Origin of the sequence: Corallococcus sp. AB011P, assembly GCF_003611605.1 — a bacterium.
Lineage (GTDB): Bacteria > Myxococcota > Myxococcia > Myxococcales > Myxococcaceae > Corallococcus > Corallococcus coralloides.
Window position 1 is genome coordinate 228,613 of record NZ_RAVX01000002.1, and the last position, 56,942, is coordinate 285,554.

The window sequence follows — 56,942 nt, forward strand, 5'->3', positions numbered from 1 at the left end:
GCGGCCAGGTTGCTTCCGTCGGAGTGCAGGAAGCGCACATCTTCCTGGCGGGAATTCTGGCGCAGCGGAGCAGCGAAGGAGGTGTCGTGGAAATGGAAGAAGTTCGTCTTCGACAGCCACCACCTCACGGCCTTCGCCGTCGGGTCTCCCTGGTTGCCCGCGGCTTCTTCCAGGATGGACTCCTTGTGCCCCGCCCCCAGCGAGGTGACCTTGAACACACCGCTTCCGGCAGGCCGATGCTCGACGGTCTCGTCCAGGAACAGAAGGGTGTCGCCAGCCGCGTATCCCAGGCGCGCGCCATAGGCATTCGCCGCCGTCTTCTGCTCGAACTCCAGCCGGATGTTCAGCGCTTTCGTCAGCTTGGGACCGTAGTGAAGGAGCGCGGAGGCGCCGCCAGCCTCACCGACATACCGTCGGAGCGACTGCGTCCGCATCAGCGCGACCATCCGCAGAAGGGAGAGCAGGTTCGACTTGCCCGCGCCGTTGGCGCCAATAAGCACCGTCACGCGACCGGGTTCCAGATCGACATTCTGAAGCGACCTGAAACCTTCGACATGAATGCGCGTGATGGCTCTGTTCTCGGCGGACATGCGTCGCCCTCCTCCGGCATGACGCGCGGCAAGGTAGCCGCTCCCCCTCCGCGACTACAAGGAACGCCCTGTATCCGCCACGCTTAGAGGTCGCGGACGGTGGCGACGACGGGGGCGCCCTTGCGGCGCTTCTTCGGCGCCTCGTGGGCCTGGCCTCGGATGCGCACCCAGGTGCCGGGGTCGTCCGGCATCGCGTGGACCATGGACCAGCCGGTGGGCACCTCCGGCGTGGTCCAGCCGTAGAGGGCTCGCGCGTCCTTGGGGGCCAGGTTGATGCAACCGTGGCTCACGGGTTCGCCGAAGCGGTCGTGCCAGTAGGCGGTGTGCAGGGCGAAGTCGCCCTCGAAGAACATGGTCCACGGCACGGTGGCCACGCGGTAGCTGGCCTTGCCCATGGTGCCCGTCATGTCCGCTTCCGCGAACTTCACCCAGATGCGGAAGAGGCCTTCCGGCGTGTCAGTGCCCGGTTTGCCGGAGGAGATGAGCGTGGCGTAGACAGGCCGGTCGCCCTCGTAGGCGATGAGCGTCTGGGCCTCCAGGTCCACGTCCAGCCAGCGCGCCCCGGGCTCCACGATGGACGGGGACGCCAGCGACCACGCGACGTGCAGGTCGTCGCGCGCCACCCAGTGGTCCTCGGCGATGCGGACCCACTGGCCGTCGGGGGACAGCTCGCGCACGGAGACGAGCGTGCGCGGCGGGAGGGTCGTCTCTCGTTCCGCTCGCGCGTCCGGGGCCTTGCGCACCACCACGTCGGTGCGGGGGGCGGAGCGGGACTGGGCCCAGCCGAAGGGCATGGGCAGGGACGCGAGCGCCTCCGCGTCCAGGCCGCTGAAGTCGGAGGGGCGGTGTTCGCGCAGCACGCGCGCTTCGAAGTACTGACCGTCGGAGGTGCGCCAGAAGGTGCGACGGCCGACCTTCACCTGGCCCAGGAGCTTCACGGTGACGGAGCCCTTGAGCAGCACGCCCTGCTTCTTCCGGCGGGCGAGCGCAAGGCTCGGGTAGGCCCGCACACGGTGGCCCACCACGCGCGCGTAGACGCCGGGGGTGAGCGCGCCCTCCTCCACGCGGGGCAGCGGGCGGACACGGGGCTCGCGGAAGTTCTGTTCCAGGTAGCGCTCGCAGACCCAGCCACGCGGTTGCAGTTGCACCCAGGTGTCGCAGTCTGGCCCGCGCATCGCGCCCTGCCACTTCACGCGCATGTCCTGGGCCACGGTGCCCAGCGATGGCGAGTCCTGCCGGGGCTCGGAGCGCACCGCGATGGAGCGGCGCACACGCAGCGAACCCGCGTCCGGCGCGTACGGGATGGCGTAGGGCTCCATGCCCGCGTCCACTTCCTCGGGGGGGGCTTCAGCGACCGAGTCCTCGTCACCATCGACGCCCGTGATGGGCGTTGCCGGGGGCGGACCGTTGGTGTCGGTCCCTGCGTTCGCGACAGGCACGTTCGGGTCAGAGCCCATGGCGACGTCAGGCGAACCCGGAGCGCTCCCACCATCGAGATTCTGCGCGAGGGCATCCGTATCGGTCGCGGTGGCGTCGTCATCCGCGTCGATCAACGGCTCACCATCCGGCCCCAGCTCCAGCACGGGGACCTCGGACTCGGTGATGACCTGCGGCTCCTCTTCGCCGGGCAGGGCTTCGCTGTTCGCGCCGCCGGAGACGGATTGAGACAGCGAGGGCTCCAGCGATAGCGAGAGCGCACTGCCCGCGTCCTCCGGCTCCTCCATGACGCCCAACAGGGCCGGCGCGGTTGCATGCGTGACGCCACCGTCATCGGAGGGCTCGGGCGCGGTGGCCTGCCATGCGGAGCGGAGCGCCTGTGCGGACTCCGTCGGCGCGGCCTCCGCCTCGGGCGCGGGGGCCTGTGCCGTCACGGTGCCCGCGTCCACCGGCGCGGCGGGCACAGGGGGCTCCACCGGAGCGCACGCGAAGAACAACAGGGGGAGTCCGAGGGGGAACCAGCGGCGGCGCATACAGGCCGCAACGGTACGGGTCCCCGCTGACATCCTCAACGTCGGCTCAGGTGCGATCTCCTGCGCGCGGAAGCGCGTGGGTGGGCAGGGCTTGCGCCCTGAACGGCGATTGCCACGAACGGCGGAAAGGCGCCTCCGCGGATCAGCTCCGCCCCTCCGCGGGCGGCATCCCTTCGGGCGACTCCGGCGCCTCCAGGAGCTTGTAGAGCGTCTTGCGGTCCACGCCCAACAGGCGCGCGGCTTCGCTCTTGTTGCCGCCCACGTGCTGGAGCACGTGCGCCGCGTAGCGCCTCGACAGCTCCGCGAGGCTCGGCAAATCCCCCGCGAGCCCCGTCAGCCGCTTGGGCGCGTCACCAATGGGCTCCGGGAAGTCCGGCGGCCCCAGCACGCCCGTCACGTTCAGCGCGAGCGCCCGCGCCATCACATTCTCCAACTGCCGCACGTTGCCCGGCCAGTCGTACACCGTGAGCCGCGCCATCGCGTCCGCCGTCACCACCGGCCTCACCCCACCCCTCGCGTGCAGCGACGCGAAGTGCTCCACCAAGGCAGGAATGTCCTCGCGCCGCTCACGCAGCGGCGGCAGGTGCAGGTGCACCACGTCCAGCCGGTACAGCAGGTCCTCGCGGAACAGCCCCTCCGCCACCCGCGCCTTCAAGTCCTTGTTCGTCGCCGCCAGCACCCGCACGTCCACCTTCACCGGGACGCTCTCGCCCACGCGGCGGATCTCCCCCTCCTGGAGCACGCGCAGGAGCTGCGACTGGACCTTCATGCCCACGTCGCCAATCTCGTCCAGGAACAGCGTGCCGCCGCTGGCCTCCTCGAACAGGCCGCGCCGCGCCCCCGACGCGCCCGTGAAGCTGCCCTTCGCGTGGCCGAACAGCTCGCTCTCCATCAGCGACTCGGTGATGGCGCCGCAGTCCACCGGGATGAACGGCCCGGACGTGCGCGCCGAGCGCTTGTGCAGCGCCCGCGCCACCATCTCCTTGCCCGTGCCCGTCTCACCCGTAATCAGCACCGGCACGTTGCTGGTCGCCGCGCGGGCCACCTGCTTGTAGACCTCCAGCAGCGCCTGGCTGCGGCCCACCAGCGACGTGCGCTCCACCTGCTTGCGCAGCGTGCGGTTCTCCTCCACCAGCCGCTTCTGCTCCAGCGCCCGCTTCGCCACCCGCATGATGGCGTCCACGTCGAACGGCTTGGACAGGTAGTCGAAGGCGCCCAGCTGGATGCTGTCCAGCGCGCCCTCGATGTTGCCGAACGCCGTCACGACAATCACCGGCGTGTCCGGCAGGTTCGACTTCACCGTCTGGAGCACCTTCAGGCCGTCGCCCGGGTCGGGCATGGCCATGTCCGTGAGCACCAGGTCGAAGGACTGCTCACCCATCCGCTCCGCCGCGCCCTTGGGGTCCGGCGCTTGCGTCACCGGGCCCAGCACGCCCAGCAGGCGCTGGAGCAGGTCCCGCGCATGCGGATCATCATCGACGACGAGGATTCGGGCTGTGCTCATGAGGCCTTGCGGATGGAGTGGGCGTCGGACTCCACCACAAGCGGCGCCGGAGTGCGCGCCACACGTGCGAACCGCACGCGGATCCGCGTGCCCTTGCCCTCTTCTGAATGAACCGTGAGCGTCCCGCCGTGCGCCTCCACCACGCGCCGGGTGGTGGCCAGGCCCAGGCCGTGCCCCGGAATGCCCCGCACCTCCGCGGCCCGGAAGAACGGCTGGAACAGCGACGCCTGCGTCGCCGCGCTCATCCCCAGCCCGTTGTCCGTCACCTCCACCACCGCGTCCGTCCCCTCCGTCGCCACCCGCACCTTCACGCGCGGATCCGGCCGCCCCGCCGTGTACTTCACCGCGTTGGACAAGAGGTTGCGCGCCACCACCTGGAGCAGCTGCGCCGGGCAATCCACCAGCACGCCCGGCTCCAGCTCGCGCTCCAGCGACACACCCAGCGCCGTCGCCGTCTGGCTCACCTCCAACAGCAGCGTGCTCACCGCCGTGTCCAATTCCCCCATCGTCCCGTCGCCCCGCGTGCCCGCGCGGCAGAAGCGCAGCAGCGCTTCAATGAGCTCCCCCATGCGCACCGCGCTGGATTCGCACTGCGAAATCATCTCCAGCGCGCCCGGGTCCTTCACCGCGCCGGAGCGCCGGATGAGCGTCAGGTAGCCCTTGAGCGGGGACAGCGGCCCCATCAGGTCGTGCGCCACGCGCCGGGTGAACGCATCCAGCTCCTGGTTGTGCCGCCCCAGCTCCTCCAACTGCCCCTGGATGGTGGCGTCCTGGCGCTTGAGCAGGGAGATGATGTGCCAGCCCACCAGCATGGACAGCAGGATGGCCAAGAGCGTGGTGGCCGCGCCCAGTGCCGTGTTGCGCACCCGGAGCGTGCCCAGCCGCCCCACCAGCACGCGCGCGTCGGACGCGTTCTCCGTGGCCAGCTGTCCCGCCAGCTGGTCCACCTCCGCCGCCAGGGGACGGATGCTCTCCACCAGGTGGCGCCGGGCGCGCTCCGCGTCGCGCTGCCGTGAGAACACCGCCGCCGCGCGCACCTGATCCGCCAGCCCCTGGCACGCGCCGTTGAAGCGCAGCCATATCTCCTTCTCGCCGGGCGGCAGGTGGCGCATGTACGCCTCCGAGGACTGCCGGATGCTGCCCAGGATGTCCTCCATCACGTCGTCGGCTTCCTTGCGCTCGGCGTCGCCGCTGGAGCGCACGTGCGCCTCGATGGCGGACTCCAGCGACATCACGTCCACGCGGATGCGGCCGATGAGGCTCGCGCGCTCCAGGGCCTCCAGCACCAGCGCGTCCACCTGATGCCCGGTGCGCACCTCCGTCCAGAGCATGAAGCCGATGACGCCCGACAGGAGCATCACCACGAAGAAGAAACCCGCGCGGTATCCACGGATGGGGGTCCGCGAGTTCATCGCCACGGGCACGCTCCTTGGGTCGACAGAGGAAGAACCAGCAGGCGCCCGGGTACGGACGCCCACGCGAAACTCACGGCACCGGCCTGGCCGCCTCGGTGGAGGTGGCGCCCGGCAGCGGCGGCTGGGTGCGCCGCCGCGCGCGCTCCAGCGCGGACTCGTACCAGACGTCCGACAGCTCTTCGTGCAGCGCCGCCAGCTCGCGCTGCCGCGCCAACAGCTGCGCGTTGTGCTCCTCCAGCGTGTGGCGCTCCGTCTCCAACCGCGCCAGCTCTTCCGTGGCGGTCGCGCGCGCCTGCTCCGCCTCCGCGCGCGCCTGCTCCGCCTCCGCGCGCTCCTGCGCCAGCTCCTCCAGCGCGGACTCCAACGCCGCCAGCTTCGCCGCCAACGCCTCGGTGCGCTCGCGCTCGGCCTGGTACTCGCGCTGCCAGCGCTCCGTCTCCGACACCTGGGCCTGGAAGCGCTCGGGGGGAATGGTGGCGGCGCATCCCACTCCCAGCCACGCCACACTCCATGCCACCAGCAGGTGCCGCATACGCCATCTCTCCCGACACCTGGCCGCGCGATATGCACGACGAGGACGTCCGGGCTTCATGCTCCCCTTCATGTCCCGGCGCGTGGCGCTCGGAACGGAAGGTTGCCGTGCAGCTTGCAGAAGAGCGCCGTTGCCGTCAAAGCAACGTGCGCCTGCCTGGGGAGCTTGCACCCATTGTTGCAATCGCAACTGAGGAGTTTCTCCCCATGGCGGATCCGCTCCTACCTGGAGAACCCCGCGAAGTTGCTTGAAACCGGTGCTGGCACGGCGGGTGCTCAAGGGTCATGGCATCAACCGATGCAATTCCGCGTCGGCGTGTCGTCCCCGGAGCCATCCATGAAGACCGTCATCGTCGCCGCCCTCTTCGCCGCCACCACCGCGTTCGCCAACACCCCGGCTCCCGCCGCCGCCCCCGCCGCGCAGCCGGCTCCCGCCGTCGAGGCGAAGACCGAGGCCGCCGCCCCCGCCCCCGCGGCGCAGGGTGAGATGAAGGCCGAGACCAAGACCGAGACCAAGACCGAGGGCAAGGCCGGCAAGAAGGGCACGAAGACCAAGACCGAGAAGAAGACCACCACCGAGACGAAGACCGAGGGCTGATCCCTCTCTTCACTCGTGCCCTGTCCGCCTCCAAGGGACGGACAGGACGCGGTCCCGGCAGGGGCGCTCTCCTCACGAGGGCGCCCCTGTTGTCGTTTGTGCGTGGGAGCGGAATCGTTGCCACTCCAGCGGCCTTCAACCTGTTGCATGTGAGCGGGCTCCACGTGACGGCGAGTGAATAAACAAACCTCCGTCCCCCTCTAGAGCCGCGATGACGATGCCCGGCGCACTCCAGCGCGGGCCGTCTGTCACGAATCCGAGCCCATCATCATGAAGACCTTCCTCGTCGCCGCCCTGTTCGCCGCCTCCGCCGCCATCGCCTCCCCGCCGCCCACCAAGGCGCCCACGGATACGCGGGGCCCGGTCAATCCCCCCGCGACCGGCACCCTCGAGACCCCCACCGGCGACGGCATCCAGGCCGACCCGCACGCCCCCGCGAAGACCGAGGGCAAGACCGAGGCGGCCACCGAGACCGCGCCCTCCGGCCGCACGGAGACGATGATGCAGGGCACCGACGGCACCAAGAAGCCCGTGAAGGCCCCCGCCTCCAAGAAGTCCGCGCAGTAGTCCGCCGCCCTCCTCCAAGGGACGCACCACACGCCGTGCCCGAGCAGGGGCGCTCTCTTCACGAGGGCGCCCCTGTTCGCGTTTCCGGGCCCCGCAACGCTCCGACTCTCCTCTTCTTGGGTTTCCAGTAAAACCACCATTTGACAGGAACAGAGGAATCCTGCATAACGGGACATGTGTGGATGACAGCTCATCCACGACAGGAAGGGGTGACCCCCTCCCCCCCTTCAAGCGAGACGGTCATGGTGGAAGCGTTCACGAAGGTGTCCGAAGCGTCGCGGTTGCTCCTGGATAAGGGCCTGTGCCCGGCCACGGGTTCGGATGCACTGGGCATGGTGGCCCGGCCGCTGAAGGTGGACCGCGCGTGCCTCTTCGAGAACCGGACCACGAACCTGGCGGGCCGGTTCATGACGGACCTGCGCTACGCCTGGGCGGAGCCGGGGGTGGTGTCCCCGCTGGCGCACCCGGTGCTGCGCGCGCTGCCGATGCGCGACTACGCCATGGCGTGGGCGGACATGCTGGAGGCGCAGATGGTGGTCTCCTGCACCACCAAGGAGGCGCCGCCGATGATGCGCGAGCTGCTGGAGCGCCAGGGCGTGCAGTCCGTGCTGCTGTGCCCCATCGTCCCGGCCAAGCAGTGGTGGGGGTTCGTGGCGTTCGAGGACTGCCGCCAGGCCCGCCTGTGGCGCCCGGAGGAGATTTCGCTGCTCAAGTCGCTGGCGCGGGCCGTTGGCGCGTCGGTGCGGCACGCGAACATGCGCTCCTCGCTGTCCCAGGTGCGCACCAACCTCACCAGCGTGCTGCGCCCCGTCGCCGGGGATACCTGAGCCGACACCCGAGCCGAGCTGGGGAGCCCATTTGGGGCTCCCACGGAAGGTGGCTTCACCCGGGTCATGGCCGCCCGCCCACCCGGCGAGCGGGAGGGGGCCGGAAGGGCAGCTGGGGAGCGGTAACGCGGCGCCCCGTTTCTGCTACCCTCGCCGCCCTGTTCCCCGCCCATGTCCTCGTTCGAGCCCACTGCCATCAGTCGTTCCCGGCCTCCTGACCTCGTCAGCGGCTACCGCCTGGAGAAGCTCGTCGGTGCCGGCGGCATGGGAGAGGTCCACAAGGCCACCCAGCTGTCGCTCGGCCGCACGGTCGCGGTGAAGCTGCTGAACCCGGATCTGGCCAAGGACCCGTCGTTCATCGCGCGCTTCCAGAAAGAAGCCGCGGCGCTGGCGACGCTGAGCCACCCCCACGTCGTCGCCATCGTCGACAAGGGGAAGACGGACAACACCTATTACCTGGTGATGGAGTTCGTGGACGGGCCGTCCCTGCGCGAGCTCATGCGCAACCCGTCCATGGACACGCCGGCACTCCTGCGCCGGATGCTCGAAATCTGCCGGGCCATCGAGTACGCGCACGGCCGGGGCGTCATCCACCGCGACCTGAAGCCGGAGAACATCCTGCTGGATCAGCAGGCCGGCGGCATCGCGAAGGTGTCCGACTTCGGGTTGGCGTCCTTCCTGGATGACGCGTCCGCGGCGTCGCGCTTCGCGCTCACGTCCACGCACGTGTCCATGGGCACCATCTCGTACATGGCGCCCGAGCAGCGCGTGGACGCGAAGAGCGCGGACGCGCGCGCGGACATCTTCTCCCTGGGCGTCATCCTCTACGAGACCTTCACCGGCGAGGTGCCGCTGGGCACCTTCGATCCGCCGTCGCGCAAGCGCGCGGGGCTGGACGCACGCGTGGACGCCATCGTGATGCGGTGCCTCAAGCCGGATCCGGATGAGCGCTATCCGTCCGTGACCGCGCTCATCGCGGACCTGGAGCCGCTGGTCCCCGGAAGCCTGCTGTCCATGCCGCCCTTGCGGCTGACGCGCTGGCAGCGGGCGAAGGCCTCGATGCGCCGCGCCGCGCGCGTGACCGCGCAGACGGCCGCAGGGGTGACGGTGCTGGCCGCGGTGGGCGTGCTGGGCGTGGCGTACAACCGCAGTGGCCAGGTGCGCGTCCAGCCGCCGCTGCCGGGCAAGGCCATCATGGCCAAGGAGCTGTCGGGCTCGCCCCGCAACGGCCCGGGCCGGGTGGAGGACGTCACCCCGGACAAGCGCCGCGTGACCATGGGGGACGGCCCGGACCTGCCGCAGATGCTGGTGGCCGGCCGCACGCTGAACTTCGAGAACAAGACCCTCGTCTTCCCCCCCGTGGACGACGATGCGGCGTCGCGCGTGGGCCGCGCGCGCGTGGACGTGATGGGGTTGGTGGGCGGCGTGGCCCGGCTGACCGCGCGCGTGCGCGCGGAAGCGCCGCCGGCCACGTGGAAGCGCCGACTGAAGGAGCTCTGGGACGGCCCTCCGCCGGAGCCGGTGGCCTCGCTGGGGCTGATGGGCCGGGACGGCCGCTACGTCACGCTCGTGCACCACGGCGCGGGCGCGCCGCTGACCCTGGAGTGGTCCCTGGGTGAGCGCAGCGGCGCCATGCTGGGCCTCGCACCCACGGAGAACGAGGTGCGGCTGGAGCTGTTCGTCACCGAGGACGGCGTGATGCAGGCCTTCGCCGGCCAGGGGAAGGACCAGCGCCCCATCGCGGAGCCGCTGAACCTGGGCCCGGACTGGCAGGCCCACTTCGGCGAGCTCCCCGCGCCGACCATCGGTTGCATCGAGGGCACGTGCACCGTCGAGGGGCTCACCTACACGGTGGACAAGCCCGCGCCCGTGACGGAGGCCCCCTCCACGCCGGTGGTCGTCGTCCCGCAGCAGCCGCCCCGCACGGTGGCCGCCAACACGGTGCCGGCGAAGGCGGTGGTGGCCAAGAAGCCCGCCCCGCCGCCGCCCCCGGTCAAGCGCCCGCCGGTCAAGGCGGCCCCCGCCAAGCCCGCGCCGAAGCGCCGCTAGGGGAGCGGCCGGGGTCGGCCCCGGACATCCACCTCAAGGGGAATATGGCCTCTCCGGGGGGATTGCATTATCCCTCGGCTCCCCTATGCGCACCTTTCGCAGCGGCCTGACCGCGCTCGCCCTCGTCGCCGGCCTCACCGGCTGCCCCCGGCCCTCCTCCGTCGTCGCGCCCCATGTGCTCGAAACCGCCGCAGAGCGGGCCGGCCAGGCTGACGCGGAGGCGCGCACGCTCGCGTTCGCGGGCTTCCACGCATACCTCGTCGCGGGTGACGCGAAGCTCGCGCAGCAGCGCTTCGACGCCGCCGTGCAGAAGGACCCCGGCGACCCGTACGCCCTGCAGGGCCAGGCGCTGCTGGCCCGGCGCAATGGCCAGTCCGACCGCGCGCTCGCCGCGTCGCTGGAATTGGTGAAGCGCGCGCCCCGCCACCCGGTGGCCGTCATCGCCGCGCGCTACGTGCTGGACCGCGTAGGCACCTCGCGCGCGGAGGACGACACCATCCTGAAGGGCGTGGACGCCGCGCTCGCCGCGGGCGCCCGAGGTGAGACGGCCTACCTGCTGCGCGCCGCGCGCCTGTCCGTGGCGAGCCTGCGCGCGGACACGGCCACCCAGGCCCAGACGCTCAAGGACCTGGGCGGCGCGAGCGAGGCCACGCTGGTGGGCCCCTTCTCCCCCTTCCACGTGCTGGCCATCGACGAGCCCATCCCGCCGGAGAAGGACGGCTCCTTCGCGGGGCCCTTCACGAGCGCGTACGGTCCGCTGGCGGCGCGCACGCTGCGCTCGCCGGACGGACGGCTGGACCTGGGCGGCGAGCCCGGCCACGGGGACATGTACGCGCTGGGCATCGACGCGGAGGTGACGCAGCCCGGCCTGTACATGCTGCGCACGGTGAGCCAGACGTCGCACCGCGTGCTGATGGACGGCGCCCCCGTGCTGGAGCGCCGCGACTGGGCGCGCACCGCGTCCACGGTGAGCGTGCGCGCGCTGGAGCTCCCCGCCGGCAAGCACCGCTTCGTGGTGAAGATGTCCCGCGACAACACGCAGGGCGGCCTCTCCTTCGCGCTGGCGAAGGCGGACGGAAGCCCCTCCGGCGTGCGCCTCACCGCCGCCACCGGGCCCGCGCCGCGCTGGAACGCGAGCGCCCCGGGCCAGGTGGAGGCCCCGGACATGTACCCGGGCGCGGAGGACCTGGCCCAGGCGCTCCAGGGCGAGGCCGGCGAGACGCTGAGCATCTTCCTGGCAGTGCGCGACGGACTGGCGCGCGACCTGGACGGCACGCACCGGCTGATGGCGAAGCTGGAGGCGACGACGCCCGCGCTGCTCACCCTGCGCGCGGAGCAGGCCGCGCAGGACCGGGGCATCCCGTCCAAGGTGGCGCGAGGCCGGGCCACGCGCGACCTGGAGGCGGCGCTGGCGAAGGACCCGGGCAACGTGGCCGCGCTGCTGCTGCGCGCGGACCTCTTCCTGGATGACGGCCAGCCGGCCACCGCGCTGGACACGCTGAAGACGGCGCGCGACGCGGTGAAGCCCGCGGGCTTCCCGGTGCACATCCTCCAGGCCCGCGCCGCGCTGGCGCTGGACGTGGACGCGCAGGCGGAGGTGGCCCTGGCCTCGGCGCTGGAGGCCCAGCCGGGCCTGTGCGAGGCGCTGGGGCTGCAGTCCTCGCTGGCGCGCCGGCGCGACGCGGTGGCCCGCACCGACGAGCTGGTGAAGGCCCAGGAGGGCTGCCCCGGCGCGGACGCGCGGCGGGTGGACCACCTGCGCACGCGCGGCGACCTGGACGGCGCGGCCAAGGGCTACACGCAGCTGCTCGCGCAGGACCCGGACAACCTCACCACCGCCGCGGCGCTCTCCAGCGTCTACGTGAGCCAGCGCCGCTACGACGACGCGGCGAAGGTGCTCCAGACGCTGGCCACCGTGTGGCCGCGCAACGCGGAAATCCTCAAGCGGCTGGCGGACGTGCGCGAGTACGCGGGCCAGGGCGCGGAGGCGCTGAAGCTGCGCGAGCAGGCGCTGAAGCTGGACGGCACGGACCTGTCGCTGCGCCGCGCGGTGGAGCGCGCGAAGACGGGCAAGGAGGTGCTGGCGGCGTACGCCATCGACGGCAAGGAGGCGCTGAAGGCCTACGAGGCGGCGCCCGTGACGGGCGGCAGCGCGGCGGCGTACGTGCTGGACGCGGCGGCGGTGCAGGTCTACCCGGACGGCTCGCTCGTCAACCGCATCCACACCATCCAGAAGGCGCTGGAGCAGTCCGGCGTGCAGGAGATCGCGGAGGTGAACATCCCCCGCGGCGCCCAGGTGCTGGCGCTGCGCACGCTCAAGGCGGACGGCCGCGTGCTGGAGCCGGAGAACATCGAGGGCAAGGACACCATGAGCCTGCCCGGCGTGCAGGTCGGTGACTCCGTGGAGGTGGAGTACCTGCTGCCCGAAAGCGACCGCGGCCCCGCGCAGCCGGGCTTCACCGCGTCCGCGTTCTACTTCCAGATCGCCAACCAGCCGAACGCGTGGAGCACGTACACGGTGGTCGCGCCCAAGGGCAGCGGCATGAAGGTGGACGCGCACGGCATGAAGGCGCCGCCGCCGGAGGTGAAGGGCGACGTGGAGGTGTTCCACTACGACGCGCGCCGCGTGCCGCCGTTCATCCCGGAGCCGGACGCGCCGCCGTCTGGCAACGAGTACCTGCCCTTCGTGATGGTGGGCGCGGGAGAGACAGGCAACGACGGGCTGGCGCGCGTGTACGGCGACGCGTTCCAGGACCGGTGGATTCGCACCTCGGAGGTGGAGGCGTTCGCGCGCCAGGCCACGGAGGGCAAGAAGGGCCTGGAGGCGGTGAAGGCGCTGCACGCCGCGGTGATGAAGCGCTTCTCCGGCCGCGACGCGAGCCTGGCGCAGTCCGCGGCCTCCACCGTGGCGCAGGACCGCGGCAGCCGGCTCACCGTGATGAAGGCGGGCCTGGAGACGCTGGGCATCCCGTCGCGCGTCGCCGCCATCCGCACCTTCAACACCGACCCCGCGCCGTACCTCTTCCCGGCGGACGCGCTGCTGCCCTACGCGGCGCTGCGCGTGGAGGTGCCGGGAGAGCAGCCGGTGTGGCTGGACACGTCCGTGCGCTACGGCCCCTTCGGCGAATTGCCGGAGACCGCCATGGGCGAGCGCGAGGCGTACCTGCTGCCGGAGCCCGGCAAGCCCCTGCAGAAGGTGAAGACGCCGCCGCTCAAGCCGCGCGCGGGCAAGGACGTGAAGCTCACGCTGGAGCTGGGCGCCGATGGCAGCCTCAAGGGCCAGGGCGAGGAGACCTACTCCGGCTTCGAGGCCGCTCAAATCGCCGAGGCCTTCGAGCAGCTCTCCGCGGAGAGCCGCAACCAGGCGCTCCAGGGCGCGGTGTCGCGCTACTTCGGCGGCGCGGAGCTGTCGTCCGTGAAGCTGGAGCACCAGGAGGTGGTGGGCGCGCCCTTCGTGCTGCGCTACGCGTTCACCGTGCCGCGCTTCGGGCGCATGGAGGGCGACAGCCGCATGGCGCTGGGCCCCCTCACCTTCCCCGCCCTGCTGGGCCGGCGCTACGTGCAGCTGTCCACGCGCACCACGCCGCTCTACATCGACGACACGGAGGCCAGCCGCACCAACGTCGCGCTCACCCTGCCCCAGGGCTGGAAGCTCAGCGACCCGCAGACGGGCCTGAAGGTGGACAGCCAGTTCGGCCACTTCACCCGGTCGGAGAAGCAGGACGGACGCACGCTCAGCATCTCGGAGTCCTTCAACCTGCCCCGCGCCCGCGTCAGCCCGGCGGAGTACGAGAAGTTCTCCGGCTTCGCCGGTGACGTGGACCTGCTCCAGGTGCGCGAGCTGTTCCTCGTGAAGCAGTAGTCCCCGCGCCGCTTCCGCGCACCCGTCAGGGGTGCGCGGAGCCGGGCGCGGACGCCTGCCTAGGGCTGCTGGAAGATGGCGACGGTGGGCGTGCCGTCTTCACTGATGTAGCCGCGGTACATGCCGCTGGAGTTGAAGGGCATGGCCACGTGGCCCTGGCGGTCCATGGCGATGACGCCGCCCTCGCCGCCGGCCTTCACCAGCACATCGTTGACGACGTAGCTGGCGGCCTCCGGCAGCGGGAGGTCCTGGTACTCGACGCGGGCGCAGATGTCGCGCGCCACCGTGTAGCGGATGAAGAACTCGCCGTGGCCCGTGGCGGAGACGGCGCAGCGCTCATCCGCGTAGGTGCCCGCGCCGATGATGGGCGCGTCCCCCACCCGGCCGAAGCGCTTGTTGGTCATGCCGCCCGTGGACGTGCCCGCCGCGAGGTTGCCGTCCATGTCCAACGCCACCGCGCCCACCGTGCCGAACTTGTGGTCCCCCGTGATGGGGTCCACGCCCGGCGTCAGTGATGAGCCGGGCTGCGGCTGCGCGGGCGTCACCGGCTGCGGCGCCGGGGGCTGCGCCGACGCGGGCGGCTGCGCGGGCGTCACCGGCTGCGCGGGCGTCGCGGGCGACAGGCCCTGCGTGGACGGCTGCCCCTGTTCCGCGGGCGGTGCCTGCTTCGCCTTCTCCTGCTCCAACGCGCGCTGGAGGCCCTGCCAGCGCTCCTCCGTGAAGAAGTACTTCGCGTCCACCAGGGGCATGCCCTGCGACCGAGCGAAGGCCTCCGCCCCGTCGCCCACCATCATCACGTGCGGCGACTTCTCCATCACCAGCCGCGCCAGGTCGATGGGGTTCTGGATGTGATGGACACCGGCCACCGCGCCGGCCATGCGAGTCTTGCCGTCCATCACCGCCGCATCCAGCTCGTTCACGCCGTCGTGGTTGAACACCGCGCCCTTTCCGGCGTTGAAGTACGGCGAGTCCTCCATCACGCGGATGGCCGCCGTCACCGCGTCCATGCTGCGGCCCCCCTTCGCCAGCACCGCGTGCCCCGCCTGGAGCGCTTCGGTGAGCGCGGCGCGCATCGCGGCCTCGCGCTCCGGGGTCAGGTTCTCGCGCGAAATCACGCCCGCGCCGCCGTGGATGACCAGCCCCCACTTCGGCTTCACGCGCGGCGGCGCGTCCGTGCGCAGGGCCGCCTCGTCACGCGCGGCGCCCGCCTGTGAGGACGTGGCGCAGCCCAGCGGGGCCAGCAGCAGCGCGGTGCTCGCGAGCAGGCCGCGGTGCATCCGGGAAGAGAACGAGGGGGACATGCCGTGCGCCTCCAAAAAGGGGCCCGCGCTCAGGCGGGCTGCCTTTGTCGTAGAGCCGTTCCCCCAAGGCGTCCAGCGCCGCTGCGTGCCGCGCCGCACCAGCCAGCGGGAAGGCATCACTCCGGGCGCCTGCCTGCCCGCCTGCCCTCGGCTTCCCCTCCCGGAAGGGCATGTGCACCGTGCAGGTTCGGGTTGTAGGGCATGCCCAGACATCGGGACATTGGGAGGACAGGGCAATGAAGAAGCTGAAGGGGATGAAGGTGGCCGTGCTGGCGGCGGATGGCTTCGAGCAGGTGGAGCTGACGCGGCCGGTGAAGCGCCTGGAGCGCGAGGGCGCGCACGTCACCATTGTCTCCCTTCACAAGGGCCGCATCCGAGGCATGAACCTGCTGGTTCCCGGCCGCAAGGTGCGCGTGGACGCGACGCTGCGCGACGTGAAGGCCGCGGACTTCGACGCGCTGCTCCTGCCCGGCGGCTTCATGAACCCGGACTTCCTCCGGCAGAGCGCCCTGGCGCTGGACTTCGTGAAGGACGCGGACCTGTTGGATCAGCCCATCGCGGTCATCTGTCACGGGCCATGGCTGCTCGCGTCCGCGGGGCTGCTGGAGGGCCGCCACCTGACGTCCTGGCCGGGCATCCGCAACGACATGGAGAACGCGGGCGCGCACTGGACGGACGAGCCCGTGGTGCGCGACGGCAACTGGGTGTCCAGCCGGGGGCCGCACGACCTGCTCGCCTTCGAGCACGCGTTGGTGGAGCTCTTCGCGGAGCGCATGTCGCCCGCCATCGCCCGCCGCTCCACGGCGGAAGCCGCGCCGCGCTGGCCCCGGTGGCTCGCGGGTGGGCTCGCCGCCGCGGCCACGCTGGGCCTGGTCGCACGGGGCCGCAAGGCCCTGGTCTAGGAGACAGGGCCCGGCGATTTCACATCCAGCCCAGCTGGAGCCGCGCCACGTCCGACATGCGGCTCTGGTCCCACTGCGGCTCCCAGACGAGCTCCACGTTCGCCTCCTTCACGCCGGGCAGCGCGGACACCTTGGAGCGCACGTCCTCCACCAGCACCTGCCCCATGCCGCAGCCGGGCGCCGTGAGCGTCATCTCGATGTCCACGCGCTGACCGCCCTCGTCCAGCGGCGTGGCCTTGCACGTGTACACCAGCCCCAGCTCCACGATGTTCACCGGGATCTCCGGGTCGTAGACCGTGCGCAGCTGCTCCCAGACCTGCTCCTCGTGAAACTCACCGAGCGTGACGCTCTCATCGGCCGTCTTCGCCTTGGCGGCGTACTCCTCGCCCAGCACGTCCGCGTTCTTCTCGTCGATGCGGAACAGCTGGCCGTACGGGTCCTGCACCGTGACGTTGCCGCCCAGCGTCTGCACCACCGTCAACTCCGAGCCCGCCGGCAGCAACACCTTGTCCCCGCTGGGGATGAGCATCGCGTCCACGTCGCGCTCGATGACCGTCATCGCGCCTCGCATGACCCCTCCCTACTCCGTCGACACCGACGTGGAGCGGCCGTCCAGCGCCGCGTTCAGCGTGTGCCACGCCAGGCTCGCGCACTTCACCCGGGCCGGGAACTCGCTCACGCCCGACAGCACCGCGAGCTTGCCCAGCGACTCCACGTCCACCTTGTCCGGCCCTTCGGTCACCAGCGTGTGCACGCGCTCGAAGAGGGCCTGCGCCTCTTCCCGCGTCTTGTCCTTCACCGCGCCCGTCATCAGCGACGCGGACGCCTTGGAGATGGCGCACCCCTGGCCCTGGAAGCCGATGTCGCGGATGACGCCGTCCTCCAGCTTGAGCGTCACGGAGAGCTGGTCGCCGCACAGCGGGTTGTAGCCCTCCGCCGCGCAGGTGGCGCCCTCCACCACCCGGAAGTTGCGCGGGCGCTTGGAGTGCTCCAGCACCACCTCCTGGTACAGGTCCTTGAGGTCCGAGCTCACGCGAACACCTCCTTCACCTTGTGCAGGCCCTTCACCAGCGCGTCCACGTCCTCACGCGTGTTGTAGAGCGCCAGCGACGCTCTCGCCGTGGCCGCCACCCCGAAGCGCTGCATCAGCGGCTGGGCGCAGTGGTGTCCGGTGCGGATGCAGATGCCCTCCTGGTCCAGGATGGTGCCCACGTCGTGCGGGTGGACGTCCTCCAGCGTGAAGGACAGCACGCCCGTCTTGTGCGGCGCCGTGCCCACCAGCTTGAGCCCCGGCACCGACTGGAGCGCGTCCGTCGCGTACGCGAGCAGCCACTGGTCGTGCTGGGACACGTTCTCCATGCCCACGGCCTCCAGGTACCGGATGGCCGCGGCCAGCCCCACCGCGCCCGCCATGTCCGGCGTGCCCGCCTCGAAGCGGTGCGGCACGCGGTTGTAGACGGTCTTCTCCATCGTCACGGAGAGGATCATGTCCCCGCCGCCCTGGTATGGCGGCAGCGACTCCAGCATGGACAGCTTGCCGTACAGCACGCCGATGCCCGTGGGCCCGAAGAGCTTGTGCCCGCTGAAGGCGTAGAAGTCACAGCCCAGGTCCTGCACGTCCACCGGGAAGTGCGTCACCGACTGCGCCCCGTCCACCAGCACCGGGATGTTCCTGGCGTGCGCCTTCGCCACCAGCTCCTTGATGGGGTTCACGGAGCCCAGCGCGTTGGACACGTGCGTAATCGCCAGCAGGCGCGTCTTCTCCGTGAGCAGCGCGTCCACGGTGTCCATGCGCAGCTCGCCACGGTCGTCCACGGGAATCACGCGCAGCTTCGCGCCCGCCGCGTCGCACACCATCTGCCAGGGCACGATGTTGGAGTGGTGCTCCATGGCGGAGATGAGCACCTCGTCCCCCGGGCCCACGTGCTTGCGGCCGTAGGTGGCGGCTACCAGGTTGATGGCCTCCGTGGTGCCGCGCACGAAGATGACCTCGCGCACGTCCTTCGCGTGGATGAAGCGGCGCACCGTCTCGCGAGCGTCCTCGAAGGCCTGCGTGGCGCGCTCGGAGAGGATGTGCACGCCCCGGTGCACGTTGGCGTTGTCGTGCGTGTAGAAGCGCGTCAGCGCGTCCAGCATCGCCTGCGGCTTCTGTCCCGTGGCGGCGCTGTCCAGGTACACCAGCGGCCGGCCCCGCACCTCCTGCCGGAGGATGGGGAAGTCCGCGCGCACCCGCGCAAGGTCGAATCCAGGCCCGCTCATCCCATCACCTCCGCCGTCCCCGGCAGCTTCTCCGCGAGCAACGCCTCCACCCGCGCACGCACCGGACCCTCCGGCACCGCGCGCACCAGCTCGCTGGCGAAGGCCTGCGTCAGCATCCGCTCCGCATCCACCTTCGGGATGCCGCGCGAGCGCAGGTAGAACAGCGCGTTGTCATCCAACCGGCCCACCGCCGTGCCGTGGGCGCACTTCACGTCGTCCGCGAAGATCTCCAGCTGCGGCCGGGCGTCCACCTGCGCGCCCTCGGAGAGCAGCAGGTTGCGGCTCTGCTGGCTGGCGTCCGTCTTCTGCGCGTCCTCGCGCACGCGGATCTTCCCGTGGAAGGTGCCGCGCGCGCGGTCGTCCAGCACGCCCTTGTAGAGCTCGCGGCTGGAGCAGTGCGGCACCGCGTGGTCCAGGTCCGTGCGGTTGTCCAGGTGCTGCGTGCCCCGGCCCACGAACAGGCCGTTGAGCACGCACTCGCCGCCCTCACCCGCGAAGGCCGCGTGCACTTCATTGCGCGCTAGCGCCCCGCCAAAGGAGAACGCGTGCGACTGGAAGCGGCTGTCGCGCCCCTGCCGCGCATACAGCCCGCCCAGGTGCACTGCGGTGTCACCCTCCGCCTGGAGCTTGAAGTGGCGCAGGCTGGCGTTGTCCCCCAGCGACACCTCCGTCACCGCGTTGGTGAACGTCGCGCCCGAGCCCAGGCCCGCGTACGTCTCCACCAGCGTGGCCTCGCTGCCCTCGCCCGCCACCACGACGATGCGCGGACTGGCCAGCACCGGCCCGTCGCCGCCGCGAGCGAGGAACAACAGCTGCACCGGCACCTCGCTCAGGGCCCGGGGCGCGAGCGTGAGCAGCGCGCCCTCCTCCAGCAGCGCCGCGTTGAGCGACGTGAAGGCATGCGCCGACGGCCGAGCACGCTGGCCCAGCGTCTCCTGCAACAGCGCTCCGTCCTCGCGCAGCGCCTGCGACAGCGGCTTGAGCACCACACCGCGCGGCAGGCCGGCGAGCACCGACAGCGCCGGCACGAAGCGCCCGTCCACGAACACGAGCCGGGGACCGGGCAGCGCCAGCCGCGCCACCGCCTGCGCCACGTCCTCGCCCGCGGACACATCCCGCACGGGCTGGAACGGGTGCGACGACAGCGTGGCCACGGGCGTGTACTTCCACTCCTCGTCCTTGGACGTGGGCAGGCCGCGCGCCTGGAACTGGCTCAAGCCCTCTTCACGCAGCGCCTGGAGCCATGCGGGGGCGTCTCCGCGCGCCTGGAAGGCCCGAGCCACCTCCACGTAGTGGGACGCGCTCATGGCCGCGCCTCCTTCGCCTTGGCCGCGCTGCCCTCCCCGCCAATCCAGCCGTAGCCCTTCTCCTCCAGCTCCAGCGCCAGCTCGCGTCCACCCGAGCGCACGATGCGGCCCGCGGCCATCACGTGCACGTGGTCCGGCACGATGTAGTCCAGGAGCCGCTGGTAGTGCGTAATCATCACTATCGCCCGGTCCTTCGAGCGCAGCGCGTTCACTCCGCCCGCGACGATGCGCAGCGCATCGATGTCCAGGCCCGAGTCCGTTTCATCCAGCAGCGCCAGCCGGGGCTGGAGCACCGCCATCTGGAAGATCTCGTTGCGCTTCTTCTCTCCGCCGGAGAAGCCCTCGTTCACGGAGCGGCTCATGAACGCCGCGTCCATCTGCACGAGCTTCGCCTTCTCCTTGGCCAGGGAGAGGAAGTCCATCGCGTCCAGCTCCTCCTCGCCCTTGGCGCGGCGCTGCGCGTTGAGCGCCGTGCGCAGGAAGTGCAGGTTGCCCACGCCGGGAATCTCCACCGGATACTGGAACCCGAGGAACACGCCCGCCTTCGCGCGCTCCTCCGGCGGAGTCCCCAGCAAATCCTTGCCGTCGAAGCGCACGGTGCCCTTCGTCACTTCGTACGTCTCACGCCCCGCCAGCACGCTCGCGAGCGTGCTCTTGCCGGAGCCGTTGGGCCCCATGATGGCGTGCACCTCACCGGCGCCCACCTCCAGGTTGATGCCCTTCAGGATGTCCTTGCCGCCCACGCGGGCGTGCAGGTCCTGGATGCTCAGCAACGACGCCATCACCCGACGCTCCCTTCCAGACTCACACCCAAGAGCTTCTGCGCTTCCACCGCGAACTCCATGGGCAGTTCCTTGAAGACCTGACGGCAGAAGCCGTTCACGATCATCGACACCGCGTCCTCCTGCGAGATGCCGCGCTGCCGGCAGTAGAAGAGCTGGTCCTCGCCAATCTTCGACGTGGACGCTTCGTGCTCCACCTGCGCGGTCGCGTTCTTCACCTCGATGTACGGCAGCGTGTGGGCGCCGCACTCGTCACCCAACAGCAGCGAATCGCATTGCGTGTAGTTGCGTGCGTTCGCCGCGCTCTTGAGCATCTTCACCAGGCCCCGGTACGTGTTCTGCCCGCGGCCCGCGGAGATGCCCTTGGACACGATGGTGGACCGGGTGTTCTTCCCGATGTGCACCATCTTCGTGCCCGTGTCCGCCTGCTGCCGGTGGTTGGTGAGCGCCACCGAGTAGAACTCGCCCACCGAGTCATCCCCCTTGAGGATGACGCTGGGGTACTTCCACGTAATCGCCGAACCCGTCTCCACCTGGGTCCACGAAATCTTGGCGCGCTGGTGCGCGATGCCGCGCTTGGTGACGAAGTTGTAGATGCCGCCCTTGCCTTCCGCGTCGCCCGGGTACCAGTTCTGCACCGTGCTGTACTTGATGGACGCGCCGTCCAGCGCCACCAGCTCCACCACCGCCGCGTGCAGCTGGTTGGTGTCGCGCATGGGCGCGGTGCAGCCCTCCAGGTAGCTCACGGAGGCGCCCTCATCCGCGATGAGCAGCGTGCGCTCGAACTGGCCCGTGTCCGCCGCGTTGATGCGGAAGTACGTGGACAGCTCCATGGGGCACTTCACGCCCTTGGGCACGTAGCAGAACGAACCGTCGCTGAAGACCGCGGAGTTGAGCGCCGCGAAGAAGTTGTCGGAGAAGGGCACCACCGTGCCCAGGTAGCGCTCCACCAGCTCCGGGTGCTCACGCACCGCTTCGGAGAACGAGCAGAAGATGACGCCCGCCTTGTAGAGCTTCTCCCGGAACGTGGTGGCCACCGATACGGAGTCGAAGACGGCATCCACCGCGACGTTCTGCAGCCGCTTCTGCTCCTCCAGCGGGATGCCCAGCTTCTCGTAGGTGCGGAGGATTTCGGGGTCGACCTCCGACAGGCTGTCCTTCTTCGGCTTCTGCTTCGGCGCCGAGTAGTAGCGGATGGCCTGGTAGTCGATGGGGTGGTACTTCACCGCCTGCCACGAGGGCTCCTTCAGCGTGAGCCAGTGGCGGTACGCCTTCAGGCGCCACTCCAGCATGAAGGCCGGCTCGTTCTTCTTCGCGGACAGGACGCGGATGACGTCCTCGTCCAGGCCGGGCGGCAGCGTGTCCGCCTCCACCTGGGTGACGAAGCCCGCCTGGTAGCCCTTGCGGGTGAGCTCCTGGATGGTTTCGGTGGTGCTCATGAGCGGACTCCCGTGACGGAAGCAGGCGCGCTGACGGACGCCGGCAGGCCCAGGCCCACCAGCCGCTCCGGCATGCGGGGCGCGGGCGCGCGCAGGTCCGCGAGCGTCAGCTTCCCCAGCGCTTCCTGGATGGCTTGATTGATGAGGCGCCAGTGGCCCCGCACCTGGCAGACGGACTCCAGCTCACAGGGCCCGGCCGGCTTGCCCTGGTGCTGGCCACACTCCGTGAGGGACACCGGCCCCTCCAGCGCGGACACCAGCTCCGCCAGCGAGATGGCCTCCGCCGGACGCGCCAGGCCGTAGCCGCCGCTCGCGCCCCGGTGCGACACCACCAGCCCTGCTTGCAACAGGCCCTTCAGGACCTTGCTCGCGGACGGAAGGGCGACATGCGTGCGCGCCGCCAGCTCTCGCGTGGTGCGGGTTTCCCCGTCCGCGCGCGCCAGCTCGGTCATCAGCACGATGCCGTAGTCGGTCATCTTGCTCATCCGGAGCATGTGGGGGTGTCTCCTTTGGCTGTCCGCGGGCCCGATGCCCGCGACGGCCTCTTATGTAATGTGGACCTATTTAGTCCACATTCAAATCCAGAGCGCTTCCCTGCCCGTCACGTCGGGTGCGGGTTCGCCGCACTCCACCGGGCAAGCTAGGGTGGAGCCATCCGTTTTTTTGAGTCCGTCTCCCCCCAAGGCGCCCCACCGAGGAGCCCACCGATGCGCCGTCCCCTCCCCCTCCTGCTCACCGCGCTGGCCCTGGCCCTGGTGGGTTGTGAGAAGAAGTCCGCCCCGGCCCCCGCGCCCGCGCCCGCCACGCAAGAGGGTGGCGCCACCGCCGCACCTCCGGGGCCTCCGCCGGCGGGCAGCATCCTCATTGGCGAGGTGGGCAGCCTCACCGGCTCCGAGGCCACCTTCGGCATCTCCGCGCGCAACGGCATCGACCTGGCGCTGCAGGAGGCCAACGCCGCGGGCGGTGTGCGCGGCCAGAAGCTGGTGGTGCGCGTCTACGACAGCCAGGGCCGGCCGGAGGAAGGCGCCCAGGCCGCCACGCGGCTCATCGCGCAGGACAAGGTGGTGGCGCTCCTGGGTGAAGCTGCGTCGTCCGTGTCCATGGCCATGGCGGACAAGGCGCAGACGGGGAAGGTGCCCATGATTACGCCCACCTCCACCAGCCCGGAGGTGACAAAGAAGGGCGACTACATCTTCCGCGTCTGCTTCATCGACCCGTTCCAGGGCCTGGTGATGGCGAAGTTCGCGCGGGAGAACCTCAAGCTCAACAAGGTCGCGGTGCTCACCGACAACAAGAGCGCCTTCTCCGTGGGGCTGGCGGAGGTCTTCAACCAGAAGTTCAAGGAGTTCGGCGGCACCATCGTCGGCAACGAGAGCTACTCCAAAGGCGACACGGACTTCCGCGCGCAGCTCACTTCCATCAAGAACCTGAAGCCGGAGGCGGTGTTCGTCCCGGGCTACTACACGGACGTGGGCATCATCGCGAGGCAGGCGCGCGAGGTGGGCCTGCGCGTGCCGCTGCTGGGCGGTGACGGCTGGGACTCCGACAAGCTGTACGAGCTGGGCGGCTCCGCGCTGGAGGGCAGCTACTTCTCCAACCACTACTCGCCGGACAACCCGGACCCCGTCGTGCAGAACTTCCTCACGAAGTACAAGGCCGCCTACGGCGCGGTGCCGGACAGCGTGGCGGTGCTGGCGTACGACGCCGCGCGCCTGCTGGTGGATGCGATGAAGCGCGCTCCGGACACTTCGGGCCCCGCGCTGCGAGACGCCATCGCGGCCACGAAGGACTTCCCGGGCGTGGCGGGCACCATCAACCTGGACGCCAACCGCGACGCGGTGAAGCAGGCCGTGGTGATGAAGGTGGAGGGCGGCAAGGCGGTGTTCGTCACCACCGTGAAGCCGTAGGCCGCCTCACCCGCTTCCGGCCGCCCGTCCCCGACGTCAGGGGATGGGCGACTGGATGATGTAGTAGATGGACTGGAAGTAGGTGTTGAGGGCCCGCAGCAGCTGGATGAGGAACGGCCAGCTCAGCACGGTGAAGCCGAAGAACGCCGCCGTGATGACGCCGTACTCCGACATGGCCTGCCCGCGCTGGAGTGCCTGCTTCAGGCTAGTGCGCGTGTTCTTCACCGGGCGCCTCCATCGTCGTGCCGCCGCTCTTGCCCGTGCGGCACTTGTTCACGCACTTGTCCTTGGCCTGGCCGGCGACCTTCGTGCAGTAGGGCTGGGCGTTCTTCGCCTTCTCCTTGCACACCTTCTCGAACTTCATCTTGTCCTCCGCGCAGCGGCGCTCGCAGCTGACGCCGGCGAAGGCCTGGCCTCCCCACAGCAGCGCGCCCACGCCCAGCGACAGGACCCACATCCGCTTCGTCGAAAGGTTCATCGTCCGCTCTCCGCGTTCATGGCGCGCCCTGGGCTCGCATCAGCGACAGGTGGAACTCCACGCCGCGCTGCGCGGCAGGTTGCCGCAAAGTGGCCTGTCCGCGCAGGCCTTCGCGCGTCAGGGTCAGCTCGGTTTCCTGGAAGCCCGCCGGGCGGGCCTCGGACACGCTCCACCCCTGGTCGCGCAGGAGGGCCTGGTAGGCCTGCTCCGCGTCGGGGAGCGCGGTGTCGGGCAGCCGGCCCGTCACGGTGACGTTCGTGGCGCCCTCCATCTTGAGGGACAGGGACGCCGCGTCCTGCAGGCCCCTGGGGACCGGCACGCCCGGGGGGATGCGGTTGCCGGCGCGCTCCAGGTAGTTGCGCATGCGCGCGGAGGAGACAAAGACGAGGGTCTCATCCCCCTGGCGCAGCGTGGACATCAACCGGACCTCGTCGTCCTTCGGGACCCAGTAGCCCACGTAGCCGGCGTTGTCGTTGAAGCGCAGGCCCACCACGGGCAGGCCCTCGTCGAGCAGGAACTGGCGGTAGTGCTGCAGCACCTGATCCGACGAGTCCTTCGTGGCGAACCACGACACGGCGATGGGCGTGCCCGGGCCCAGGTAGTCCGCGGCCAGCGCCTCCGGACGTCCACCGTTGGGATAGGGCGGGAAGTACGACAGCGTGCGCGCCAGGATGGCTTCGTCCTGCTTCGAGCGCCCCGAGCCCCGCGGCGTCTCCCGGTCCAGCTCATCCGCGGAGGCCTCCGCCCGCTCCAGCTCCGTGCGGGTGCCGCCGTAGCGCGCCTCCTCCCAGCCCATCCCGATGAGCATGCCCGCCACCGACACCGACACCAGCACCGCGGCGGTGCGGAAGGCGGGGTGCGTGGCCAGCGACTTCAGCACGACTCCGCGTCCTTACAGCCCATGTACCAGTCACCGCGCTCGCCGTGCTTGTACGTGTTCTGGTTCTTGTCCTGGTCCCAGTCGCGCCACTCCTGGTTGAAGTAGCGGGTGTTCCCCTCCTGGTCCACGGTGTTGGCCGGGGTCTGCATGTTGGCCAGGTGCGGGTGGATGGAGATGTACGGGTCGTCAGGCGAGTCCTCGAACATGTACAGCATGGTGCCGTCCAGCAGGTCCTCCGTGATCTTCTGACGGAAGTCCTGCATCTGGGTGCGCATGGCATTGTACGTGATGACGCTCGTGTACTGGTTCTTCATGCGGTCGTACATCTCACCGCTGGAGCCGGAAGGAGAGATGTCCGCGTCCTGGGTCAGCGCCCAGGTGTCGGTGAGGATCCCCATGGTCTCCTTCTTGAGGAAGTAGGCGTTGGCCTTGGTACCCTCCTCCGCGTTGCTGTGGACGTTCTCCACGCCCTTGTCCTTCCAGTTCTCCTTGGTCAACTTCACCTTGCTGAACTCCGGCAGGAACTGCTCGGGCAAGAGGTAGTTCTCCACCACGGCGCGGGCCTCGCAGAAGATGAGGCCGCCGTTGGTGAACTCGCCCTGGTAGTCGTCAGAGAGGCCGCCCAGGCTCGCGGCGCCCGTGTCCGGAGCACTGCACGTCACCTGCTGGGCGTTGTCGTTCATCCAGCAGACGTGCGCGACGACCGCCAGGTGGTGGTCCGTGTCCTCGCAGTCCGCGTAGTTGCTGCCGGACATGGCATCCGGCCGGTCGATGCCGGACTCGTGGTCGCAGTACGTGAGGCGGGCGTTGTGCTGCACGTTGGAGCTGCCACCCTGGGGGCCCTTGCCACCGCCACCGCTCTGCTTGAGGCCCTTCGTGTAGTCCTGCGTGGTGAAGTCCCAGATGGTCGTCACCGCGGCCTCCTGGTTGTCCAGCGAGTAGCGCAGGAGGTCGTCCAGGAAGAGCGCGTACATGAAGATGGGGATGAGCGCGACCATGGAGAGCGCCATCTCCACGGAAGCGGCGCCCCGGCGCGCGCGGCGCGACTCGAGGAAGGGGCTCATAGGGCCAGGTCCTTGGCGTTCGCGAGCTGGGCGGCGTCCGAGTTGCCCGCCCGGTTCAGCACCTGCGCGGCCTCCTGGGCGGAGAACGGGTGCAGCTTCACGCGCCAGTAGGGGTTGAAGAGGCCCGGGGCCTCCTTCCAGCCGTTGGGCCCCAGGCGGTGGTAGTAGACGAGCGCCTTGGAGAGCGCCGCGCCCTCACCGGGAGCAAGCCGCAGCTGCCCGTCACCCTGGGCGCCGTGCGTGAGCGTGAAGCTGCCGCTGGAGTTGAGCTCCCAGGGCGCCTGGGCCCCGCCTCCCACGAAGAACTGCTTGGTGACGTAGCTGTAGACGCGCGGCTGGCCCCAGTCGCGGGCGGGGTCGTCGCTGGCGCGGAACTTCATGAAGCAGTTGCCGTTGCTCGAGCAGCCCATCAAGTCCTTGGTGTTGATGCCCTTGAACTTGTCGTGCTGGTCGCTGTGCGCGCCGGAGGGCTCGTGGCTGCCGCCGTTCTCACTGCTCGCCACCAGGGCCTCGTAGCCGCCGGTGCCGAAGCCGTGGCGCCACTGCTGGATGAGGCGGCCGTGCTCGTCCGCGACCACGACCTTGCCCTCGTTGCCGGTGACCTGGCCGGGGCCGTGGATGTTGCTCTTGGTCTGGGTGACCTTCGCCGTCCCCTTGTGGCCCACCGCCATGTGGGTGCCCTCGCCGGGGATGTCCTTGAGCAGGTCCTGAATGAACTCCCTTTTGTAGTAGGTGGGCAGCCCGTTCATGATGACCGGCAGGCTGCGGTTGGCGGCCCAGCCGGGGCGGGACGCGTTGGCGATCTCCGTCATCACCTGCGCCCGGGACTTGGTGCTGGAGTTGGCGGCGCGCGAGCAGTTCATCCCGTCCACCGCGCAGTCGAACTCATCCGCGTTCATCCCGCCCACGCCGGACTCCAGCTCGCTGGCACCGGGGACGTTCTTCTCGGTCAGCTGGGACAGGTCCGCGGACTGGCCGTCGCGCAGCGCGTTCTTGGTGGCCCGGTGGACCGTCTGCTGGGAGCCATGGATCCTGTTCGCCATGTTGTCCAGCTCCTCGATGACCTTGTTGAAGGAGCCCTCGACGCCCTGGACCTTCTGGTCGTACTCGCTGGCCTTGGAGCTGTAGTCCATGGCGATCATCACCGCTTCAAGCGCGTCGAAGCAGTGCTGGAAGTTGTAGGGCGGGCACTGCGCCACCTCCAGGGCGGCGATGATGAAGAAGCTCATCTGCCCGGCGCGCATCATCTCGCCGGTGGCGCTGGCCGCGGCCATGTAGCCGTGCACGGACGTCATGCCCACGTAGGTGGACGCGATGGCCCGGTTGCTGGCCGCGTAGTAGTTGAGCGCGCGCGCCTCCACGACGCCCATGGAGTACGCGAGCGCGTCGCTGTGCTGCTGCAGGCTCATCTTCTGCCGCAGGGCATGGCTCAGGTTGAAGCTCAGCGTCGTCATCAACGCGAGCAGGAGGAACGACAGACACGCGAGCACCAGGGCCTGGCCCCGGTGGCCGCGCTTGGGCCGGGAGGCGGACCTCACGGTTCGAACGGGAAGATGCATTCGTTCCTCTCCGGAAGTTCCTTCTGGGTGAGGTAGAGATTGGAGTGCATCCGCATGATGTACGTGGCGCGGATGGGCAGGATGTAGAGCTTGTTGTCCGCGGCGGAGTCGTACTTGGACATCTTCTTGACGATGAACTCGTCACGCTCCGAGTCCTTGCCCAGGCGCAGCACGTAGGGCAGGTCGCGGCCGCGCGCGATGTTGTAGATGACGACGTCCGCGAACGGGATGGGCAGGCGGTAGTTGAACGTCACCTGCACGCTCAGCTTGGTGCGCAGGCTGTCCGCCCAGCCGCCTTCACCGGAGGCGACCCGCGGATCATCGAAGTCCATCTCCTTGTTGCCGTGGGAGCCGGAGGTCAGGTCCCCCTTGAGGGGGTTGCAGATGGTGACCTCCGCGAACTTCAGGCCGGAGGCGTCGCCCATCTGGTTCTTGCCGATGTCGCCGCCCTCGAACTTGGACTTGAAGTCGCTGGCGCTGGTGATGGGCTTGATGATCTCCGCGCCCCCGCTGGCGGCCGTGCTCACCATGGGCAGGAGCACCGCCAGGGCGGCCTTCTCCATGGTGGGGATGTCCGCGTTGTGGATGGAGCCGGCGCGCACGGCCTTGTAGGCCGCGTACTTCGTCAGGAGCCGGGCCTGGTGCATCAACCCCAGCTGGAGGATGCCCAGCAGCATGAACACGAACAGGGGCAAGACGATGGCCGTCTCCACCGCCACCTGGCCTGATTCACCGCCGCGCCTCATGCTTCGCCCCTGTACTGAAAATACCCCAAGGTGGGAGGCTTCCCGACCCATTGTGCCGTTACCATACCGCCCGTAGGTTCAGCGGGAATCGGCCAAGTGGCCGGGAATGCAGGCCCGGCCTCCGGGCTTGCGGACATTATCGGGCCGGCCGGGTCCCGGGGTGCTTGACGCTGTGCGCTGGCCATGGTTGGCACGCCCATCCGCGTTGAGCGCAGGGAGCGAAATCAATGAACTGGCACGTGGCGAAGCGAATGGGCGTGGTGCTGGCGGTGGCGTTGCTGGCGGCCTGCTCGGATGACGGGGACGGCAAGCCGGACGGCGGCGGCGGTCCCGACGGCGGCACGACCACGAAGTCCGCGGGTCCGGGCACGGGGTCGTCCAAGGCGAAGCCGGAGGGCGCGCCCTTCACGCTGCCGGCGGGCATCACGCTCGAGACGCCGTTGAAGAGCTTCTACACCGAGGACCCGCTGGACTGCGACGACAAGGACAAGGACGACGCCAAGGGCGGCGGCGGCTCCGTGACCCTGTGCCTCATCTTCCGCAACACCACCGGCGGCCCCATCACGGTCACGCTGCCCCCCGGCCTCATGGTCGTTTCCGAGAGCACGAAGATCCAGAACGGCCTGCTGGTGCAGCAGACCACCATCGAGGTGCCGGCGGGTGAGCGCTACTTCGTCCCCCTGTTCCTGTACTGCGCCAACCAGGACCGGGAGACCAGCGGCGTCGGCGACAACTTCGCGCTGGGCCCCATCATCGGGTACGAGGGCTTCCAGGAGCTGTACTCGCTGCTGGCGGGCAAGCAGCTGACGCGCGATGACGACGTGGCCATCCAGTTGGCCGTCACCCACCTGACCAACGGCGAGGGGCTGTCCGCCGCCGACCGCGCCAGCCTCCGCGGGCTGTAGCCGCCGGGGGCCTGGTGCCCGGCGGGGCTCACTTCCGCCGGGCGATCTCCTGGATGAGCGCCACGTAGCGGCGCTGCTGGGGGTTGAGCTTGAAGGCCTTGCGCAGGGCGTCCTCCGCGAGCGCCCACTGGCCCTCGCCCCGGGCCACGTCGCCCAGGAAGGCCCAGCCCTCTTCCAGGCCGGGCTCCTGGCGCGTCAGCTCCTGGAGCTCCTGGAGCACCAGCCGGCCGTGCGCCTCCGGCTTCATGAGGTAGCGCGCCCAGGCGCGGTGGGCCTGGTACAGCGGCCGGGGGTCGATGTCGCAGGCGTATTCGAAGTACTCGAAGGCGCCCGCGAAGTTGCGCGCCTCCAGGCGCCGCTTGGCCTCGTCGAACTGGGCGGTGGCGTCCAGCAGGTCCGTGCGGATGCGGAACTGCTCCGCGGTGGAGGGCCGGCCGGTGTTGCTGCGGGCCTTCTCCCGGTGCGCCTGGCGGCGCTTCTTCCACAGCGCGTTCTGCTCCGGCTCCGACAGCAAGCCGTAGGCCCGCGCGTACGCGGCGAGCATCCCTTCCGCCTTCTCCTTCAGCTCCGCGGTGTGGAAGCGCAGCGGGGAGAAGCGGTCCGCGGCGGCGAGGAACGCCTTGCGCAGCGCCACCGGCTGCACGTCCTCCGGCACGTCCAGCAGCGCGAACGGATCCAGGCTGCGGTGGTTGAGGAACGCGCCCACGAGCGCGTTGCGCGCCGCCTCGTCCTCGTCCGCGAAGGGCGTGCCGGACGGGGCCTGGGCCGGCACGGGCACCGGCGTGGGGACGGGCTCCGGCGCGGGCGCGGGAGCGGCGGGGGCCTTGCGGGCCAGCTCCTCGGTGCGCGCGTCCACGTCCTCCGCGAAGCCCGCCACGCCCAGCAGGCACAGCGCGTAGAGCCGGCGCAGCACGGCGTCCATGTCGAAGCCGGTGCGCTCCAGCAGCTCGTTGAAGGTGGGCCGCTGGCGCAGGGCCTGGAACAGGCGCGCGTCCTTGGAGGACAGCTTGGGGGCGGACTCCACGCCGGGCATCTGTCCGAAGCGGCGGTCGTCGGTGAAGGTGAAGTGCGTGGCGACGGTGTCGAAGGGCAGCTGCGTGGAGACGCCGGTGAGGATGAGCTGCGCGGTGTTGGCGCGCACGGTGGCGTCCGGGTTCTCCACGTCCGCGATGAGGCGGTACTTCGCCTCCGTCCAGCGGAAGCAATCCAGCAGCTTGTGCGCCAGGTTCGCCTGGAGCTGCTTGTAGAGGTCGAAGGGGCTGATGAGGCCCTTCTGCACGAGCAGCCCGCCCAGCTGCATGCCCGAGGACACACTCTCCGCCAGGGACTTCTGGTAGTCGCCTTCCGTCAGGCGGCCCTTCTCCACCAGGTACTTGCCCAGCGTCTCGTGCAGGAGGTTGGAGTTGCACGCCACCGGCGCGCCGTCCTCGAAGGTGATGCGCTTCTCGCGCTGGCGCACCTTGAGCTCCAGCGTGCAGGTGCGCTCCTCCACCATCAGCGCGTGCAAGAGCAGCGGGAAGGGCGTGTCCGCCAGCAGGCCCTCGCGCTGGCGCAACACCTGGGACGGCAGGGGGAACATGCGCGGAAAGCCTACTACTCCGCGTCGTCGCCGCCCATGTCGTCCGCAGCGTAGGGATCATCCTCGTAGACGCCGTAGGGGCCGTAGGTGTCGTGCGTGGGCAGGTAGCGGGTCAGGTACGCCCCCACGCCCATGAACACCAGGGCCACGGCGGCGTACGTCAGCGGGCGGGACGGCCGGGCCCGGTATGCCCACCAGCGGTCGCGGCGCTTCTGGAAGCGCGGGGCGACGGCGTACTCACGCCAGGCTGCGTCGCGGGCCTCCTGCGCCTCCACGTCCAGGCCCTCTTTGTCCAGCGCGCGCGACAGGAGCACGCGCCCCTCCACGGAGCCCTGACGCACCTGGAGGAAGCGCTCCAGGGCCTCGCGCGCGCCCTTGAAGTCGCCGCGCTGGAGGCGGAAGCGGCCGCGCTCCAGGTCGATGGCGCCCTGCCGGTAGTCGGCGTCCAGGCGCTCGGCCTCGGTGAGCAGCAGCTCGCCCCGGGGAGCGTCGCCCGCGCCCAGATAGGCCACGCCCAAGAGGTAGAGGGTGTCCACGTCGTCGTCGCCCGCGTCCAGGTTGGGGCGCAGCAGGTCCACCGCCTCCTGGTAGCGCTTCTGCCCCACGCGGATGTCGGCCAGCTCCGCGCGGGCGCGGCGGTCGTGGGTGTTGGTGAGGATGGTGCCCGCGAGGTCCCCCGCGCGCTGCCACCGCTTGAAGGCGCGCATGGGGCTGGGCAGCACCTGCAACGTGAACCGGTCCGCCGCGAACAGCAGCACGACCAGCAGCCCCAGGGACAAGAGCGGGCTGCCCGTCAGCATGGTGAGGCCCATCCACATCAACCACTTGGTCAGCACGGTCGAATCGTCCTTCCTGGAACCGCCTACAACAGCCGCGCGCAGATGGCGCTGTGCACGTCCGCCCCCCGCTCCGTCAGGGCCAGCCTGCGGCCGTGACGCGTGGCGAAGCCGTGGGCCACCAGCCGCTCCACCTCCGCGCGCCGGGGCTCCACGGGCTGGCCGTATCGCTCACAGACGGCCTCCCAGTCCACCCCCGACACCAAACGCAGGCCCATGCTCAGCCGCTCGGCGAAGAGCTCCTCGGGGCCCAGGTCCTCGCGGCTCGCCTCAGGGAGTCTCCCCTCCTCCACGGTGCGCAGGTAGGCCTCCGGGCTGCGGAGGTTCACGTAGCGGTGGGCCGAGGGAGACAGCAGCATGCCGGTGGCGCCCACGCCCAGCGCCAGGTACTCGCCGCCGGTCCAGTAGAGCGCGTTGTGCCGGGAGCTGAAGCCGGGGCGCGCGTGGTTGGACACCTCATAGCGGGTGAGGCCGTGCGCGCCGTACACGTCGCGCACCGTCTGGGCCATGGCCACCACGTCGTCGTCCTCCGGCAGGGAGAGCTCGCCGCGGTCCAGCTGCTTGGACAGCGGCGTGGACTCCGCCAGCACCTCGCGCTCCACCGTCAGCGCGTAGGTGGACAGGTGCTCGGGCGCCAGCGCCACCGCGCGGCGTGCGTCCGCCTCCACCTGCGCGACCGTCTGGCCGTGCACGCCGTAGATGAAGTCCAGCGCCACCACGGGGAAGTCCGCCTTCCGCGCCGCCGCCACCGCGCCCTCCACCATGGCGGCGTCGTGCGCGCGGCCCAGCGCCTTCAGCGTCTGTGGCTGGAAGGACTGCACGCCCAGCGACAGCCGGTTGATGCCCGCGGCGCGGTAGCCGGCGAAGCGCTCGGCGTCCGCGCGCTCCGGGTTGCCCTCCAGGGAAACCTCCAGGCCGGGGGCGAGCGACATGCGCGCGGCGATGCCCTCCAGCACACGCGCCACGTGGCGGGGGTGCCACAGGGACGGCGTGCCACCGCCCAGGAAGAGGGACTCCAGCGGCTTCGTGCGCAGCGACGGGTCCGCGGCGAGGCGCGCGTCCAGCTCCGCCAGCACCGCGTTCGCGTAGCGCTCCTCTGGCACCTGGCGCGCCACCGCCACCGCGAAGTCGCAGTAGGGGCACTTGGCCAGGCAGTACGGGAAGTGCAGGTACAGCCCGAAGCGGGCTGCCTGCATGCCCGTCAATGGGTCCGTGGGCGCGGCGAAGGACATGGAGGTCCAACCTCTACTTCAGGGCCTTCAATTGCGCTTCCAGCCGCGCCACCTTCGCCTTGGCACTGGCAGCCGACTCGAGCGCTGCCTCGGCCGCCATCAGCTTGCGCTTCATGGAGGCCACGTCCGCCTTGAGCTGGTCGCGCTCCCTCGCCCAGTCCGCGGGCACGTCCGCGCTGGCAGCAGGCGCCTCCGCGAGCTTTGCTTCGAGCGCCTGACGGGACGCCTGCTCCGCTTCGAGCGCGGCGCGAGCCTCCTCGAGTTGCGACTCCAGCGCTGCCTTCACGCCCTGCTCCTCCAGCAGCGTGACGTCGGACTGCGCGAGCTTCGCCTCCAGCAGCGCCTTGGCGCTCTGCTCCGACGTGAGCTTCGCTTCGAGCGCGGCCTTCGCCGCGTCCAGGTCCTTCACGCGGGCCGCCTGCGCTTCGGCGACGCGCCGCTTGGACTCGGAGGCTTCCAGCGCGCCCTCCACCATCTTCACGCGCTGCTGGAGCCGATCCACCTTGTCCGCTTCCGCGCGGGCCGCCTCCAGCTGCTCGTTGAGGGAGGTCAGCTCCTCGCGCTGGCCGTCATGCCCCGCGCTCAGTGCCTCGGCGCGGCCCTCTGCTTCGGCGGCCTGCACCCGGGCGTCCGCGATCTCGGCTTCCACCGCCTCACGGCGGGCGCGCTCCAGCGACAGCTCCTCCTGGGCCTTGGCGACCAGGGCCTGCTGGCGCTGCACCTCCGCCTCGCGCTGGCCCGCGGCCGTCTCCAGCATGGACACGCGCGCGGAGTAACCCACGCGCTCCGCCTGCGTGGTGGCGAGCTTGCGCTCCACGGCGGCCAGTTGCTGCTGGTGCGCCTCACGCTCGGCCTGCACGGACGTGGACTGGGCGGTGAGCTCCGCCAGCTGGGCCTCCAACGCCGCGACCTTCGCCTCTGCCTCGTGGACCCGGACCTCGGCCTCGTGCACCGCCTCGCCGAGCGCCGCCGCGTCCGACTCCATCCGGTCGCGCAGCGAGACCTGTTCGACCTCCGCGGCCTCCAGCACCTCGCGCAGCGAGGCCAGCTCCGACTCGGCCATGCGCGCGCGGACCTCCGCGGCCTCCACCTCGGCGCGCGCGGCTTCACGCGCCTGGGCGACCTCCGCCTCCAGCTCGCGCACGCGCGCCTGGACCCGCGCGGCCTCCGCGGCGCGGCCCTCCAAAGCACTCCGGAGCGAGGGCAGCTCCGCGGCCTCCGCCGTGCGCGCGGTGAGCGCGGCGCGCAGCCCCACCGCGTCCGCGTCCTTCAGCGCGAGCGCGCGCTCCAGCTCCGTCACCTGCGTCTGGAGCGTCTTGAGCCCGTCCTCCACCACCGCGAGCTGCCGGCGCGCGGCGTCCCGCTCGCCCTCCATCCCCTTCGCGTGGGCGTGCGCCTCCTCCAGCGAGCTGCGCGACCAGTCGCTCTCGCTCTCCAGGGCACCCATGGCGCCCTTCGCCTCCGCGAGCGCCGTCTCCAGTTGGCTGATGTTGAGCGCCTGCGCGTCGCGCTCGGTGGTCAGCCGCTCCACGTCCGCGAGCACCGACTGGTACTGCTCCTGGACCGCCTCCAGCGCGCCCTGCGCCTCGGACTTGCCGGAGGCCAGCTCCGCCACGCGGTCCTGCGCGAGCCCCAGCGCCTCCTTCGCGCCGACCAGCTCCTCCGCCATCGACCCGCGCGACTCGCGCTCGGCGTGGAGCTCCTCCGTCAGCCGGGGGATCTCCGACTCCACCTCCGCCAGCGCGCGCGTGAGGTCCTTGCGGTCCGCCTCCGACGCGGCGAGCTCCGCCTCCAGCGAGGCGACCTTCGCCTGGGCCAGCTTCAGCCGCTGCTCGTCCTGCGCGGACGGCGCCGGAGCACCCCCGCCGCCATCCCTGCGCGCCTTCTCCAGCGAGGCCTTGAGCTGGGTGACTTCGCCCTCGCGCTCGGCGTACAGCGCGCGCGCCCGGGCCAGGGTCTCCGTCTTCTGCTTCAGGATGCCCCGGAAGAACTCCAGCTTGTCCTCCGCCGAGCCGCCCATGGGCAGCCGGGGCTCCGCGGGCTCCGCGAAGGGGTCACCCTTGCCGGGGCTGCGCGCCGCGGCCGCCGGGGACGGAGGCGTGGTCGTGGGCAACCCTCCACCGCCAATGGGCGCCGGGGTCGTGGGCACCCGGGCGGCAGGAGCGGTGGCCGGGGCAGCGGGCAGGCCCGTGGCGGGCCGCCGGGGCGGCAGGGGGGGAGGCGCGGAGGGGGGAGGCCTGGGAACCGCGAGCGGCCTGGGGGCCGCCGGAGCGGGCGCCGCCACCGGGGCGTCGCCGTCATCCAGCAGTTCCTTCAGGTCCGCGAGCGGATCCGCCTCGTCCGGGGGAGACGGCATGTGCGCGTCCCAGGTTACCGACCACGGGGGGTTTCCACCAGTTACGCGATGGAAACCGCGCCGCTTCGCCTGCCTGGTGGGAGGCGGACGGCACGGTCCGCTCGACGTGGAGGGGGCGGGACGTTAGCCAATGGAGCAAACATCACACCTCGCCTTGCCTCTCCTTGGGAGGGGATGACAGCTTCGGACCACTCCTATGGCCATCCGCTACACCCTGCCCAACGGGCTCACCGTCGTCTTCGAGGAGCAGCACGCCGCCAAGGTCGCGGCCTTCCAGGTCTGGGTCAAGGCCGGCAGCGCGGACGAAAGGCCCGACCAGGCCGGACTCGCCCACCTGCACGAGCACATGCTCTTCAAGGGCACGGAGCGCCGGGGGCCCGGTGAAATCGCCCGGGACATCGAGGCGCACGGCGGCGAAATCAACGCCTGGACGTCCTTCGACCAGACCGTCTACCACATCGTCATCGCCAGCCAGTTCGCCCGCACGGGCCTGGACATCCTGGGGGACGCGGTGCGCCGCTCCGCGTTCGACAAGGACGAGCTGGCGCGCGAAATCGAGGTGGTGTGCGAGGAGATCAAGCGCAGCTACGACTCGCCGTCGCGCCGCGCGTCCCGCGGGCTGTTCACCACCGCGTTCCAGACGCACCCCTACCGGCTGCCCGTCATCGGCACCGAGGAGAGCGTGCGCAGCTTCACCCGCGAGAAGGTGCTGGAGTTCTACCACCGGCACTACACGCCAAAGAACCTGGTGCTGTCCGTCGCGGGCGACCTGAACGAGGCGGAGCTGCGCCAGTGGGTCGAGGAGATCTTCGGCGGTGACTGGGGCCGGCCCTACGCGGGTCCGGTGGAGCGTCCGCGCGACCCGCCTCCCACGGGCCGCCGCGTGCTCGTCCAGACGGAGGACGTGAAGGAGGTCTATCTGCACCTGGCCTTCGCCATCCCGGAATTGGAGCACCCGGACGTGCCCGCGCTGGACGTGCTGGCGATGATCGCCGGCCAGGGCAATTCGTCGTGGCTGGTGCGCGAGGTGAAGCGCCGCCAGCACCTGGTCAACGACGTGCACGCGTCCGCGTACACGCCCAAGGACCCGGGCATCTTCTCCGTGTCGCTGACGCTGCCGCCCACGCAGGTACAGAAGGCGCTCACGCAGACGGCGCGCGTGCTGGAGGCGATGCGCACCACGCCCGTGCCTTTGGACGAGCTGCGCACGGTGCAGGCGGTGGTGGAGGCGGAGTCCGTCTACCGCAAGGAGACGGTGCAGGGCACCGCGCGCAACCTGGGCTCGTACCAGACGACCCCCGGCGGCCTGGAGGCGGAGGCCCGCTACCTGGAGGACATCCGCAACCTGAAGCCGGAGGACCTGCGCCGCGTGGCCCAGAAGTACCTGCGGCTGGAGCACGCCGTCGTCACCGCGCTGGTGCCGCCCGCCGCGGAGCTGACGGAAGCCCACGTGCACGCGGCACTGGATGAGGCGGCCAAGAGCCCTGGCCTCACGCCCCCGGAGCGCGCCGCGAAGCAGCGTCCCCCGGAGGCCCCGCCGCGTCCGACCCGGAGCGCCATCGCGTCCGCGCGTTCGGAGGTGGTGCAGGAGAAGCTGCCCTCCGGCGCCACGCTCATCATCCGAGTGGAGCCGCACGTGCCGCTGTTCTCCATGCGCGCGGCCTTCGTCGGTGGCGCGCGCTACGAGACGCCCGAGAACAATGGCATCACCACGCTGCTCAGCCGCACCCTCACCAAGGGCACCACCACGCTCAGCGCGGATGACATCAGCCAGCTGGGGGACCTGTACGTGAGCAACATCAGCGGCCAGGGCGGCCGCAACTCCATCAGCTTGAAGGCGGACTTCCTGTCGCGCTACTTCGAGCCCGGCTTCCGGCTGTTCGCGGACGTGCTGCTGAACCCCGCCTTCCGCGAGGAGGAGGTGGCGCGGGAGCGCGCGCTGCTGCTCCAGGACATCCTCACCCGCGAGGACAAGCCGTCCAGCGTGGCGTTCGAGCTGTTCTCGCGCACGCTCTACCAGGAGCACCCGTACCGGATGTCCCTGATGGGCGAGAAGGCGTCCGTGGAGGCGCTGGGGCCCGAGCAGCTGCATGCGTACCACCGCGCGCACATGGACCCGTCGCAGATGACGCTCAGCGTGGTGGGCGACGTGGACGTGGATCAGGTGCGGGCGCTGGCGAACGAGTACTTCGGCAAGTCGCGCGGCGGCGCGGTGGCCCCGAAGCAGGTGCGGCCGGAAGCGCCTCCGTCGGCTCCGCGCACGGAGAAGCAGGTGCTCGCGCGCGCGCAGACGCACCTGGTGCTGGGCTTCCAGGCGGCGCGGATGAGCGACCCGTGGCGGGTGGTGCTGGACGTGCTGTCCACGGTGCTGTCGGGCCAGGGCGGGCGCCTCTTCATCGAGCTGCGCGACAAGCGCTCCATGGCCTACAGCGTGAGCAGCTTCTCCATGGACGGGTTGGAGCCCGGCTACTTCGCCGTCTACATGGGCACGAGCCCGGAGAAGGTGGACGCGGCGGTGGAGGGCATGCGCCGCGAGTTGCAGCGGATCCGCGACGAGCCGATTCCGGCCGCGGAGCTGGAGCGCGCCAAGCAGCACATCATCGGGGCGTATGAAATCGACCTGCAGCGCAACAGCGCCCGCGCGACGCTGCTGGCGCTGGACACCTGCTACGGCATCGGGCTGGACAACTTCCTGCACTACTCCGAGCACGTGGCGAAGGTGACGGCGGAGGACGTGCAGGAGGTCGCCCGCCGGATCATCGACTTCGACCGCATGGCCATGGCCATCGTCGGGCCGTAGGTCCTCCCATCGCGAGCGTGGAAGCGTCACGACGACGGCGCTTCCACGCCGCACCGGGTGCGGTAGAAGGGGCGCCATGTCCCAGACCTACTTGTCACTCACCGTGGATATCGCGGAGGAGGCCTCCGAAATCCTCCAGGACCTGCTCCATGAGGCCGGCGCCCTGGGCCTGGAGGTCCGCGATACGGAGACGCCCACCATGCCGGGCGTGCGCGCCCCCACGAAGGGCGAGTCCATCGTCGTCGCCTACTTCGAGGACCGACAGAGCGCGGAGGAAGCCCGCGACGCGGTGACGGAGAGCCACCCCACCGCGCGCCTGTCCCTGGACGAGCAGCCCCAGCAGGACTGGAGCAACGAGTGGAAGTCGCTCATCAAGTCCGTGCAGGTGGGCCGCCTGTGGGTGGGCCCGCCCTGGGACGTGGCGAACGCGCCGGCGGACAAGGTGAAGCTCGTCATCGAGCCGAAGATGGCCTTCGGCACGGGGGACCACCCCACCACGTCGCTGTGCCTGGCGGCGGTGGATGACTTCATGTCCACGCACCCGGGCGCGAGCGTCCTGGACGTGGGCACCGGCACGGGCGTGCTCGCCATCGCGGCGAAGAAGCTGGGCGCGGGCCACGTGGTGGGCACCGACAACGACCCCACCTCCGTGGAGCTGGCCCAGGAGAACTGCACCGACAACCAGACGCCCGACCTGGACATCTCCGGGCGCGAGCTGACGGAGGTGTCGGGCACCTTCGACCTGGTGCTCGCGAACATCCTGGCCAACACGTTGATTGAGCTGGCGCCCCTCATCGTGCCCAAGGCGAAGGACCGGCTGGTGCTGGCCGGCGTGCTCGCGCACCAGCGCGCGGACGTGGAGGCCGCGTACCGCAACCTGGGGTGCACCGTGCTGGAGGGCGCGCAGCAGGGCGAGTGGGTGCGCATCGACTTGAAGCGCTAGAAACAAGAGGGGGTCGGGCAGCGAACGCAAGGCTCGCCCACCCGACCCCATCTGGACTCGCGAGGCTTTCCCCCTTGGCGTCAGGACCTCGCGAGTCCCGCCGTGTGCCTGGCGGACATTGCAGTCCGCGTGCCTGCCGCTGAGTCCTCGGAGTTCCAAGGGACACGGGCGTGGTTGTAGCGGGGCAGGTTACGGGACGCCCGGCGCGTGTGACCTTCCGCGCTACAGCGGGCGGCCTCAGACGAACGCGAGTGTTCCGGCGGCGCGCAGGGAGCCCACGGCTTCGTTCCGGGTGTTGAGGATGCGCGGCTCCGCGTGGTGTTCCAGGCCCGTCATGGGCAGGGCCAGGCCCTGCTGTTCTGAGACGAGGCGCAGGACGGAGAGGAGCGCGGGTGCGGCGCAGCGGGCGTCGCCGTCCTCCACCTTGACGGCCACGCCCAGGCGGGCCCGGGGCAGCGCGGCGCAGTAGACGCCCTCCGCGCCAATCTTCACCACCGTTTCGCCCCCGAAGGCCGTCATCAGGTCCGTGCACGCGCGGCCCCTGCCCGCGACCAGCTCCGGGTGCGCGAGCATGGCCTCACGCAGGCGGCGCGCGGCGGGCGCCTCCGAGATGCCAAAGCGGGCCCACGCGGTGGCCATGGCGCTGAGCGGCAGGCCGAAGCAGACGGCGAGGCAGCCATCCACGGCCTTCACCAGCGCGTCACGCGGCAGCCCCGTCCACTTCGCGATTTCGTCCTGGATGCGCTCCTGCACCGGGTGGCCGTCGCTGGCGTAGCCGTGGACGTCCCAGCCGTGGTGCCGCGCCAGCGCGAGCATCCCCGCGTGCTTGCCGGAGCAGTTGTTCCACCGGGGCGTGAGCACCACGCCCGCCTTGAGCGCCTCCTCCGCGACAGAGGGCGACAGCGGCGGGTGCGGGCCGCACGCGAGGTGGCGCTCCTCGCAGCCTGAGGCGCTCAGCATCTGCATGGCGAGGGCGCGGTGCACGGGCTCGCTGGAGTGGGACGCGCAGGAGAGCGCCAGCTCGCGCGGGCCGAAGCCGTAGCGGTCCGCGGCGCCGTCCTGGACCATGGGCAGGGACTGGAAGGGCTTCGCCGCCGAGCGCCAGAAGGTCACGCGCTCCGGGTCGCCCGCGAACGCGACGCGCGTGCCCTCCGCGCTCACCACCGCGACGGACACGGTGTGGAGGGACTCGACGAAGCCGGAGCGGGTGGACTCGATGACGAGGGTGGCCATGGGCGTGGGGCGCGCCATAGCAGGAACGGGACTCGGCCGGGCGCTCGCGGGTCGCGGAAAGGGAACCCCTGGACGCATGGAGGGCTATCCTGTGGGCGCCCTCCCCTTCAAGGAAGCCGCCGTGGTCCGCCTCTTCGTTCCCCTGCCCGACCCCGCCCCCGCCGACGTGACGCTCACGGGCGAGCGCCGCCACTACCTCGTCCACGTGCTGCGGTTGGAGGACGGCGACGCGCTGGAGGTGTTCGACGGCAAGGGCCGCGCCTTCGAGGCGCGCGTCACCGGATTGGACGCGGAGTCCGTGCGGCTGGTGCTGGGGGCCGTGCGGGTGACGCCACCCGCGCGCGAGATGAGCGTGCTCCAGGGACTGCCCAAGGGGGACAAGCTGGAGCTGGTGCTGCAGAAGGGCACGGAGTTGGGCGCCACCGCGTTCCATCCAGTGGCCACGGCGCGCAGCGTGGTGAAGCTGGAGCCCAAGCGCGCCGAGGAGCGCACCCAGCGGTGGGCGAAGATCGTCGAAGAGGCCGCGCGCCAGTGCCGGCGCGACGACGTGCCGGTGGTGCATCCGCCCCGGCCGCTCCTGGACGCGGCGCGCGCCCTGACTCCGGGCACGCTGCTGCTGGTGCTGGATGAAGAGGAGTCCGCGGTGCCGCTGGGCGAGGCGTTCCGGAGCGTGGCGCCGGGGACGCCGGTGGCGCTGGTGATTGGCCCCGAGGGTGGGCTCGCGCGCGAGGAGGTGGACGGCTTGCGAGGGCTGGGCGCGCGGCCGGTGACGCTGGGCTCGCGCATCCTGCGCACGGAGACGGCGGCGCTCGCGGCGCTCGCGGTGATGCAGCACCTGGACGGGTCGCTCGGTTAGCAGTCGGGCAGACAGTCCCTCCCTGCATCCCAGGTCACGGATTCGTGTGGTGATTCCTACGTTTCTGCCAGTCGGGACCTGGCGGGTCCCTCACACGGGAGAGACTCTCATGGGGATCATCGCATTCATCATCATCGGCCTCATCGCGGGCCTCATCGCCCGGGCCATCCTGCCGGGCAAGCAGAGCATGGGGCTGGTGGCCACGACCCTGTTGGGCATGGTGGGTTCGCTGGTGGGCGGTCTCATCGGTTCACTCTTCGAGCGCAACGGCCGGCTGTTCGACCTGCATGCCTCCGGCATCATCATGTCGGTCGTGGGATCCATCATCGTGCTTCTCCTGGTGGGAGCAGCGGGACGGCGCCGCGTCCACGCCTAGCGTGAGGCGCCCCACACGCACCGTCCCCACAGGGCCGGTTGTGATGGCGCGAACGAGCCCCTGACGGTTCCTCGGGCGAGGGACCGGCGGGGGCTTGTCCTTTTCTTGCTACAGGCCTGAATGCGGCCTTTCATGGCGACGGTTGTCCGCGTCACCGGGAGGATCCGTTGTCCAAGTGCCTGAAGTGCGGCGCCTCGCTGCCGCCGGTCGGAGATTGCCCCGCTTGCGCCGCCAATGCCGCGCGCCCACCCGCGGTGGCCCCCCTCCCGAGCCTGCTCGACCGCGACATCCACATTGATCGCCGCAAGGCCGGGGACCGCATGGCCCAGGACATGGGTGGCGACCCCATCACCCTGAACAGCGAACCGATGGAGCCGGAGACGCTGCGCGGCACACCGGCCTTCGCGATGGAGCCGCCTCGCGGCCCTGTCACCCCGCCGGGCATGACGCCGTCGGTTCGTCCGGGAATGGCGCCCATGCCGCCCGCCGCGCCCACCGTGCGCGCGCCCAATCCTGCTCCCGCGGCTCGCCCCGCGCCGGCCCCCGCGTCCCAAGCGGATGCGACGATTCGCGCTGCGGCTCCGACGGCGCGCCCTGCTTCGCCCCAGGCGGGTGCGGCGGCTCCGACGGCGCGCCCTGCTTCGCCCCAGGCGGGTGCGGCGGCTCCGGCTCGCGCGGATGCGTCCCAGGCGGATGCGACGATTCGCGCGGCGGCTCCGGCACGCGCGGCTCAGCCCCAGGCGGATGCGTCCCTCGCGGATGCGCCGGTTCGCGCGGCCCGTCCTGCCGCGCCCCAGGCCGATCGCGCCTCCGCGCCGCACGCGGAGGGTCAGGCGGCACGGGCTCCCGCGCAGCAGGCGCCTCGGGCGGCGGCGCCCATGCCTCCTCGCGCCACGCCTCCCGCTGGGAACGCGCCTGCTGGCGCCGTGCAGCCTCCGCGTCCCGCCGCGCCGCCTCCGGGCGTAGCGCCGGTGGCCGCCGTGCCTCCGCGCGCCGCGCCCACCGCGGCCCTGTCGGAGCCGGGCTTCCAGAATCCTGGCGTCTCCGTGCCTCGCGCCGCGCAGCCCGCGGAGCCCCGTCCTGGCTCCGCGCCCACGCCGGCCTACGGCACGGAGCCGCACATTCCGCGCCCACAGGCGGCCTCGGGCCAGCCGCGTGGAAACCCCGTCCAGGGGTCGCCCGGCCTGCCTCGCATGGACGCGCAGGCCCAGGCCGCGTCGGGTCAGCCGCGTGGCAACGCACAGGGTTCTCCTGGCCTGCCCCGCATGGACGCGCCCGCGCAGGCCCAGGCTTCCGGCTTGCCGCACATGGACTCTGCCTCGCAGGCCCAGGCCTCCGGTCTTCCCCGCCGGGAGCCCGCCTCCGGACCGTCGGCCGCCGAGCACTGGGATGCATCGCAGGCGTCTTCCGGCCTGCCCTTGATGGATGCTCCCGCGCAGGCCTCCGGTCCGTCTCGCCGGGACGCCGCTCCGGGCCTTCCCGTCATGGAGGACCCGGCCATCCTGCCTCCGCTGGAGACGCCGGCCTTCGCGACGTCCCCGGCGACCGCTCCGGGAGTGTCCCGCATGGAAGCCTCGCCCGCCCCTGCCCCCGCCGCCCCCGCGAAGTCGAGGGCCCCAGCGCCCTCGGCGGTCCCAGCCACGGGCGAGGTCCACGCGCGGCCCGCCTCGCTGTGGCGCCGGCTGCTGTCCTTCACCGTGGACACCGCGGCCATCAGCGCCGTGGCGGCGGCCTACATCACCCTGGCCTCGTCGGTCGCGGGCGTGAAGGGCCCGCAGCCGGGGCTGACCGGGCTGGACGCGTTCGTCGCCTGGCTGCGCGCGCTGCACTCCGTGCTGCTGCCGGGCGTGGTCCTGGTGCTGGTGCTCGCCACCGTGTACTGCGCGGTCGCCGCCTTCCTCTGGAATGGACGCACCCTGGGACGGTTGCTCCTGGGCCTGCGGTTGGTGGACACCCATGGCATGGCGCCCACCCCGGGCCGGGCCATCTTCCGGGCGCTGCTCGCCGGGCTTTCCTTTGTTCTCTTCCTGGGCGGCTTCTGGATGGCGCTGTTCGACCGCCGCGGGCAGACGCTCCATGACAAGCTGACGTCCACCTTCGTCGTCCAACCGAGCTGAAACCGGCTCATTGTGCCTTGCGGCCGCGGCCGTAAGATGCCGCGGCCTTCATGCCTTCGCGTCTTGCCCAGCACCTCGTCTCGCGCGCCCTCCTGTCCCAGGAGCAGGCCGGGGACTTGTTGCGTCAGCATCAGGCCCAGGGTGGCCACCTGGACACCGCGCTCCTGGAGCGCGGCCTCTCCGAAGCGGACGTCCTCGCGATGATGGGCGAGGTCTCCGGCTTCCGGCCCGTGAACCTGGTGGACTTCGAGCCCAACCTCGAGGTCGCCAGCTTCATCCCCCCGAAAATCGCCGAGCGCCTGAGCGTCGTCCCCCTGTCCCTGGACGGCAACACGCTGCACGTGGCGTGCGCCTACCCGGTGCCCAAGAAGGAGCTGGACGAAGTCGGCTTCCTCCTGGGCAAGCCGCTGGAGCTGTGGGTCGCCATCGAGCTGAGGGTGCGCGAGTGGATCTCCATCATCTACCGCCAGCCGATGCCGCCCCGCTTCGTGCAGTTGGCCGAGGCCGTCGCCCAGCAGGCCGGAGCGCTCACGCCTCCTCCGCCACCGCCGCCGGACGACGAGTCGATGACGGTGGACATGGTGGAGCAGCTGGCGCGCAACGTGGCCCAGGAGCCCGTGCCCGCGGAAGCCCGTCCCGCCGCCACCTCGCGTGAGCCCGAGCCCGCGGACATCCCGCCCCCGGCGTACGTGCGCGAGCCGCTGCGCCTGAACACCTCCGCGGGACCGGTGACGACGGCCCGCGCGGTCCAGCGCCCCACGCCACCGCCGGCACCCACTGACATCCCGCCTCCCGCGTACACGCGCGAGCCCCTGCGGCTGAACATGCCGGGCACGCCCGCGCGCGCCGCGCCTCCCGCGCAGGCCCCGAACCGGGGCGCGTCGGGAAATGCCGCGCCGCCGACGCTCTACCCACCGGGAGAGCGTCCTCTACCGCCGCCCCAGTCCGTGCCCGTGCTGTTGCCCGTGGGTCCGGCCGGCACGTCCGCGCCCGCGACGCAGGGCTCCGCCCAGGGCGGTCGACCCGCCGCGCCCGGTGCGTACGCCACGCCGCCGCAGGCCGCGGGCCGTCCCGCCCCCCCCGCGCAGCACGGGCCCGCGACGCAGGGCTTCGGAGGCCCGGGCACCGCGCAGGGCATCTCCGCGACGCAGGGCTTCGGAGGCCCGGGCACCACCGCGCAGGGCGCGGGCACTCAGGGTCCCGCGACGCAGGGCTTCGGAGGACCGGGGCCCGCGACACAGGGCTTTGGCGGCCAGGGTCCCGCGACCACGGGCCAGGGTGCTCGACCGGGCGCCCCCGGACAGGGCCCCCAGGGCACGCCCCCGGCCGCGCAGCCGGCACAGGGCCCCGCTCGACCGGGCACCACCGTCCAGACCTCACAGGGCACTGCCCCCACCGCGCCTCCGTCCGCGAACCGCCCCGGCGCCCCCGCCCAGCCCCCGGGCGCCCGTCCCGCGGTGTGGCCTCCCGCGCCCGAGCAGCAGGCCCGCGCGGCCCAGGCCACCACGCCGACCCAGCCGCCGGTTCCCCCGGCGCCGCCTCGGGGAGAGCCGTCGTTCATCATCTTCAGCAACCCCGCGTCCACGCAGGGCGCGAACCGTCCTCGCGCGCCGGAGCCCGCCCCCGTCCCGGGTGCCTCCAACGCGCCGGATGCCGCCGTGCCGGAGTGGACGCTGCCCCAGGCCCGCTCCGCGCTGCGGGAGTCGACGCGCGACCTGAACCGCCTGCTGGACGTGGCGCTGCGCTTCGGCCGCCGCACGTTCGACTACGTGGCCGCCTTCGCCGTGGTGCGCGGCGCCGCAGGTGGCTGGGACTCGCGCGGTGAGGGCCTGGACGCGAACGCCCTCTCCCTGGTCTCCATCCCCCTGGACGCGAGCAGCGTCTTCCGCACCGTCGCCGTCACGCGCGGCAGCTACGCGGGCCCGCTGCCGCCGGACGCGCTCACGCGGCACTACCTGGAGCTCTTCGGCCGCCAGGCCCCGCGCACCGTCTTCCTGTACCCGGTGGAGGTGAAGGGCCGCCTCGTGGCCATCCTCTACGGCGACTGCGGCCAGAAGCCGATGAGCCAACGCCGGCTCAGCGACTACATCCTGTTCTGCCAGGACCTGCCGGCCGCCTTCCAGGAGCTCATCCTCTTCCGCAAGCAGCGCGTCTCCGAGCTGCGCGCGCCGGAAGAGGACATCACCATCGACGTGGACGTGCCCGGCTTCCCGGCCCCGGTCCAGCCCGCTCCCGCGCCCGCCGTGGTCGCGGGGCTCGGGTGGAACCCCGTCTTCGGCCGGGGAGGCGTGGCCAACCTGGGCCGTGCCGCCTCCCTGCCCCCGCGCGTGCTGTCCCCGGAGGAGCGCCCGCCGCCGGACTTCACGCCGCTCCTGCGCCGGCTCACCGGCCCGGACGCGTCCCAGCGCTCCAGCGCCATCGCGGAGCTGGCGCGCTCGCCGGAAGCCAGCGCCCGGGTGCTCGCGCAGCACTTCCCCGGCCCCACCGCCTGGAGCCGCCTGCCCGTCGTGGAGCTGCCGGAAGCGGACGAGCTGGGCCCCATCCCCGCCGCCCTGTCGCGCCTGGGCCGTCCCGCGGCCGTCGCGCTGGCGCCGCTGTTGGACTCGAACGACGCGGACACGCGCTACCTGGCGCTGCTCACCGCGGGCAACCTGCCCTACGCGGAGCTGGTGGACGGCGTGCTGCGCGGCCTGTTCGACATGGAGCCGGACATCTCCAGCGCCGCGCGAGTCGCCGCCGCCGCGCTCAAGCACCTGCCGCGCCTGGACGCGTCCCTGCGCGACCTGCGCCAGGAGCTGGCCAGCCGGGACGCCCTGCGCCGCTCGCTGGCGGCCCGTGCGCTGGGCACGCTGCACGACCGCGACGCCATCGAAGGCCTCATCAACCTCACCGGCAGCGACGACGCCATGTGCGCGCAGGCCGCCGCGGAGGCCCTGCGCGAAGTCACCCGCGCCACACTGGGTCTCCAGCCGCGCCAGTGGTCGGCGTGGTGGGCGGAGAACCGCAGCCGCCGCCGCGCGGACTGGCTGGTGGCCGCGCTGCGACACCGCGAGCTGGACGTGCGGCTCGCGGCCATCGAGGAGCTGAGCCGCGCCCTGCACGACACGCTGGGCTACTACGCGGACGCGCCCGACGCGGAGCGCGAGGCCGCGGTGCGGCGCTGGGAGTCAGCGGCGGTCGACCCCGCCAACGCCCGCCGGCTGGGCATGCTCTGAGCCTCGGAGGCGCGCGATGACGGGCGCCATGTGGGTCAGCCTGCTGGCGTGCGCGGGGCAGCTCGCGCTCGCCGGCATCGCGCTCGCCCGCGTGGGACGAAGCCCCCTCGCGCTGCCGCTGTCGCTGCTCTCCATCGCGCTGTCCACCTGGAACTTCTCCGCCTTCGGGCTGGCGCGTTCGGGGGACACCGGCTGGCGGCTGATGGGCTTCGCCGCGGCGCTGATGACGCTGCCGTGCGCGGTGCACTTCATCCTCGCGTTCGTGGGCCGCCGCCGCCGCTCCGCGCGGGTCCTGTACGGCACCTACGCGGTGATGGGCGCGCTCGCGCTGACGATGCTCATCGCCATGGGCGTGCCCGCGCTGGAAGAGCGCATCTACACCTTCCGCTTCGGGCTCGCGGTCGCCGTGGGCGTCATCCCCATCCTCACCACGGGCTTCGTGCTGCTCACGCGCCACCTGCGCCACGCGGTCTCCCCGGACGAACGCGCGCGAGCGGGCTTGATGCTGCTGGGGCTGACGCTGCTCGTCGCGCTGCTGCTCACGGACCTGGCGGCGGACATGGCCCTGCCCGTGCCAAAGCTGGGCAACGTGGGCACGCTGCTGGGCCTGCCGGTGATGGCCACCGCGTCCCTGCGCTTCCAGCTCTTCGGCAAGGACGCGCGCGCCACGAGCGCGGCGGTGCACGCCGGGGTGCTCGTGCTGGTAGGAGTGTTCGCCTACCTCGCGCTCTTCCGCGCCTTCGCCGCCGAATCCGGAGCGCTCGTCGTGGGCACCACCGCCATCACCTTCGCGCTGCTCGCGGCGGCGCGGCGGGGCGTCACCGCCTTCGTCACCCAGCGCGAGCGCCTGGAGCAACTGGCCACGCTGGGCCGCTTCTCCGCGCAGATGGCGCACGACCTGAAGAACCCCATCGCCGCGCTCAAGGGCGCCGCGCAGTACCTGAAAGAGGAGCATGCGCGCGGCCACTCCTGGGACGCGCACGGGGACTTCCTGGACCTGCTGCTGGAGCAGGTGGAGCGCCTGGACCGCGTAGCCGGCACGTACCAGCGCCTCGCGCGAGTCGAACCGCTGCGCCGGCCGCTGGACCTGAACCGGCTGGTGGAGGGCGTGCTGTCGCTCCAGGCCTTCGCGACACCGGGCTCGGTGGAGCTCAAGAAGGAGCTCGCGCCCGACCTGCCCGAGTGCGCGGGAGACGAGGACCTGCTCGCCAACGCGCTGGAGAACCTGGTGCGCAACGCGTTCGAGGCCATGCCCGAGGACGGCACCCTCACCGTGCGCACGCTGCGGGACGGCGGCGCGGTGGTGGTGGAGGTGCAGGACACCGGCAGCGGCATGGACGCGCGCACGCGTGAGCGGGCCTTCGACGACTTCTTCACCACCAAGGCGACGGGCAGCGGCCTGGGGCTGGCCTTCGTGCGGCGCGTGGCGGAGGCGCACGGCGGCACCGCGTCCCTGACGAGCGGCGAGGGCCATGGCACCATCCTCCGCCTGCGCCTGCCGGCGGCCCCCGTTTCCCAGGCCCCGGCATCCGAGGGAGAAGCCGCGTGAGTGACGCACTGAAGGGCCACGTCCTGGTGGTCGATGATGATCCCGCGCTGCTCAAGGTGCTGGGCGCGCTGCTCACCCAGGCGGGCCTCACCCCGCATCCGGCGTCGAACGCGAAGGACGCCCTGTCCCTGCTCGCGCGCCGCCCCATCGACGTGGTGCTGAGCGACGTGCGCATGCCGGGCATGAGCGGCATGGAGCTGCTCGCGGAGGTGGGGCGCGGCTGGCCGGACGTGCCCGTGCTGCTGATGACCGCGCACGGCACGGTGCCGCTCGCGGTGGAGGCGATGAAAGCGGGCGCGGCGGACTTCGTGCTCAAGCCCTTCGACCGCGAGGAGCTCCTTTTTTCGCTGAAGAAGGCCCTGCTCCACGCGAGCCAGGACCCGGAGCCCACGCGCGGCACCGGCAAGGCGCCGGACGGACTGGACAGCCTGCTCATGGGCCAGAGCCGCGCGATGAGGGACGTGAAGGCCCTGCTGGTGAAGGCCGCCCAGGGCACCGCCACGGTGCTGCTGAGGGGCGAGTCCGGCACGGGCAAGGAGCTGGCCGCGCGAGCCCTGCACGAGAACAGTCCCCGGCGCGCGGGGCCGTTCGTGAAGCTGCACTGCGCGGCGCTCCCGGACACGCTGCTGGAGAGCGAGCTGTTCGGCTACGAGAAGGGCGCCTTCACCGGCGCGGCCACGCGCAAGCCCGGCCGCGTGGAGCTGGCGCACGGCGGCACGCTGTTCCTCGACGAGATTGGCGACGTGTCCCCCGCCGTGCAGGTGAAGCTCCTTCGCGTGCTCCAGGAGCGCGAGTTCGAACGGCTGGGCGGAACGCAGACGGTGAAGATCGACGTGCGCTTCATCGCGGCCACGCACCAGTCGCTGGAGGACGGCGTGCGCCGGGGCACCTTCCGCGAGGACCTCTTCTACCGGCTCAACGTGGTGCCTCTCTGGCTGCCCACGCTGCGCGAGCGGCCGGAGGACATCGTGTCCCTCGCCCGCCACTTCCTGGACGTGCACGCGAAGACCAACGGCCGGCCTCCGTTCACCCTGAGCGAGGACGGCCTGCGGGCGCTCCAGGCCCAGCCATGGCCCGGCAACGTGCGCCAGCTGCAGAACTTCCTGGAGCGGCTGGTGGTGCTCTCCGACGGGCCCGCGCTCACCGGCGAGGACGTGGCGCGCGAGCTCACCCGCCAGCCGGGACTCCCGCCGCCGCCCGTCGCCGCGCCGCTGCCTCCGTCGCCGTCCGACTCCGTCACGCTGGAATCACGGCGCAAGGACGTGGAGAAGGAAGCCCTGGCGGATGCGCTGAAGCGCTCGGGTGACAACCGCACGCTGGCGGCGCGGCTGCTCGGGGTGAGCCGGCGCACGCTCTACAACAAGCTGGAGGAGCACGGCCTGTTGTAGGGGTGCCGGGAGGCCGGGAGGCCGTCACCCGGTACGTGTTGTCGCCGAATGCTTCCGTGTACTGACCTGACTTCCGGGTTTATGCTGCTTCGTGCTCGTACTCCCTGGACGCGGCACCGCAGCGCACCCGAGTCCCCCTCCCGGCCCGCAGGGGCTGGCTGACACGAAGGAGCAACGCCCCATGACCCAGTCCCTCGCCGCCCGCGTGAGCGGTCCCGTCTACACTCCCAACGACGCGGGCTATGCCCCGGAGTGCGCCGGCTTCAACGTCGTGGTCACCCATTCGCCGCAGTACGTGGTGGCGGTGAAGTCCACGCAGGACGTGGCGGAGGCCATCCGCTTCGCCCGGGAGAACAACCTGCCCGTCTCCGTGCAGGCCACGGGGCACGGGACGGACCTGCCCATCACCTCCGGCGTGCTCCTCTCCACGAAGGCGATGAACCACGTGAGCATCGACCCGGCGACGCGCATCGCCACCGTTGGCGCGGGCGCACGCTGGGAGCCGGTCGTCGCGGAGGCGGCGAAGCACGGACTGGCGCCCATCGCCGGCTCGTCCACGAACGTGGGCGTGGTGGGCTACCTGCTGGGCGGCGGCATCGGGCCGCTGGTGCGCAGCCACGGCGTCAGCTCCGACTACGTGGTGGGCTACACGCTCGTCACCTGTGACGGGGAGACGGTGGAGGCGAGCGCGGAACAGCACCCGGACCTGTTCTGGGGCCTGCGCGGCGGCAAGAACGGCTTCGGCATCGTGACGGAGGTGAAGGTCAAGCTGGTGGAGCTGCGCTCGCTCTACGCGGGCAGCCTCTTCTTCGAGGAGCAGCACATCGAGGCCGTGCTGCGCGGCTGGGTGAAGTGGACGTCGGAGGCGGACGCGCGTGTGTCCACGAGCATCGCCGTCATGCGCTTCCCGCCGTTCGACTTCATCCCGCCCCCGCTGCGCGGCCGCACGGTCATCAACCTGCGCTTCGCCTACCCGGGCTCCGTCGAGGAGGGCACGAAGCTGGCGGCGCCCCTGCGCGCGCTGGCGCCCCTCTACCTGGACATGCTGGGCGAGCTGCCCGCGACCCAGATGGCGCGCATCCACAATGATCCGGATCAGCCCAGCCCCGTGTGGACCACCGGCATGATGCTGACCCACGTGGACCAGGACTTCGCGACCACGGTGCTGCGCCACGTGGGCCCGGGCGCGCAGACGCCGTACTTCATGCTGGAGCTGCGGCACCTGGGCGGCGCCTGCCAGAAGGACGTGGCGGGCGGCTCCGCGGTGGGCGGACGCAACGGCAACTTCCTCGTCGGCCTGGTGGGCATGCACCCGCCGCTGTTCGAGACGGTGCTGCCCGGCGCCACGGAGGGCCTGCGCGCGGAGCTGAAGCCGTGGCTGTCGCCGGAGATGACCATCAACTTCATGGGCAAGGTCCGCGACGCGGAGCACTTCGACAGCGCCTGGCCGGACGCCATCCGCGCGAAGCTCAAGGAAGTGCGCGGCAAGTACGACCCGCACAAGCTCTTCGCCGCGAAGTAGCGGTCGACGAGAGCCTTCAGGGAGCCAGCGTCGCCAGCGCGTCCAGCTCCTCCTGGAACGCGGCGACGACGGCCCCCGGGTCGGGCACGCGTGACGCATCCGAGGCCACGCCCACGGTCACCTGTCCCGAATAGCTGAAGAGGCTGACCCCCAGGCCCACGTGGCCGGCCTGGGGGACCCAGAACGTGAGTCCCGCGAGCCGGCTGCCCGCGAGCGACACCGGCTGGCGCGGCCCGGGCACGTTGGTGGCGACGAGCGACGCCTTGGTGCCCACCAGCATCTCCACGAGGGCGCGCTCCAGCGCCGCGGGCGTGCGGCCCAGAAGTTCCAACATGCCAGACGTCACCACGGCCTCCGGTGAGCGCTTGAGGTGCTCCATCCGCTTCGCCACTTCGCGCAAGCGGCGGCGCGGCTCCGCCTGGTGCACGGGGAGCCGCAGGAACACCACGCCGAAGCGGTTGCCCAGCTCGCGAGGCACCGGAACATCCAGGGGCCGCAGGTTCACCGGCACCAGCGCGTGCATGTCCTCCAGCGGAGCGTCCCGCGTGGCCAGGTAGCGCCGCAGCGCGCCCGTCAGCGCCGTGAGCAGCACGTCGTTCACCGTGCCGCCCAGGGTGCGGCCCACGGCCTTCACCTTCTCCAGCGGAATGGGCTCCGACCACGCGGCGAGCTTCCGGGGGCCCAGCGGTCCGCGCAAGGGAGAGCGTGGATCCCTAGGCAGCACCAGCACCCTGCCCACTGCCGCCGCCCCCTTCGCGCCCTCGCGAACGAGGTCGCCCGCGAGGATGGGCTCGCGCACCAGCTCCGCGCCCTTGCGCAGCGCGGAGCGGGCGCCCCGGGCGAACCGCATCCAGCCCGGAGCTTGAGGTGGCCGCTCCACCTCGGAGGGCGTCACCACCTCGGAATCTTCATCCCGGACTTCCGGCACGGCGGCGGCGTCCACCGGATCCGTGAGGGACAGCAGCACCCGCGCGAGCGCGATGCCATCCGCGATGCAGTGGTGCAGCCGCGCGAGCAGCACGTCCCCGCCCGGCGCGCCTCGAATCAGGTGGAAGTGCCACAGCGGACGCGAGCGCTCCAGCGGCACGCCCAGCCAGTCCCCGACGAGCGCCTCCAGCCCCGCGCGCCCCGCCGACTCCGGCACGCGCAGCGTGGACAGGTGCTCGTCCACGTTGAAGTCCGGCGCGTCCTCCCAGTGCGGCGCGCCCAGCGGCCCGGGCACCACCCGCTGCCGGAAGCGCGGGTAGCGCTCCACCAGCCGCTCGCGCACCACCGCGCGCAGGCGCTCCAGGTCCACGGCGCCGTCGAACCACAGCACCGCGGTGATCATCATCAGGTTCGCGGGCTCCTCCATCTGGAGCCACGCCGTGTCCATGCTCGCCATCCGCTCGCGACCTGCCATGGCGTCCTTCTCACCCGTGCGCCCCGGTGGGGGCAAGGTCGTCCTCAAGGCTTGGGTTGCGGCTCCGGCGCTTCCTGCTTCTCCCGTTCGAACTGGAACGTCTGCCGGGTGGCGCCCGGCACCGTGAGGACGAGCGAGTCCTTCTCCTCGATGGCGTACGTGAACTCCCCGCCCTTGAACTTCCCCTGGGACAGGGGCACCACGCGCTGCTTGCCGCACACCGGGCCCACCGCCTGACCGTCCTGCGTGCGCAGCGCCAGGTGCTTCTTGTCCTTCACCTCCAGCCGGCCCCACGCGCGCACGTCCAGCGTGCTGCCGCGCCCGAGCGTCGCGTCATCCAGCTTCGTCCGCAGCACGAAGCAGCCGCTCGGTGTGACCTGCAGCGCCCGCGCGTAGTCGGACCGGGGCTGCACGTCGATGCGCTCCGCCTGTCCCTGGTCCGTGTCCGGGATGCTCGCCGCGGACAGCACCCACGTGCCCACCAGCTCCTTGGGGACGGCCGTGCCCTTCGGGGCCTTGTCGCCCTCGCACGGGTTCGTCACCAGCTTCTCCGGGCTCTTGGGCGCGGGCTCGAAGGACTTCTCGCAGGTGAGGCCACACGACTTCGCCGCGCACGCCGTGTCATCCGGCGCGCAGGCCGCCTTGCTGGTGCAGGCCTTCAGCCGCTTGAGCGCGTCCTCGCACCCCTCGCGCATGCACTTGTCTACGCACTCCGCGTCGATGCACTCCGACACACAGACCCAGTTGGTGCGGCCACACACGCCCGCCACGGTGCGTGGAGCCTGGGCCGCCGCGGGCAGCGGGGCGGCGGAAACGAGAAGCAGGACGAGGAGTCGGAGCGGTCGCATGCGCACTGCAAGCTAGGCAGTGCGACCACCTCCGGCGACACCCGGCGACAGGATGGCTGTCCACCGGGCATCACTCCGGGCTCCGGCACTGCCGTCAGGTGAACTGCCACCGCCAGGTGCGCGGGTCGGACGGATTGGGCAGCTCCAGCTCGAACTCCAGCGTGTCGTAGCGGCTGAACTCGCGCGGCTCCACGCGCAGGAGCGTCATCGCCGTGGTGTTGCGCTCGCGCATGGGCGACACGTCGTAGGCCAGCTCCGCGTCGAAGGCGACCTTGTAGAACAGGCAGAAGCCGTCCACCCGCCCGTCCTCCTCCACCGGCCGCTGGATGCGCACGCGCGAGGGCAGCCCCTCCGCGCGCATCGTCTCCAGGTCGAACCCGAACGCGGGCTCCGGTTCACACAGCAGGTGGTCCACCTCATACGAGCGCACCAGCCGCGTGAAGTACGACGGGCTCATCGCCTCGCGCAGCGACTGGAGGCAGCGGAAGTCCACGTGGGGCAGATGCTGCGTCCAGATGAACGGGACGCACGCCTCCTCGCGGAGCTGCACGGGCTCCACGTAGACCTCGAAGCGGTTGGGGAGGATGCGGCCGCCGGGCTTGAGCAGGCGCGAGCGCAAATCCAACATCCGGGGCACGAGCCCCGCGTCGAGCAGCGCATCTCCCAGCAGCTCATGCAGCAGCACGTCCGCCTTCTCCTGCGGCTGGAAGTGCCAGGTGGGTTCGCGCACGAAGTCGATGCGGTCCAGGCCGTTGCGGCGGGCCACCCACTGCGTGGTGTCCAACAGACGCGAATCATCCACCGCGTACAGCTTGCGCGGGTTCTGGTGCGCGGCGAGGAAGGTGCGCAGGCCGGTGCCGGCCTTCACGTCCACCACCACCTGGTTGGGGCGCACGTAGCGCTCCACCGCGCGGCGCCACATCTCCACGCGTTGCGGATCCGCCAGCACCGAGTCCTGCGGCGCTGGACTGGACAGGGACAGGCTGTTGGGCGCGTGCCGGCGGTGGAGATGGGACACGAGCGGCAGGTGCCTGAGACGCGAGCGCAGGTCCATCAATGCCTGACGCGGCAGGTCGAGCAGATTCGACATGGTGGCTTCCCCCCGGAAGGCCGTGACGGTCCCGACAAAGACGCGGCCGACCACCCCGTCCCCCGGAACCGGACTCCGGAGGATGCGGTAAATCCCGGCTTTCCCCCAATCCGTCCCGAGTGCCGCTCACTGTCCCCGCGTGAACACCCGCCCCCGCACCGGGGGCTGAATCCACTCGCACCGGCTCGTGACAATCCCTCAAGGCAGGAATGCACCGGGAACCCCGGTGACCCCTCGCCGGCGGTGTGGAGCAGCCGTCGGCGAGGGGCCTTCCCACCTGCCGGGAGCGTCCGCGCATGACAGTCGAAGCATCCCTCCGGGCGGGCAAGAAAACAGGTGGAAGGCGTCTATTCCGGAAAGTCGCTCATTCGCGAGCCCTGCTCGTGGACGAGAGGAAGGCTGCCGGTCACGCCCGTGGATGGACCCAGGTCTTGTTGGAAGAGGGGGCACGGATGATGCGAGCGATGGAATCGCGGACGCAGGGCGGGCGGGAGCGGGTGGAGGACGTCCAGGGCGCGGCGCACTGGGAGGCGCAGCCGTGGCGGCTTCAATTGCAGGACGCGAGGGCGCGCGAGCACCGGGTGGCGCGGTCCGCGTGGGTGGCGGCGCTGCTGGCGGAGGGCTGCGCGGCGGAGGCGGAGGTGGCGGAGTTCGCGGGGGCGCTGGAGGACCGGGCGTCGCTGAGCATCGGGCAGGTGTTGCGGTTCGCGGACAGCGTGCGGGTGCGCATGGCGCTGGCGTGCACGGACGACGAGGTGTTGCAGCTGGCCTACCTGCGCCGCAACGCGGAGGAGCTGGCGGAGCGGATGATTGACTGGGCCAACACGGGGCGTCTGCCGGCGTAGGGCAGCAAGCGGGGCACCGCGCGGACGTTGGTGGTGGGCGTCCCGGGTGGGAGTGCCTTGACAGGGGCGGTGGGGCGCTCTCAGGTGGGGGCATGCTCGCCCTCGCACTTGCCGCCACGCTGGCGGCCGCACCCGCGCCTCGCGTCGCCGCCTCCACGGTGACGGTCCTCCACGTCCCGCAGTTGGATCAGCTCCAGGGTTTGAACGCGTTCCTGACGCGGGCCGGGGCGTACTCGCAGCTGCTGAACCCGGAGGCGTGGCGCGGCGAGTTGCACCCCATCCTGCGGCTCGACCTCGGGAAGCCGGAGGTGATGGAGGCGCAGGGCATCGACGTGACGGGGCCGCTGACGGTGTCCATGCGGCAGGACGGCCGCATCGCGTGCACGCGGGTGAAGGACGCGAAGGTGTTCCAGGAAGCGACGGCGAACGTGCTCGCGCGCAGCGGCGACGTGAAGGCGGGCACGGTGAAGGGCGTGACGACGCTGCGCGCGCCGAGCGCCACGGGCGGCTTCGGCGGCTACGTCATCAAGGGCCAGGAGGCCTGCGCCTTCCTGAGCACGGATTCGGACGACGCGCTCCGCAAGGAGGCCGCGAAGCTGGTGGCGCTCAAGGCGCCGGCCGCGGACGCGCGGATGGCCACGGTGCCGGGCGCGCTGTTCGTGTCCACGAAGGACGGCGTGTTGGCGTTGGATGGCACGGCGACGGGGCTGAAGGTGGAGGGCACGGCGACGAAGCTGCCGCTGCCGCCCTTCCAGGCCAAGGGCACGAGCCCCTACGGCGCCATGTCCCCCGCGGGCCTGCTCTTCGCCAGGGCGCAGGTGGCACCGACGGGCGTGGCGCAGGCGGTGGAGTCCGTGGCGGACGCGGTGCGGACGGTGTGTCCCACGTGCCCGGCGGCGGACGTGAAGGCGGTGACGGACGCGCTGGCGAAGCAGCTGACGGGGCAGGTGTTGTTCGGCGTGGACTCGGTGGCGGTGCGCGGTTCGTTGCGCAAGCCGGAGGTGCGCTTCTTCGCGGCGAAGCAGGCGCTGGCGGCGGAGGTGACGGACGCGGCGGCGGTGAAGGCGGCGCTGGCTCCGCTGGCGAAGTTCCCGGGCGCCAAGACGCTGGAGGACGGCTACGCGATGGAGGCCAAGGGCGGCAGCATCTACGTGCGCCTCAAGGGCAAGCAACTGGTGTTCGGCAATGACTCCACGGTGACCCAGACGATGCTCGCGGCGCTGCCGGAGAAGGGCGGGCCGCTTAAGCGCGCGGTGGAGTTCACGTTGGATCCGAAGAAGGTGGCGCGAGGCCTCTCCCAGGTGTCGCTGATG

46 protein-coding genes (2 of these 46 only partly in view) are annotated in these 56,942 nt (G+C 71.3%); 19 read left to right on the top strand and 27 right to left on the bottom strand.

All coding sequences use genetic code 11. The features are described 5' to 3' along the window. The 5 genes from D7X30_RS06205 to D7X30_RS06225 all read right to left on the bottom strand — a co-directional run. Positions 1-590, bottom strand: partial view of an AAA family ATPase gene (locus tag D7X30_RS06205; RefSeq protein WP_120561928.1) — the 5' portion only. Its footprint begins 547 nt before the window's first position; only the first 590 of its 1,137 coding nucleotides appear in the window; the start codon lies at positions 588-590; its stop codon lies off the left edge, out of view. Between the two features lie 83 nt (positions 591-673). Then, positions 674-2,560 (bottom strand): L,D-transpeptidase family protein, encoded by a 1,887-nt coding sequence (locus D7X30_RS06210; RefSeq protein ID WP_120561929.1) that lies wholly within the window; start codon positions 2,558-2,560, stop codon positions 674-676. A gap of 142 nt (positions 2,561-2,702) precedes the next feature. Continuing rightward, positions 2,703-4,064 carry a sigma-54 dependent transcriptional regulator gene (locus D7X30_RS06215; RefSeq protein ID WP_120561930.1) on the bottom strand — a complete coding sequence of 454 codons (1,362 nt, stop codon included), beginning with the start codon at positions 4,062-4,064 and terminating at the stop codon, positions 2,703-2,705. After that, the gene (locus D7X30_RS06220; protein WP_120561931.1) at positions 4,061-5,476 is read right to left on the bottom strand and encodes an ATP-binding protein; all 1,416 of its coding nucleotides are present in this window, start codon (positions 5,474-5,476) and stop codon (positions 4,061-4,063) included. The genes D7X30_RS06215 and D7X30_RS06220 overlap by 4 nt, the downstream gene beginning before the upstream one ends. 73 nt (positions 5,477-5,549) lie before the next feature. Beyond that, positions 5,550-6,011 (bottom strand): hypothetical protein, encoded by a 462-nt coding sequence (locus D7X30_RS06225; RefSeq protein WP_120561932.1) that lies wholly within the window; start codon positions 6,009-6,011, stop codon positions 5,550-5,552. 336 nt (positions 6,012-6,347) lie between these two features. Between D7X30_RS06225 and D7X30_RS06230 the strand changes: the two genes are divergently transcribed. The 5 genes from D7X30_RS06230 (at position 6,348) to D7X30_RS06250 (ending at position 13,913) form a co-directional block, all read left to right on the top strand. After that, complete coding sequence (locus D7X30_RS06230; protein ID WP_120562571.1) at positions 6,348-6,608, top strand: hypothetical protein; 261 nt, start codon at positions 6,348-6,350, stop codon at positions 6,606-6,608. Between the two features lie 270 nt (positions 6,609-6,878). Beyond that, positions 6,879-7,175 (top strand): hypothetical protein, encoded by a 297-nt coding sequence (locus D7X30_RS06235; protein ID WP_120561933.1) that lies wholly within the window; start codon positions 6,879-6,881, stop codon positions 7,173-7,175. A 242-nt stretch (positions 7,176-7,417) separates the two neighbouring features. Further along, positions 7,418-8,002: a GAF domain-containing protein gene (locus D7X30_RS06240; protein WP_120561934.1), complete on the top strand. Its 585-nt coding sequence runs from the start codon at positions 7,418-7,420 to the stop codon at positions 8,000-8,002. A 171-nt stretch (positions 8,003-8,173) separates the two neighbouring features. Then, positions 8,174-10,051, top strand: a complete 1,878-nt coding sequence (locus tag D7X30_RS06245) for a serine/threonine-protein kinase (protein ID WP_120561935.1) — start codon at positions 8,174-8,176, stop codon at positions 10,049-10,051. Positions 10,052-10,136: 85 nt separating this feature from the next. Next, positions 10,137-13,913 (top strand): tetratricopeptide repeat protein, encoded by a 3,777-nt coding sequence (locus tag D7X30_RS06250; RefSeq protein WP_120561936.1) that lies wholly within the window; start codon positions 10,137-10,139, stop codon positions 13,911-13,913. 59 nt (positions 13,914-13,972) lie between these two features. Here the strand turns inward: D7X30_RS06250 and D7X30_RS06255 are convergent, their stop codons facing one another. Beyond that, a complete protein-coding gene (locus D7X30_RS06255; RefSeq protein ID WP_199724192.1) occupies positions 13,973-15,214 on the bottom strand; it encodes an isoaspartyl peptidase/L-asparaginase family protein in 1,242 nt (413 codons plus the stop codon). A 236-nt stretch (positions 15,215-15,450) separates the two neighbouring features. Here D7X30_RS06255 and D7X30_RS06260 point away from each other — a divergent pair, with 236 nt between their 5' ends. After that, positions 15,451-16,116 (top strand): type 1 glutamine amidotransferase domain-containing protein, encoded by a 666-nt coding sequence (locus D7X30_RS06260; protein ID WP_120561937.1) that lies wholly within the window; start codon positions 15,451-15,453, stop codon positions 16,114-16,116. A gap of 19 nt (positions 16,117-16,135) precedes the next feature. On the opposite strand, the gene sufT is transcribed toward D7X30_RS06260, so the two are convergent. Genes sufT through D7X30_RS06295 form a run of 7 tightly spaced genes read right to left on the bottom strand, consistent with a single transcriptional unit; the run spans position 16,136 to position 22,397 of the window. Further along, positions 16,136-16,687 carry a putative Fe-S cluster assembly protein SufT gene (gene sufT, locus D7X30_RS06265; RefSeq protein ID WP_120561938.1) on the bottom strand — a complete coding sequence of 184 codons (552 nt, stop codon included), beginning with the start codon at positions 16,685-16,687 and terminating at the stop codon, positions 16,136-16,138. A 9-nt stretch (positions 16,688-16,696) separates the two neighbouring features. Continuing rightward, a complete protein-coding gene (sufU, locus tag D7X30_RS06270; protein WP_014393962.1) occupies positions 16,697-17,149 on the bottom strand; it encodes a Fe-S cluster assembly sulfur transfer protein SufU in 453 nt (150 codons plus the stop codon). Further along, positions 17,146-18,375, bottom strand: a complete 1,230-nt coding sequence (locus D7X30_RS06275; RefSeq protein ID WP_120561939.1) for a cysteine desulfurase — start codon at positions 18,373-18,375, stop codon at positions 17,146-17,148. Before D7X30_RS06275 ends, sufU begins: the two co-directional genes overlap by 4 nt. Continuing rightward, positions 18,372-19,682 (bottom strand): Fe-S cluster assembly protein SufD, encoded by a 1,311-nt coding sequence (gene sufD, locus D7X30_RS06280; RefSeq protein WP_120561940.1) that lies wholly within the window; start codon positions 19,680-19,682, stop codon positions 18,372-18,374. Before sufD ends, D7X30_RS06275 begins: the two co-directional genes overlap by 4 nt. Beyond that, a complete protein-coding gene (sufC, locus tag D7X30_RS06285; RefSeq protein WP_120561941.1) occupies positions 19,679-20,464 on the bottom strand; it encodes a Fe-S cluster assembly ATPase SufC in 786 nt (261 codons plus the stop codon). The genes sufD and sufC overlap by 4 nt, the downstream gene beginning before the upstream one ends. After that, complete coding sequence (gene sufB, locus D7X30_RS06290; RefSeq protein WP_120561942.1) at positions 20,464-21,903, bottom strand: Fe-S cluster assembly protein SufB; 1,440 nt, start codon at positions 21,901-21,903, stop codon at positions 20,464-20,466. The genes sufC and sufB overlap by 1 nt, the downstream gene beginning before the upstream one ends. After that, positions 21,900-22,397, bottom strand: coding sequence for an SUF system Fe-S cluster assembly regulator (locus D7X30_RS06295; protein ID WP_120561943.1), 498 nt, complete (start codon positions 22,395-22,397; stop codon positions 21,900-21,902). The genes sufB and D7X30_RS06295 overlap by 4 nt, the downstream gene beginning before the upstream one ends. 213 nt (positions 22,398-22,610) lie before the next feature. On the opposite strand from D7X30_RS06295, the gene D7X30_RS06300 reads away from it, so the two are divergent. Beyond that, positions 22,611-23,810, top strand: coding sequence for an ABC transporter substrate-binding protein (locus D7X30_RS06300; protein ID WP_120561944.1), 1,200 nt, complete (start codon positions 22,611-22,613; stop codon positions 23,808-23,810). Positions 23,811-23,846: 36 nt separating this feature from the next. On the opposite strand, the gene D7X30_RS06305 is transcribed toward D7X30_RS06300, so the two are convergent. From D7X30_RS06305 to D7X30_RS06330, 6 genes are read right to left on the bottom strand one after another with little or no spacing between them, the layout of a single operon-like run. Further along, on the bottom strand, positions 23,847-23,984 hold the full coding sequence (locus D7X30_RS06305; protein ID WP_233591422.1) for a hypothetical protein: 138 nt from the start codon (positions 23,982-23,984) through the stop codon (positions 23,847-23,849). 31 nt (positions 23,985-24,015) lie between these two features. Further along, the gene (locus D7X30_RS06310) at positions 24,016-24,288 is read right to left on the bottom strand and encodes a hypothetical protein (protein WP_120561946.1); all 273 of its coding nucleotides are present in this window, start codon (positions 24,286-24,288) and stop codon (positions 24,016-24,018) included. 16 nt (positions 24,289-24,304) lie between these two features. After that, a complete protein-coding gene (locus D7X30_RS06315) occupies positions 24,305-25,168 on the bottom strand; it encodes a hypothetical protein (protein ID WP_120561947.1) in 864 nt (287 codons plus the stop codon). Further along, positions 25,162-26,232, bottom strand: coding sequence for a hypothetical protein (locus D7X30_RS06320; RefSeq protein WP_120561948.1), 1,071 nt, complete (start codon positions 26,230-26,232; stop codon positions 25,162-25,164). Before D7X30_RS06320 ends, D7X30_RS06315 begins: the two co-directional genes overlap by 7 nt. Then, positions 26,229-27,770, bottom strand: coding sequence for a hypothetical protein (locus D7X30_RS06325; RefSeq protein ID WP_370051372.1), 1,542 nt, complete (start codon positions 27,768-27,770; stop codon positions 26,229-26,231). Before D7X30_RS06325 ends, D7X30_RS06320 begins: the two co-directional genes overlap by 4 nt. Further along, positions 27,767-28,537, bottom strand: a complete 771-nt coding sequence (locus D7X30_RS06330; protein WP_120561950.1) for a TadE/TadG family type IV pilus assembly protein — start codon at positions 28,535-28,537, stop codon at positions 27,767-27,769. Before D7X30_RS06330 ends, D7X30_RS06325 begins: the two co-directional genes overlap by 4 nt. 239 nt (positions 28,538-28,776) lie before the next feature. Here D7X30_RS06330 and D7X30_RS06335 point away from each other — a divergent pair, with 239 nt between their 5' ends. Then, positions 28,777-29,442 (top strand): hypothetical protein, encoded by a 666-nt coding sequence (locus D7X30_RS06335; RefSeq protein WP_147443128.1) that lies wholly within the window; start codon positions 28,777-28,779, stop codon positions 29,440-29,442. A 28-nt stretch (positions 29,443-29,470) separates the two neighbouring features. On the opposite strand, the gene D7X30_RS06340 is transcribed toward D7X30_RS06335, so the two are convergent. The 4 genes from D7X30_RS06340 to D7X30_RS06355 are packed head-to-tail and all read right to left on the bottom strand — an operon-like array spanning position 29,471 to position 35,445. After that, entirely contained in the window at positions 29,471-31,021 is a 1,551-nt protein-coding gene (locus D7X30_RS06340; RefSeq protein ID WP_120561952.1) for a DUF4388 domain-containing protein, read from the bottom strand. Positions 31,022-31,035: 14 nt separating this feature from the next. Continuing rightward, positions 31,036-31,854, bottom strand: coding sequence for a lipopolysaccharide assembly protein LapB (locus D7X30_RS06345; RefSeq protein WP_233591482.1), 819 nt, complete (start codon positions 31,852-31,854; stop codon positions 31,036-31,038). Between the two features lie 29 nt (positions 31,855-31,883). Then, a complete protein-coding gene (gene hemW, locus D7X30_RS06350; RefSeq protein ID WP_120561954.1) occupies positions 31,884-33,089 on the bottom strand; it encodes a radical SAM family heme chaperone HemW in 1,206 nt (401 codons plus the stop codon). Between the two features lie 13 nt (positions 33,090-33,102). Continuing rightward, complete coding sequence (locus D7X30_RS06355; protein WP_120561955.1) at positions 33,103-35,445, bottom strand: plectin 1 isoform 8; 2,343 nt, start codon at positions 35,443-35,445, stop codon at positions 33,103-33,105. Between the two features lie 196 nt (positions 35,446-35,641). Between D7X30_RS06355 and D7X30_RS06360 the strand changes: the two genes are divergently transcribed. Together D7X30_RS06360 and D7X30_RS06365 are read left to right on the top strand one after the other, a co-directional pair. Next, positions 35,642-38,245: a pitrilysin family protein gene (locus D7X30_RS06360; protein WP_120561956.1), complete on the top strand. Its 2,604-nt coding sequence runs from the start codon at positions 35,642-35,644 to the stop codon at positions 38,243-38,245. Between the two features lie 76 nt (positions 38,246-38,321). After that, positions 38,322-39,188: a 50S ribosomal protein L11 methyltransferase gene (locus tag D7X30_RS06365; RefSeq protein ID WP_120561957.1), complete on the top strand. Its 867-nt coding sequence runs from the start codon at positions 38,322-38,324 to the stop codon at positions 39,186-39,188. A 237-nt stretch (positions 39,189-39,425) separates the two neighbouring features. Here D7X30_RS06365 and D7X30_RS06370 read toward each other — a convergent pair whose 3' ends face one another. After that, complete coding sequence (locus tag D7X30_RS06370; protein WP_158619213.1) at positions 39,426-40,421, bottom strand: asparaginase; 996 nt, start codon at positions 40,419-40,421, stop codon at positions 39,426-39,428. 121 nt (positions 40,422-40,542) lie between these two features. Between D7X30_RS06370 and D7X30_RS06375 the strand changes: the two genes are divergently transcribed. The 7 genes from D7X30_RS06375 to D7X30_RS06405 all read left to right on the top strand — a co-directional run bounded on the left by D7X30_RS06375 (position 40,543) and on the right by D7X30_RS06405 (position 51,444). Beyond that, complete coding sequence (locus tag D7X30_RS06375; RefSeq protein WP_120562573.1) at positions 40,543-41,277, top strand: 16S rRNA (uracil(1498)-N(3))-methyltransferase; 735 nt, start codon at positions 40,543-40,545, stop codon at positions 41,275-41,277. A gap of 109 nt (positions 41,278-41,386) precedes the next feature. Further along, the gene (locus tag D7X30_RS06380; protein WP_120561959.1) at positions 41,387-41,653 is read left to right on the top strand and encodes a GlsB/YeaQ/YmgE family stress response membrane protein; all 267 of its coding nucleotides are present in this window, start codon (positions 41,387-41,389) and stop codon (positions 41,651-41,653) included. Positions 41,654-41,820: 167 nt separating this feature from the next. Next, positions 41,821-43,770, top strand: a complete 1,950-nt coding sequence (locus tag D7X30_RS42660; protein WP_233591423.1) for an RDD family protein — start codon at positions 41,821-41,823, stop codon at positions 43,768-43,770. Between the two features lie 50 nt (positions 43,771-43,820). Next, the gene (locus D7X30_RS06390) at positions 43,821-46,985 is read left to right on the top strand and encodes a FrgA protein (protein WP_120561960.1); all 3,165 of its coding nucleotides are present in this window, start codon (positions 43,821-43,823) and stop codon (positions 46,983-46,985) included. 16 nt (positions 46,986-47,001) lie between these two features. Then, positions 47,002-48,534: an ATP-binding protein gene (locus tag D7X30_RS06395; protein WP_120561961.1), complete on the top strand. Its 1,533-nt coding sequence runs from the start codon at positions 47,002-47,004 to the stop codon at positions 48,532-48,534. Beyond that, positions 48,531-49,922, top strand: coding sequence for a sigma-54 dependent transcriptional regulator (locus D7X30_RS06400; protein ID WP_120561962.1), 1,392 nt, complete (start codon positions 48,531-48,533; stop codon positions 49,920-49,922). Before D7X30_RS06395 ends, D7X30_RS06400 begins: the two co-directional genes overlap by 4 nt. Positions 49,923-50,103: 181 nt before the next feature. Next, positions 50,104-51,444, top strand: coding sequence for an FAD-binding oxidoreductase (locus D7X30_RS06405; RefSeq protein ID WP_120561963.1), 1,341 nt, complete (start codon positions 50,104-50,106; stop codon positions 51,442-51,444). A gap of 16 nt (positions 51,445-51,460) precedes the next feature. Here the strand turns inward: D7X30_RS06405 and D7X30_RS06410 are convergent, their stop codons facing one another. From D7X30_RS06410 to D7X30_RS06420, 3 genes are all read right to left on the bottom strand, one after another. Continuing rightward, on the bottom strand, positions 51,461-52,846 hold the full coding sequence (locus D7X30_RS06410; RefSeq protein ID WP_120562575.1) for a wax ester/triacylglycerol synthase family O-acyltransferase: 1,386 nt from the start codon (positions 52,844-52,846) through the stop codon (positions 51,461-51,463). Positions 52,847-52,890: 44 nt separating this feature from the next. Further along, positions 52,891-53,694 carry a hypothetical protein gene (locus tag D7X30_RS06415; RefSeq protein ID WP_120561964.1) on the bottom strand — a complete coding sequence of 268 codons (804 nt, stop codon included), beginning with the start codon at positions 53,692-53,694 and terminating at the stop codon, positions 52,891-52,893. Positions 53,695-53,788: 94 nt separating this feature from the next. Next, positions 53,789-54,784, bottom strand: a complete 996-nt coding sequence (locus D7X30_RS06420; protein WP_120561965.1) for a class I SAM-dependent methyltransferase — start codon at positions 54,782-54,784, stop codon at positions 53,789-53,791. 452 nt (positions 54,785-55,236) lie between these two features. On the opposite strand from D7X30_RS06420, the gene D7X30_RS06425 reads away from it, so the two are divergent. Beyond that, complete coding sequence (locus D7X30_RS06425; RefSeq protein WP_233591424.1) at positions 55,237-55,629, top strand: hypothetical protein; 393 nt, start codon at positions 55,237-55,239, stop codon at positions 55,627-55,629. 92 nt (positions 55,630-55,721) lie between these two features. Continuing rightward, on the top strand, positions 55,722-56,942 hold the 5' portion of the coding sequence (locus D7X30_RS06430; protein ID WP_120561966.1) for a hypothetical protein. Its footprint extends 159 nt past the window's final position; the window shows 1,221 of its 1,380 coding nt (coding positions 1-1,221); it begins with the start codon at positions 55,722-55,724; the stop codon falls past the right edge of the window.

What these genes read in the sequence shown, in the direction of transcription:
- D7X30_RS06210 (WP_120561929.1), bottom strand. Translation starts at nt 2,560, where the DNA reads ATGCGCCGCCGCTGGTTCCCCCTCGGACTCCCCCTGTTGTTCTTCGCG.
- D7X30_RS06215 (WP_120561930.1), bottom strand. Translation starts at nt 4,064, where the DNA reads ATGAGCACAGCCCGAATCCTCGTCGTCGATGATGATCCGCATGCGCGG.
- D7X30_RS06220 (WP_120561931.1), bottom strand. Translation starts at nt 5,476, where the DNA reads ATGAACTCGCGGACCCCCATCCGTGGATACCGCGCGGGTTTCTTCTTC.
- D7X30_RS06225 (WP_120561932.1), bottom strand. Translation starts at nt 6,011, where the DNA reads ATGCGGCACCTGCTGGTGGCATGGAGTGTGGCGTGGCTGGGAGTGGGA.
- D7X30_RS06230 (WP_120562571.1), top strand. Translation starts at nt 6,348, where the DNA reads ATGAAGACCGTCATCGTCGCCGCCCTCTTCGCCGCCACCACCGCGTTC.
- D7X30_RS06235 (WP_120561933.1), top strand. Translation starts at nt 6,879, where the DNA reads ATGAAGACCTTCCTCGTCGCCGCCCTGTTCGCCGCCTCCGCCGCCATC.
- D7X30_RS06240 (WP_120561934.1), top strand. Translation starts at nt 7,418, where the DNA reads ATGGTGGAAGCGTTCACGAAGGTGTCCGAAGCGTCGCGGTTGCTCCTG.
- D7X30_RS06245 (WP_120561935.1), top strand. Translation starts at nt 8,174, where the DNA reads ATGTCCTCGTTCGAGCCCACTGCCATCAGTCGTTCCCGGCCTCCTGAC.
- D7X30_RS06250 (WP_120561936.1), top strand. Translation starts at nt 10,137, where the DNA reads ATGCGCACCTTTCGCAGCGGCCTGACCGCGCTCGCCCTCGTCGCCGGC.
- D7X30_RS06255 (WP_199724192.1), bottom strand. Translation starts at nt 15,214, where the DNA reads ATGTCCCCCTCGTTCTCTTCCCGGATGCACCGCGGCCTGCTCGCGAGC.
- D7X30_RS06260 (WP_120561937.1), top strand. Translation starts at nt 15,451, where the DNA reads ATGAAGAAGCTGAAGGGGATGAAGGTGGCCGTGCTGGCGGCGGATGGC.
- sufT (WP_120561938.1), bottom strand. Translation starts at nt 16,687, where the DNA reads ATGCGAGGCGCGATGACGGTCATCGAGCGCGACGTGGACGCGATGCTC.
- D7X30_RS06275 (WP_120561939.1), bottom strand. Translation starts at nt 18,375, where the DNA reads ATGAGCGGGCCTGGATTCGACCTTGCGCGGGTGCGCGCGGACTTCCCC.
- sufD (WP_120561940.1), bottom strand. Translation starts at nt 19,682, where the DNA reads ATGAGCGCGTCCCACTACGTGGAGGTGGCTCGGGCCTTCCAGGCGCGC.
- sufC (WP_120561941.1), bottom strand. Translation starts at nt 20,464, where the DNA reads ATGGCGTCGTTGCTGAGCATCCAGGACCTGCACGCCCGCGTGGGCGGC.
- sufB (WP_120561942.1), bottom strand. Translation starts at nt 21,903, where the DNA reads ATGAGCACCACCGAAACCATCCAGGAGCTCACCCGCAAGGGCTACCAG.
- D7X30_RS06295 (WP_120561943.1), bottom strand. Translation starts at nt 22,397, where the DNA reads ATGCTCCGGATGAGCAAGATGACCGACTACGGCATCGTGCTGATGACC.
- D7X30_RS06300 (WP_120561944.1), top strand. Translation starts at nt 22,611, where the DNA reads ATGCGCCGTCCCCTCCCCCTCCTGCTCACCGCGCTGGCCCTGGCCCTG.
- D7X30_RS06305 (WP_233591422.1), bottom strand. Translation starts at nt 23,984, where the DNA reads ATGTCGGAGTACGGCGTCATCACGGCGGCGTTCTTCGGCTTCACCGTG.
- D7X30_RS06310 (WP_120561946.1), bottom strand. Translation starts at nt 24,288, where the DNA reads ATGAACCTTTCGACGAAGCGGATGTGGGTCCTGTCGCTGGGCGTGGGC.
- D7X30_RS06320 (WP_120561948.1), bottom strand. Translation starts at nt 26,232, where the DNA reads ATGAGCCCCTTCCTCGAGTCGCGCCGCGCGCGCCGGGGCGCCGCTTCC.
- D7X30_RS06330 (WP_120561950.1), bottom strand. Translation starts at nt 28,537, where the DNA reads ATGAGGCGCGGCGGTGAATCAGGCCAGGTGGCGGTGGAGACGGCCATC.
- D7X30_RS06340 (WP_120561952.1), bottom strand. Translation starts at nt 31,021, where the DNA reads ATGTTCCCCCTGCCGTCCCAGGTGTTGCGCCAGCGCGAGGGCCTGCTG.
- hemW (WP_120561954.1), bottom strand. Translation starts at nt 33,089, where the DNA reads ATGTCCTTCGCCGCGCCCACGGACCCATTGACGGGCATGCAGGCAGCC.
- D7X30_RS06355 (WP_120561955.1), bottom strand. Translation starts at nt 35,445, where the DNA reads ATGCCGTCTCCCCCGGACGAGGCGGATCCGCTCGCGGACCTGAAGGAA.
- D7X30_RS06360 (WP_120561956.1), top strand. Translation starts at nt 35,642, where the DNA reads ATGGCCATCCGCTACACCCTGCCCAACGGGCTCACCGTCGTCTTCGAG.
- D7X30_RS06365 (WP_120561957.1), top strand. Translation starts at nt 38,322, where the DNA reads ATGTCCCAGACCTACTTGTCACTCACCGTGGATATCGCGGAGGAGGCC.
- D7X30_RS06370 (WP_158619213.1), bottom strand. Translation starts at nt 40,421, where the DNA reads ATGGCCACCCTCGTCATCGAGTCCACCCGCTCCGGCTTCGTCGAGTCC.
- D7X30_RS06380 (WP_120561959.1), top strand. Translation starts at nt 41,387, where the DNA reads ATGGGGATCATCGCATTCATCATCATCGGCCTCATCGCGGGCCTCATC.
- D7X30_RS06390 (WP_120561960.1), top strand. Translation starts at nt 43,821, where the DNA reads ATGCCTTCGCGTCTTGCCCAGCACCTCGTCTCGCGCGCCCTCCTGTCC.
- D7X30_RS06395 (WP_120561961.1), top strand. Translation starts at nt 47,002, where the DNA reads ATGACGGGCGCCATGTGGGTCAGCCTGCTGGCGTGCGCGGGGCAGCTC.
- D7X30_RS06405 (WP_120561963.1), top strand. Translation starts at nt 50,104, where the DNA reads ATGACCCAGTCCCTCGCCGCCCGCGTGAGCGGTCCCGTCTACACTCCC.
- D7X30_RS06410 (WP_120562575.1), bottom strand. Translation starts at nt 52,846, where the DNA reads ATGGCAGGTCGCGAGCGGATGGCGAGCATGGACACGGCGTGGCTCCAG.
- D7X30_RS06415 (WP_120561964.1), bottom strand. Translation starts at nt 53,694, where the DNA reads ATGCGACCGCTCCGACTCCTCGTCCTGCTTCTCGTTTCCGCCGCCCCG.
- D7X30_RS06420 (WP_120561965.1), bottom strand. Translation starts at nt 54,784, where the DNA reads ATGTCGAATCTGCTCGACCTGCCGCGTCAGGCATTGATGGACCTGCGC.
- D7X30_RS06425 (WP_233591424.1), top strand. Translation starts at nt 55,237, where the DNA reads ATGATGCGAGCGATGGAATCGCGGACGCAGGGCGGGCGGGAGCGGGTG.